The sequence below is a fragment of the Paraburkholderia dilworthii genome (assembly GCF_000472525.1).
Classification (GTDB): Bacteria; Pseudomonadota; Gammaproteobacteria; order Burkholderiales; family Burkholderiaceae; genus Paraburkholderia; species Paraburkholderia dilworthii.
Map to the genome: position 1 here is coordinate 1 of NZ_AWZT01000037.1, position 57671 is coordinate 57671.

A 57671-nucleotide genomic window follows, 5' to 3' on the forward strand; every position below is an offset into this window, starting at 1 on the left:
ACAGCACAGCACAGCACAGCACAGCACAGCACAGCACAGCACAGCACAGCACAGCACAGCACAGCACAGCACAGCACAGCACAGCACAGCACAGCCTTGCCCGGCACGTCCGCCCACAAGCCCCACCCGAGCAAGCCCGCGCAGCGCCGACCCAGTCCCCGCCGCCTAAGTCTGCCCCTGCGCCGCCATCCGTTTATTACCCCGCTGTTTCAGCACTTTCGCCTGCAAAACGATCACGAGCAGCAGAAACACACCGCGAATCACCGATTGCCAATACGCCGACAAGCTGATGAACCCGAGACCGTTCTCAAAGTTCAGCAGATTAAAAACGAGGCCGAGCAACAACACGCCCGCAATCGTCATCGCAATCGAGCCTTCGCCGCCCGTAAGCAGCGTGCCGCCGAGCACCACTGCCGAAATCGCGAACAACTCCCAGCCGACGCCTTCGTTCGGCTGCCCCGCGCCGAACTGCGCCGCGAGGATCACGCCCGCCATGCCGGCGAGCAGGCCGCTGACCGCATATGCCATCACGAGCGTGCGGTCCACGTTCAGGCCCATTAGTCGCGCGGCTTCCTCGCTTCCGCCGATGGCGAGCGAATGCCGCCCAAAGCGCGTGCTGCGCAGCGCAAGCCAGCCGGCCACGGCGACGACCGCAGCGACGATCCCCGGAATCGGCAAGCCGAACAGATCGCCCTGACCGAAGTTGGCGAAGTTCGAATCCGACGCGATCGACACCGCGTCGTTCTTGCCGAGTAGCAACGCGACGCCGTGCGCGCCGAGACTTGTCGCGAGCGTCACGATGAAGGGCAGGATTTTCAGCCGCGTGATGATGAGCCCGTTCAGCACGCCGGCAGCGAGCCCGGCCGCGCATCCCGCGACCACGGCGACCCAGCCGCCGTGCGCGCTCGCCAGCGCCGCCACGACGCTCGACATGGCCGCGACCGTGCCCACCGACAGGTCGATGCCGCCCGTGATGATCACGAACGCCATGCCGACCGAGATCAGCGCGAACATCGAGTTGTACCGCCAGAACGATGTGATGTTGTAGGCCGACGCAAAATGCTCGTAGCGCACGAGGCCGAGCACGACGAGCGCAACCAGCGCGAGCAGGATAGGCAGATTCTTTTTCATCGCGACAAGTCCTTTGGCGTTAGCGCGAGCGCCGCTGCACGTACACCGCCGCGACGATAATGCCGGCCTTCACCACCAGCGCCGCCGCGTCGGGAATGCCGTGCGCGAGCAACGTGTAGCGCAGCAACTGGATGATCAGCGCGCCGATCAGCGTGCCGCCGATAAACGCCTTGCCGCCGGTCAACGCCGTGCCGCCGACCGCGACGGCAGCAATCGCGTCGAGCTCGATGCCGAGCCCGACCACGTTCGCATCGGAAGATGAATTCACCGAGATCGAAATCAGCCCGGCCAGCCCCGCCAGCGCCGCACAGAGCGTGTAGGCGATCAGCTTGACGCTTGCCGTCGGCACACCTGATAGGAACGCCGCCTTCTCATTGCCGCCGGTGATCAGCAGATACTGGCCGAATAGCGTTTTACGCACGACCCACGCGAACACGGCGACCAGCGCGAGCATCAGCAGCACCTGAAACGGCACGCCCGCGACCTTGCCGAGCGCGATCCACTGGAAGGCCGGCGTATTGAACGCCTGCAGACTGCCGTCGGTGACGACTTGTGCAATGCCGCGTCCCGCAATGAAGAGAACGAGCGTCGCGACAATCGGCTGAACGGCGAGCCTTGTTACCAGCAGCCCATTGAAGACGCCGCACAGCGCGGCGGCGAGCACCGGCAACACGAACGCCAGCGCGATGCCGCCGGGTCCGGGTATGTTCAGGAACAGCATCGGCGCGAGCGCGCCTGAGATCGCCATCGACGCGCCGACCGACAGATCGATGCCCCCTGTTGCCACCACCAGCGTCATCCCGATGCCGACGATCACGATCGTCACCACCTGCGTGAGATTCACGTTGAACGTCTGTAGCGACCAGAAATGCGGCGTGAAAATCAGGTTGAACAGCACCATCGCAAGCAGAACGATCACTTCGCGTTGCATCGCGAGGCGCCGCCAGTTGCGCACGGCGGTGGGCTGTGAAGCGCGCGGCTCGCTTTGCAAAGACTCCGTGTCCAGCTTAAACACCATGACGGTCGCCCTCCAGCGCGTCTTCGATATGTGCGGCACTCGCCGTCTGCGCGGCCTCGGCCAGTTGCGAACGGCTGTCGCCGCCGTAGGCGATGGCGTCCATGATCGCGCTCTCGCTCATCTGCGCGCCGTTCAGTTCCGCGACGGTCCGGCCATCGCGGATCACGACCGCACGGTCGGCCACCGCCGTCAACTCTTCCAGTTCAGAAGCGGACATGAGCACGGCGAGCCCCGCGTCGCGCAATTCGCGCACGATCTTCGCGACGTCCGCTTTCGCGCCGACGTCGATGCCGCGCGTCGGTTCGTCGAGCAGCAGCAGCGACGGCTCGGCAGCGAGCCAGCGAGCGAGCAGCACCTTCTGCTGATTGCCGCCCGAAAGCTCGCGGATCGGCTGATCGGCGGAGCGCAGCTTGATGCCGAGCGACGCAATGAAGCGCTCGACAATCGCCTGCTGCTTTTTCACATCGACGATCCCGTTTCTGGTCAGCGTGCGCAAACAGACGAGCGTGAGGTTGTCGCGCACCGACAGTTCCGGAACGATGCCTTCGGCCTTGCGGTCCTCCGTGAGATACGCGAGTCCGCGCGCGATGGCGTCCTGCGGCGATTTCAGCGTCACCGTTGCACCGTCGATCAAGACCGACCCGCGTTCCAGCGGATCGGCGCCGAACATTAGCCGCATCGTTTCAGTACGGCCTGAACCGAGCAGGCCCGCGAGACCCACGGCTTCGCCCGCATGAACTTCGAGCGAGACGTCGCTCACTTTCGGATGCGCGCCGAGATCGCGCGCGGCGATGGCCTGCTTGCCGCGCCGTGCGAGATTCGCTTCGCGCGCAGCCGGATCGTCGTGCACGACGGCGGCGAGCGTGCGGCCGAGCATCGTGGTGACGAGTTGCAGCTTGTCCATCTCGGCCATCGGGCTTTGCGCGACTGTCTGGCCGTCGCGCATCACGGTGACGCGGTCGCACAGCGCATACAGTTCGTCCAGCCGATGCGACACGAAAATCACCGCGCGGCCGTCGTCGCGCAGCTTGCGCACCACGGTGAACAGCAGCTCCACCTCGCGTTCGTCGAGCGAGGAGGTGGACTCGTCCATGATGACCATTTTCGCGTCGGAGGAGACGGCGCGCGCGAGCGCGACCATTTGCTGGATCGCCGTCGAATAGCGGCCCACAGGCTTTTTCACATCGATATGCAAACCGAACGAGTCGAGCAGCGCGGCGGCGCGATGCTGCACCGTGCGCCAATCGATCAGACCGAAGCGGCGCGGCTCGCGGCCAAGAAAAATGTTCTCAGCTACCGAGCGGAACGGCACCAGGTTGATCTCCTGATAGATCGTGCTGATGCCAGCCTCGCGCGCCTGCTTCGGCGTGCGGAAATCAACTTCGCGGCCTTCGAAGCGCACACTGCCCCAGCCGCGCCGATAGGCGCCGGTCAGGATCTTGATCATGGTTGATTTGCCCGCGCCGTTCTGGCCGATCAGCGCGTGTACTTCGCCCGCCGCGACGCTCAGATTCGCGCCGCGCAACGCAGGCACCCCGCCGAAGCTGATGCCGATGTCCTGCATCTCGAGCAGGAGCGCACCGGAAGCCGGCGACTGCGAAGACTGTGGAAAGCGTGGCGTGTGCGTGCCGGATTGCGTCACAGGTGTCCTCCTGATGCGCGTGCAGCGATCGACCCGTTGCGGTTGACCATCTTACGCCGCATAAAAGCGAAGCGACGGTCCGTGGTTTAACGGGCGCGTCGCTTCGAACCCTTCCGTCATCCGCCTTCAGAGGAGACTGTTTTCAAGGCGGAGACTTCCTACTGCCGGGTTGGCGAGCTTTCCGCCGATGCCGTCAATAGCCGTATTGCATGCTCTGTTGCACGTTGCTCTTGTCGTAGAAACGGTCCGATACCTTGACCCACGTCGGGATCTTTTCACCTTTCGCGTAACGCTGCGCGACGTCGCAGGCGAGCGGCCCGAAGAACGGGCTCGACTGCACGCTCGCGCCGAGTTCGCCGGCGGCGATTGCGTCGAGTCCGCCCTTGGTGCCGTCGATGGTGACAATCTGGATATCTTTGCCCGGCTGCTTGCCCGCCGCCTTGATCGCGGCGATCGCGCCGAGCGCCATTTCGTCGTTGTGCGCGTAGACGGCGGTGACGTCCGGATGCGCTTGCAGCAAGGTTTCCATCACCTGGCGGCCCTTGTCGCGCGCGAAGTCGCCGCTTTGCGACGCGATGATCGTCATGCCCGGGTTCTTCGCGATGATTTCGTCGAAGCCCTTCTTGCGATCGTTCGCGGCGGACGCGCCCGTGGTGCCTTCGAGTTCGATGATCTTCGCCTTGCCGCCCGTTGCCTTGACGAGCCAGTCCGCTGCGCGATGCCCTTGATCGATAAAGTCCGAGCCGATAAACGTAATGTAGTCGCGGCCCGCCACCGCCACCGACTGATCGACATTACGGTCGACCAGAATCACCGGAATGCCGGCCTTTTTCGCCTGCAGCACGACGGGCGCAAGCGGCTTTTCCTCGCGCGGCGGGAACACCAGCAGATCGACGTGCTGCGCGATCATGCTTTGAATGTCGGACACCTGCTTGGAGTTGGAACCGTTGGCGTCGGTCATCACGAGTTGCCAGCCGCATTTCGCGGCCACTTCCTTGAAGCTGCGTGTTTCCGCAAGACGCCAGGGGTTGTTACTTTCGGTTTGCGCGAAGCCGACTTTGAGCGGGGTCTTGGTGGCCAGCTTCGGCAACGCGTCGTCCGCGTGCGCCCCCATCGCACCAAGGCCTGCGCCGAGACCGACTGCCAGAGCCAGCAGCGAACCCGCCAGCGGACGATTCTTCTGCGTGCGCGCGTGCCTGCGCGCCTCTTTGTTGAGCAACGCCATGTCTTCCTCCAGTACCTGGTGAGGTGTATTTTGCTTTTTGATTTCTGCTGCCGCCCAGCGACTTTGCCACCGCCGGACCTGCCGATTATTTCACCGCGAATTATTATCGGTCAATCACTAATAATATTAGTCATGGGATTTTTCGCCTCGGTAATTACCCGCACCGACGCACGTTCGACCAGCGGCCCGTCGAGCTTCACCATGCGATGCCGCACCGGCGCACCGGCCGCGCGGTTGTGTTCCTCCTGTAGCAGCGTCTCGACGGCCCAGCGTCCCAGTTCGTAGTTCGGCAGCACGACCGTGGACAGCGGCGGATGCGTGTGGCGCGCAATCTCCTGGTCGTCGTAGCCAAGCACCGAAACATCTTCCGGAACGCGAAGACCGAGCTGCTTCAGCGCTTCGATTGCGCCGATCGCAGTCAGGTCGTTCGCGCAGAAAATTGCAGTCGGCGGATTGGGTTCGCGCATCAGCGAAAGCGTCAGTTCGAAGCCGAGGCCCGAGCTCCAGTCGCCGTCGCGCACGAGTTCGGGCGCATACGGCAGATCAGCCGTTGCGAGTGCGGTGCGATAACCCTTGAGCCGGTCTTTGGACGCGTCTTGCCACGGCTCGCCGTTGATATAGCCGATGCGCCGATGCCCGGCTTGCAGCAGATAGTCGGTGGCCAGATGACCGCCCGCGACTTCGGCCGGCACGACCGACGAAAAGCCGCTGTCGCCCGTGTAGCAGTTCAGCAGCACGGTCGGCACACGCGCGAGCGCGGCGGGTGGCGTCACCTTGCGCGTATAGACGGTCGCGTAAATCACGCCGAACACATGCGGGTTCGACAACGTTGTGTCGAGTACCTGTTTTTCGATGTCGGCATTGCCGTGCGTCGAATAGACGGCCAGCATCTTGCCGCTCGCGTAGGCCGCGTCGCGCGCGCCGTCGACATTGACGACCGGATGCGGGCTCGTCGAAATTTCATCGGCGAGATAGACGATCAGATTGCGTTCGTCGCTCGATGCCGCGACCGGCGCGCGCGGCGCAAGGCGGTAGCCGAGGTCGTGGGCGGCCTTGAGAATCTTCTTGCGGGTATTCTCGGAAAACTTCGCGCCGCTCGCGTTGTTGAGCACCAGGGAGACAGTCGATTGCGACACGCCGGTGAACTTGGCGATGTCGGTCATGGTGGGACGGCGTTGAGTCGATTTTTTCATTGTGCGGGCCGCGCGGCAGCGGCGCTAAAGCGAAGACATGCGGTATTCCGTGCTGACGGTACCACTAATAATATGCGCGCGGCAACGCGCGCTAACCCGTCACGTGCGGCGCGAGCGGCAAGGTGTTCAGTCTCGATGGCGAACCGGATTATTACTAATAATATTGACCGCGGCGTCGCGCCGTGCGATTCTGCGACGCGCGGACCCCACGATCCGCAGGGACCGCGCACTCCGCGCGGTACATCGACGTCTACAACGTCCGCGTTGTCGCCGTCTTCGCGCGTTGCCACGTTTTTTCTCACCATGCCCGACGTTTCCGTCAATCCGAAGCCGCCCGCTGCAACCGAACTTGCCTGGCTCGACGATCCTTCCATCGCGCCGCAGCTTGTCTCGCTGACCGCCGGCCCCCTGCGGCTCGTGATCGCGCCCGCCATCGGCGGCGCGCTGGCTGCTTTCTACGAGAGCACGCCGAACGGTGCGATGCACTGGCTGCGGCCCGCTTCATACGCCGCATTCACTGAGCAGGACCCGTTGCGCATGGCGAGCTTTCCGCTCTTCCCCTATTGCAACCGGATTCGCGATGCGCGCTTCGCATTCGATGGCGCCACCGTCGATCTCAGCGGCAACGACCGTCGCTTCGCGCACGCGCTGCATGGCAATGCCTGGCGGCGTCCGTGGCAAGTAACGTCGCTCACGCAAAGCTCGGTGGACCTGCATTTCGAGCATGAACCGGATTCGGGCATCCCCGGCGATTGGCCGTTCCGCTATCGTGCGCGGCAGCGCATCGAGCTTGGCGATCAGGTATTGCGCATCACACTATCCGCGCAAAACCTGGCGGGGCGGGCGATGCCTTTCGGCATGGGACATCATCCGTACTATCCGCGTACGCGGCAAACGCGTATCTACGCCGAAGTGGAGGCGATGTGGCACGCCGACGCCCACGTGCTGCCGACGCATCTGGGCCCGCACCCGGCTGTCGATGCGTTACGCGACGACGGCTTGTCGCCGGATGCTTTCGATCTGGACAACAATTTTGCCAACTGGGCGCGCGAAGCGACGATTGCATGGCCAGACGAACGTCGTCAATTGACGATGACCGCCGAAGCCCCGTTCGACCACATGGTGATTTTCGCGCCCGCCAACGACGCGCAACTATGCGTGGAACCGGTGACGAACACGACGGATTGCTTCAACGCGTCAGGCTCGCGTGAGCATGTGGGCGGCTGCGTGTTGCAACCGGGCGAGGAGGTCGCGGCCACGGTGACGTGGACGCCGAAGCGGATCTAGCGGCTTTGGCGTCTGGTCATGCGAGAACCTTTCAGACGCGACTGCATTGAAAAAAGGTGGGGCGCGCCGCCGCTGCACGTCAAGCTGCGCGCGCCGTCATTCGACGCGCAACCGCGCCATATACGGCAGATGATCGGAAAGCCACGCGGTCTCCTGTGTCGGCTGAATCCATTCGACCGGCGTCATGCCGCGGATAAACATCTTGTCCAGCGCGAGGGCGGGCGAGAAGGCCGGGAAAGTGCGACCGGATTCGCCGAGCAGGGTTGCCACTTCGTGCAGGCCATGTTCGCCGAAAAGCGGCACGGAGTCGTTGCGCCAGTCGTTGAAATCGCCGGCCAGCACGAGCGGACCGTCCGGCGCTTCCTTCGCGATCCAGTGAGCGATCCAGTTCATCTGACGCAGGCGCGCCGAGCGCGTGAGCGCAAGATGCGCACACAACAAGGTGACCGAGTGGCCGCCGAACGTCGCGCGGGCGACCAGCAAGCCGCGTTTTTCGAAGCGATGCGCGGAGATGTCCCAGCGTCCGCCGAGATCGAGCGGATGCGGCGACAGAATCGCATTGCCGTGCCGCCAGGACGGCTTGAACACATTTGGCCCGAGCGCGATTTCCAGTTGCAGCGCCCGCGCGATTTCGGTGGCCTGGCAATGCCAGACATCGCTTAACGGGTCGCTAACCGGTGCGCCGAAACTGCTCGCCAGCACCGGCGACGGCATGCGTCGCGCCATTGCTTCCTGGAGAAAATAGGCGTCCGCCTGAGTCGACTGGACCCAGCGCTGCATGGCCTGCCAGGCCTGAAAGCCGAGCGGCGTGCGGCCTTTGTGAAGGTTCCAGCTCACCGCCACAAAATCCTTGGGTGCTGTGCTTTCGCGGATCAATTCTTCGGGGTTTCGCATGCCGCGTTATCCACGTGTTCTGTTTTCAGGGCTTTGATTATTCGTGCGTTGTTCGCGCGACGTTCAGGTTGGCTCTTCAACTTCGCTTTTCAACCCTTCGCTTGCCGCTCAGTTCGTGGCGTTGGTGCCACTCGGGCCATCCGCTCCACTTGCCGCGCTTGCCCCACTTGCCCCGTTAGTCAGGTTCGCTCTCACGCGATAGACCAGCGTCGGATCCTTGGCGACGATCGTCCAGCTTGCCCATTGACCGGCCGCCACTTTCAGGCCCGGATGGCTCGCGCTCACCTGGCGCGGCTGCGGCGGGAGCTTGCAGCCGGTGTCGGTTTGTCGCGCGGCGGCGTCCTCGAAAGTTTCCTGCGCCTCGATGGACAGCGTGACTTCGTTGCTGTCCGCCTGCAGCGGCGACACCGTGAGGGTGCGCGCAAGGTCGATGCTGCCCGCCGGCTGATCTTTGCAGCCGACGTTATGCTGCACCACCTTGTGATGGGTATCCGTACGCGCCTGGCCGACTGTGGTGGTGCCCTCGAACGCGTCGACCTGCTGGCCGTCGCGAACCACTTGCAGTTCCCACTGCACGACCGGCTGCGGCGGCCGTTGTTGTGCCTGTGCAAGCAACGAAGTGCCGAGCAGCACGGCCGCGATACTGGTTTTCCACATAGAGCAAATCTCCGGTGACTGCATCCGGCAGCGTAGTTAGATGGCCATCTTACGCCTGATGAGCGGAACGCTTTTCTGACACGTTAAACGGGGCCGGGTTCAGCGCCAATGCATTTCTAGTCGCACCGCTAATCCCGGTGGTGCGTCTCCGCGCGTCGTCAAAACGGCGAATTGTTAGCAGCAGAGCCGCAGGACTGCTGGCTTGCGTGCTGATCTGTCCTCGTTAAACTGGACCTGAAACGGCGTCTGTCGGGGCGCCGCCCAGCAAGGCCAGCCAGACGGGGTGAGCAATGACAACTGCAATGGTCAAACAGGAAATTGCCGTGGCATCTTTTAGTCAGGTGTACGACCTCGACCAGGTCGAGACCGCGCTGAACGATCTCGGCGAAGGCGCCAACGAGGCGTTGCGCACAACCTACGAAAAGATGCTGAAAACCGGAAATCTGCGCTTCTGTGTCAAGCCGAACCGGATGCCGTCGATTGACGATCTGATCGACGCATTGCCGAACTTCGCCGGCCCGCTCGACGATATCCGCAAACAGGTCGCGCTCTGTCTCGAGACGGAAGACCGGCTCGAACTGATGCCGATTCTGTTGCTCGGCGATCCGGGCATCGGCAAGACGCATTTTGCGAAGCAGTTAGCGCGCCTGCTCGGCACGGCTTACCAGTACGTCGCAATGAGTTCGTTGACGGCCGGGTGGATTCTTTCCGGCGCGTCGTCGCAATGGAAAAACGCGAAGCCGGGCAAGGTGTTCGACGCGCTCGTCAACGGCAGCTATGCCAACCCGGTGATTACGGTAGATGAAATCGACAAGGCCACCGGCGACTCGCAATACGACCCACTGGGCGCGTTGTATGCGCTGCTGGAGCACGATACGGCGCAGGCTTTCATCGACGAATTTGCCGAAATCCCGATCAACGCCGGGCACGTGATCTGGATCGCCACGGCCAATGACGAGCGCTCGATTCCCGAGCCGATCATGAACCGGATGAACGTGTATGAGATTCCGCCACCGGACCGCGACGGCGCGCGTCGGATCGCGCAGTCCATCTACGCGGAAATCCGCGGCGCGCACAACTGGGGTCTGCGCTTCCCGGAACTACTCGGCGATGACGCACTCGACGCGCTGAAAAATGCGTCGCCCCGCGAAATGCGCCGCGCGATCTTGAACGGCTTCGGCGCCGCGCGGATCGACGGGCGCGATGAGATCGGCGGCGGCGACATCCGGCTCGATTACGGCAATCGTCGTAGACCGATTGGCTTCTAAGCATCTGTCCATTCGTGCATCGCAAGCTGCCGATGCCCTCGGCTGGAAACCGCCGCGGACATCGGTGTCTGTTCGGCGTCGTACAATTCCACGCAGCGGGTTGCGAAACGGCAGTGCGTTCGGCAGCGAGCGGTGAACGGCGTTCGTTGGCTGCATGCTGTCGTCATCTATATTGGTGAACGAGGCGGCGCGTGGCGAAGTCGGCTGCGTCGAGGGACATGGACCAGATCGAATGTGTCGTGATCGGCGCGGGCGTGGTCGGGCTCGCGGTGGCGCGCGCGCTGGCGGCGCGCGGGCGGGAAGTGATCGTGCTTGAAGCGGCCGAGGCGATCGGCGTGGGCACGAGTTCGCGCAACAGCGAGGTAATTCATGCGGGCATCTACTATCCGCGCGGCTCGTTGAAGGCAACGCTGTGCGTGCGGGGTCGCGAGATGCTCTACGACTATTGCGTCGAGCGTAACGTGCCGCATTCGCGCTGCGGCAAGCTGCTCGTAGCGACGTCGAACAATCAGATTCCGCAACTCGAAAGCATCATGAACAAGGGCCGCGAAAACGGCGTGCTCGATCTGATGCGCATTACCGGCGGCGAGGCACAGGCGCTCGAGCCGGCGCTCGAATGTGTGGCGGCGGTGTTCTCGCCGCAAACGGGCATCGTCGACAGCCATCAGTTGATGCTCGCCTTGCAAGGCGACGCCGAACGCGACGGCGCGGTGTTTGCGTTTCATGCGCCCGTCGAGGCAATCGAAGCGAGCAACGGCCGTTTCATCATCAAAGTGGGCGGCGACGCGCCCGCCACCATCAGTTCGGCTTGCGTGATCAACAGCGCCGGACTGCACGCGAATGCGCTGGCGCGCAAGATTCGCGGACTCGACGCGCGCCACGTGCCGCCGCTCTATCTCGCGCGCGGCAACTATTTCAGCATCTCGGGGCGCGCGCCGTTCAGCCGCCTGATCTATCCGATGCCGAACGAAGCGGGGCTCGGCGTGCATCTGACCATCGACCTCGGCGGTCAGGCGCGTTTTGGTCCCGACGTCGAATGGGTCGATGCAATCAACTACGACGTCGATCCGCAGCGCGCCGAATCTTTTTACGCGGCGATCCGCGCCTACTGGCCCGCGCTTCCGGAGCATGCGTTGCAGCCCGCTTATGCAGGCATCCGTCCGAAGCTCTCGGGTCCGGGCGAGCCGGCCGCCGACTTCGTGATTCAGGGGCCGGCCGCGCATGGCGTGCGCGGACTCGTCAATCTGTTCGGCATCGAATCGCCGGGACTGACTGCTTCGCTCGCCATCGCGCAGCGCGTGTGCGAATTGAGCGGGCGCGCATGAGCACGGCCGGCTCGGTCTGGCGCCCGCCGCTTGCGCGAGTCGTAGCGATCCGGTTATCTCTATCATTTGAGCCGTCACGCGAAGCGGCTTCATTGTTATGCTTGGGGACCGCTGTCATAGAACGGCGATCAGTTCAATACAAACGGAGTGAGTCCCCATGAAAGCTTCCCGTCGTACGTTTTTGATCACTAGTATCGGCGTTGCCTCGTCGCTCGCGCTGTCGCGCCAGGCATTCGCCGACGCGCCAAAGGTCGCCGAAAGCGATCCGACCGCGCAAGCGCTCGGCTACAAGGAAGACGCCAGCAAGGTCGACAAGGCGAAGTTTGCGAAGTACGCGCCGGGCCAGGACTGCGGCAATTGCAGTTTCTATCAAGGCAAGGCAAGCGACCCTTACGCGCCGTGCCCGATGTTTGCGGGCAAGCAGGTCTCGGCCAAGGGTTGGTGCAGCGCATATAACAAGAAGGCTTGATCGCACCGCTGCGAGGTCGCACTCCGGTGCGGCATGAAATGCGCTGCGAGATTGCGGTGCCTAGCTGAAGAGCGATCCCCGGGCGTCTGCCGCCATGCGCGACAGACGCCCTTTTTGCGGCATGTGGGTGCGCTCTGTCCGGTTATCGCTTGGCTGCAACATCGAGGGAATGCTGTCCGGCAGCTTCGCCCCTTGGCCATAGCGCGGCTCGCCTGCCGCTTTCGCCAGCTTTCTACGTGATGGGCGGACGGGCTGCGTCGCTTGTCACGATTGCGTTATGCCGCGCATGGCCTGCATGCGCAACGCCGATCTGCCAATGCGCCGCAAGCCGGCTCATAACGAGCCATTCGCCAACGAGCGCCGCCTAGCTGCGAGCTTTGATCAGCGGGGGCCGCTTGTCGAACCACGGCCGCGCCGTTTCGAGTTGTGCGGCGAGGCGCAGCAGCGTCGCTTCGTCGCCGTCACGCGCTGCAAACTGAACGCCGACCGGAAGCCCGCGGGCATTCCAGTAAAGCGGTATCGACATGGCCGGCTGGCCGCTCAGATTGAATAGCTCCGTGCAGCCCGCCCACGCGAACGCCTTGTTCGACGCTTCGGCGAGCAGTTTCTTCAGCAGCGGTTCGAGCGGCATTGCGCTGACCGCGCGCATTTGCATGCGCTCGGTCGAAGTGGGCTGCATTTCGCCGATCTTGATGGGTGCCCCCGCGAGCGTCGCGCACAAAATTACGTCGTAGCGCTGCAGCAGACCGGTCAGACGTTCGGTGATGCGGCGCTGTTCTTCGAGCGCCGCGGGCAGCCCGCGCTCGCCGAGTTTGCGGCCGACGTGCGCCATCGCCCACGTCGAAATTTCGAACTCGTCGCGCAGGGGTTTGCGTCCGGTGATGCGCTCGGCGTTGAGCACCAGATCTTCCGCCGTGACGGACCAGAGCGTGAGAAACGCATGCCGGACCGCCGCGAAATCGATGCCAAGCGAAATCGGCTCGATGTTGTGTCCTAGCGAGCTTGCCAGTTGCGCCGCGTCATCGAGTGCGGCGCGTGCGTCGGCGGAGAGCGATGGCGCGAGCATCGGTTCGGTGACGTAGGCAATGTTCAACGGCTTGCAAGGCTCGCGGCTCGCGCCGAGAAATGTACCCGGCGCGCCAGGCGGACGGCCCGCGTTGCCTGCAAGGAGGTCGAGCAACAACGCGCTGTCGCGCACGCTGCGCGATACGGCGTGATCGATGCCGAGTTCGCCCGCCGTGACCGCGGCGGGCATGCGCGGCACGCGTCCGCGCGACGGTTTCAGGCCAAAGAGGCCGCAGCACGAAGCCGGAATGCGGATCGAGCCGCCGCCGTCCGACGCATGGGCAAGCGGCACGATGCCGGCCGCGACGGCCGCTGCCGCGCCGCCGCTGGAGCCGCCCGGCGTATGGTCCAGATTCCACGGATTGCGGCATGCACCGAACAGTTCGGGCTCCGTATAAGGCATCTGGCCAAGCTCGGAAGTGCTGGTCTTGCCGAAGATGTTCAGGCCCGCTGCTCTCGCAATCGCAACGACCGGGGCGTCGTCGCCCGGAATGAAGTGACGGTAGTGGCGGCTGCCCATCGTCATGCGCAGTCCTGCCACGGCAGCGCCGAGATCCTTGATTAGATAGGGCACGCCGGCGAGCGCGGCGCTGGCGGTCGGAGCAGCGTCGCCGTCCACGCGATTCGCGCCGTTCGACATACTCGCGTCGTAACGCGACGCGCGTTCGCGTGCGGCGTCGTAGTCCTTGAGCACGATCGCGTTGATCGCGGGATTGACCGCTTCGGTGCGCGAGATCGCTGTGTCCAGCAACTCGCGCGCGCTGGCTTCGCGAGTTCGCACCAGTTCGGCAAGGCCGATGGCGTCATGAGCAAGATAGTCTGAAAGCACGACGGAGGAGCCCTCGCTGCCTGATATTGAATGCCGGACGTTGAATGCCTGTTGTTCGTGCTCGCGATCAACGGCTCGGGCGAACAGGCTCGCCGCGATCGTCGAACCGTTTATGCGCGCACAAAAGAAGACGGCGCGCGGCGACGCGCCCTCTTTGACAGGGTAACTGACTTACGCGCTGGCGTGACGAGCCGCGCGCATCATCGCGAGTATCGACTCGGACTTACAGACGCTCGCCAAGGAACGTCAGCGTGCGGCCATGCGCGAGCGCCGAAGCGCGCTGGTTATACGACGCACGGTCCGAACAGTTGAAGCCGTGATCGGCGTTCGGATAGATATGGAACTCCGTATCGGCGCGGCCCGCAAAGCGCTCCTGAATCTGCCCGACGGCCGACAGCGGAATATGCGCGTCCAGTTCGCCGTAGTGAAACTGCATCGGCACCTTGATCTTCGCGGCTTCGTCGAGCTGGTTCTGGATGCCGCCGCCGTAATAGGCGACCGCGGCGTCGACGCTGCCGCGCGCCGCCGCCATATATGCAAGGCGTCCGCCGAAGCAGAAACCGATGGCGGCGATCTTGCCGGTCACTTCTGGCATCGCGCGCAGTGCCGCGGCTGTGGCGCCAATGTCGTCGGCGGCCTCGTTCGCGTCGAGCTTCTGCATCAGTTCGACGCCCTTCGCGCGGTCGGCGCCTTCATACGTCAACTCGACGCGCGGCTGCACGCGCCAGAACACGTCCGGTGCGAGCGCGACGTAGCCGTCCTGCGCGTATTGATCCGCGACCGAGCGGATATGGCTGTTCACGCCGAAGATTTCCTGGATGATGATGACGGCCGGGCCCTTGCCGCTCTTGGGCAACGCCAGGTAGCCGCCGAACGTGTCGTTGCCGGCGGGGATGTCGATCCATCGCGAAGTGGTGCTCATGGTGTTCTCCATAGCCGCGCGTTGCCGCGCGAGTTCAGTCTGCGAGTTGAGTCTGGATAAGTTGCAAGAGGCTGGAATGCCTGAAGCGGGCGGTCAGTTTGCCACCAAAAGGATGCTGTTGCAGGCAGGCGCCTCCGAAGCCTTGCGCGCAGCCTTCGCAAGCCCGCCCGGCGCGCGTCGTAAAGGCAATCTCGTAGGACGATTGAAACGTTCTCGATAATTCATTTTTCCGTTGCGCGCCACGCCGGTAGAGTCCACGGTAGCGGTTCGCCACTACGGCGAGCGGGTTGCGCGAAGGAGAATCGATCATGAGTGAAGGCAGTTTTGTGACGCCGTTTGCCGAACGCTTTGCATTGCGAGTGCCGGTCGTGCAGGCGCCGATGGCGGGCGCTACCACGCCCGAGCTGGTGGCCGCCGTGTCGAACAGCGGCGGGCTGGGCACGCTCGCGGGCGCGGCGCTGTCGCCAGAGAAAATCGCAATCGATGTCGCCGCGATTCGCGCGCTCACGGATCGTCCGTTTGGCGTGAATCTGTTCGTACTGGAGCCGGCCTCGCCGGACGACTCGACCGTGCGCCGTGCGCTCGAAGCGATCGACCCGTTGCGCGCGGACCTGGGCTTGCCGCCTGGCCGGCCGCTCGAACGCTATGCGCCTGATTTCCGCGCGCAACTGGAAGCGCTGATCGAGTCGCGCGTGCCGGTGGTGAGCTTCACATTCGGTTTGCTGACGCGCGAGGATGTCGCGCGGCTGCATGCCAACGGTCAGTATGTAATCGGCACCGCGACGCATGTCGCCGAAGGCATCGCGTGGCGCGATGCCGGCGCCGATGCGATTGCCGCACAAGGTTCGGAGGCGGGCGCGCATCGCGGCACGTTCATCGGTTCATTTGAAGAGGCGCTGGTCGGCACGATGGCGCTCGTGCCGCAACTCGTCGACGCAACCGGACTGCCGGTGCTCGCCGCGGGCGGCATCATGGATGGACGCGGGATCGTCGCCGCGCTTGCGCTCGGCGCCCAAGCCGCGGTCATGGGCACCGCGTTTTTGACGAGCCGCGAGAGCGCGATACCACAGGCATGGAAAGACCGGCTGCGCTCGATCTCCGACACGTCGACCTCGGTGACCCGTGCGATCACAGGCCGTCATGCCCGCGGCATACGCAATCCGCTGATGCAGCGTTTGAGCGAAGCGTCGCAGAAGATCGCGCCATATCCCGTGCAAAACGCGTTGACGCAGGAGTTGCGTCAGACCGCCGCCCGCGCGCAGAACAGCGACTATCTCTCGCTGTGGTCGGGGCAGGGCGCGCCCTTGGGCCGTGCGCGGCGCGAGGACTTCAGCGCGACGGAGTTGATGCAGCAACTCGAGCGGGAATGGCAAGCGGCAAGCGCGCGCATCGCGGCATTCAAACGCTGATCGAGCATGACTCAGGCGCGCATCGTCCTCCGCTTGCGGCGCGCGTCGATTTCACATTCAAAGGCCGCTCGAAGCCTATTCGAACCATTAACGGTTTAGCCCGCTAAAAGCTCTAGGGCTTGGTTCCGAAGTCACTCCTCATATAGCGGAAACCCGCATGGGCTGGCGCTCTGCGGGCCGCGACGCAAGCCAGAAGCGGTTCGTCCTGGATAAACGCTATTAGTGTTCATCCCACTTCCTCAAAAAAGTCCCACAAATTAATTTGATAGCCTACACTTGCGCGCAAGTACGGGTCGCCGCCTGCCACAAACAGTCCGGCGGACGTGCTGGCCAAGTGCATGAACGATGCAACCGGCGTGGTCGTCCACGGGACTGAGCGACACGTGTAGGGGAAGCGGGGGCACAGGGCGATTACGTTGTTTTTGGGACCGAAACTGGAGACTTACATGAACATCAAGATTCAAAAGCTGTTGCCGATCAGCGCTGCGGCGATGCTGTTCGCGACGTTGGCAACATCGGCTGCGGCTGACACGGTCGTCAAGATCGGTCACGTTGCACCGCTGACTGGCGGTATCGCTCACCTGGGGAAAGACAACGAAAACGGCGCGCGCCTCGCGGTTGAAGAAATCAACGCAAAGGGCCTGACGATCGGCGGCCAGAAAGTCACGCTGCAACTCGACGCGCAAGACGACGCAGCCGACCCGCGTACCGCTACGCAGGTCGCGCAGAAGCTGGTCGACGACAAGGTCGTCGCAGTGGTCGGCCACCTGAACTCGGGCACGTCGATTCCGGCTTCGAAGATCTATAGCGATGCGGGCATCGTGCAGATCTCGCCGTCGGCAACGAACCCGGCCTACACGCAGCAAGGTTTCAAGACGACGTATCGCGTCGTCGCGACCGATGCGCAACAAGGTCCGGCACTTGCCAACTACGCAGCAAAGGGCCTGAAAGTGAAGAGCGTCGCGATCGTCGACGACTCGACCGCTTATGGCCAGGGTCTCGCGAACGAGTTTGAAAAGACGGCGAAGTCGCTGGGTCTCAACGTGATGTCGCACGACGCGACGAACGACAAGGCTGTCGACTTCCGCGCAATTCTGACGAAGATCAAGGGCGAAAACCCGGACGCGATCATGTACGGCGGCATGGACGCCACCGGCGGCCCGTTCGCGAAGCAAGCCAAGCAGCTCGGCCTGCGTGCGAAGGTGCTGGCAGGCGACGGCGTGTGTACCGACAAGCTGTCCGATCTGGCCGGCGACGCAACCGACAACATCGTCTGCTCGGAAGCTGGCATGGCGCTCGAGAAGATGGAAGGCGGCCCGGCGTTCCAGGCGAAGTATCTGAAGCGCTTCGGCCAGCCGATCCAGATCTACGCTCCGTTCACGTATGACGCGGTGTACATCATCGTTGACGCGATGAAGCGTGCGAACTCGACCGATCCGGCGAAGATCCTGGCTGCAATGCCGAACACCGACTACAAGGGTGTGATCGGTGAAACCACGTTCGATTCGAAGGGCGACCTCAAGCACGGCGTGATCTCGCTGTACAACTACAAGTCGGGCAAGAAGTCGCTGCTCGACGTGGTGAAGATGTAATACCGCCTGTGTGCGGGCAGCGTTGCGCTGTCCGCGATCGCATGGTTAAAAAGGCACGCGTACCTTGGGTCGCGTGCCTTTTCTTTTGGGTGGCGCAAAGCGGTGGGTTTTGCTGCGCGCGTTCGTATCTGCGCAATCGTTTGCGAGTGTATGAGTCCACGCGGATCGTGGGCGGCGAGTGGAGGCGCGATGCGTCGGGCAGATGTTGTTAAGCGATGCTCACGGCGCGTTGCGCCGCAAACCACGGCGGGCGGGATACGCTTGCGCTTGGCGAATTGCTAAGCATGACGAATCGCAACGCGCGCATGAGGGTCGCCTTGTTAGGTGCCTTCATTTCCGTCATCCGTTGAGACAACGCGGTGAAAAAATGGCGAGTCAGGTAACCGGCTCGCTTTTCCACCTGCGACGCTTTTAATCCGCGTCGTTATCTGTTGTTGTTATTCCTATTCTTCACTTCTTCGCAGTGATGCCGGCGAGGCCACCGAGCAGGCCATCCGCGAGAGGTTCAAGCGGCGGAAGTTAAACGCCAGGCCGCGCAAGGGTTTGCGCGCCGCGTCAGGCGAATCTCGAACGAGTTGGCTAAAGAAATGTGCGCTGGAACACATCCGCGTGGGCGCGGCACGTAACGTAACGCCGCACACGTGAATCGGCGAAACCGGTGACGGCGAAATCTCGTGCAGCGTCGCGCGAATTCCTCAGATTTTCAGGCGCCGCAGCACTTTCGGGCCTGCGACAGCAATCAGCGCACAGCACACGGCGACCACCGAGAGCCCGATCGACAGATTGGTCACCTGCGCGACCGCGCCGATCACGACCGGCCCGAACAGCAATCCGAAGTACGCGAGTCCCGCGACGTGGGCAAGACCCTCGGCCGCGTGGATGCCTTTCACGCTTGCCGCCGCCGCGAACAGCACCGGCATCATGTTGGCGAGGCCAAGACCCATCAACGTGAAACCGACGAGCGCCGCGACCGGAGTCGGCAGTAAAAGCGCGCCGATCATTCCGGCGAGCGCAAGCGTCGCGCTGCCCATTACCAGTTGCGGAGCGCCGAAGCGCGCACGCACAGCATCGCCGGCAAAGCGGGCGGCCGCCATGCCGCCGGAAAACGCCGCATAGGCGGCGCTCGCCAAGGCCGGCGTAGCGAGGACGACGTCGCGCATATAGACAGTCGCCCAGTCGTACATCGCGCCTTCCGCGATCAGCGCGACGAGCGCCATCGTGCCGAGCGCCCACAGCGCCGGCGAGCGCCAGCGATTGGCGCGCGGCGTCGCGGAGTCGGGGTGGTCCTCTTGCGGCACATGCGGCAACACCGACGGGCAGGCCGCGATCAGAACCAGCGCGCTGACGGCGGCGGCCAACGCGAGATGCACGGCCGGCGCCATGCCGTGCGCGAGCAGCGCGCCGCCGGCCGCCGCGCCGGACATCCCGCCGACGCTGAACATGCCGTGCAACGACGACATGATCGGCTTGCCGAGCGCCTTTTCGACGGCGCTGGCCTCAGCGTTCATGGCGACGTCGAGCGTAGCCATGCCCGCGCCGAAGATGGCCAGCACGACCAACAGGAGCCAGTAAAACGGCACCACGAGAATTAGTGCGGCGCACAGCGCCATCACGAGGCCGCCGGTAAGGCAGGCGCGGCGTGTGCCGACTCGCGCGATCCACGAAGCATTGGCCGCCATCGCGCCGATCGAGCCGCCAGCGACGGCGAGGAGTGCGAGCGACAGCAAGGCGGGACTCAACTGGAAACGGTCGCGCACCGTCGGCACGTGCACGCCCCACGACCCATACACCATCCCGGCGATGAAAAACACGGCCATCGTCGCAATGCGCGCTCGCTGCCGAACGGTGTAGGACAGGTCCCGGTGAGCGGATGGGATGGCGGCGAATTCGGAGGAACGATCGGACACAGAAGTCTCGTGAATTGGAGATATGCAGAAGAAAGCGCACTGAAAGCGAATTTCCGATTCTAACGAAGCGGGCTATCTTATGCTTGACGCGGTGAAACCGCGCGTTGGAGACGGCTGGCACAGGCCGCAAGTGTTGGCGACTAACACGTGCGACAGTTCCGGCGGCCCGGCCGGGCAACTCGTGCTCGCGATCTGCGGCAATCCGCGCTCACTCATCAAGGAGGGCAATTGAACATTCCCGCACAAGCTCCATTGCACCTGCTGCACACCGCGGCCGTCGGCACGCTGGCCACGCACGCGCGTCAGCCGGAAGGCTTCCCTTATCCGTCCGTGCTGCCATTCGCGCCAGACGAGCGGCACCGGCCTACCATTCTGGTGAGCCGGCTCGCAGAGCATACGCATAACCTGCATGCAGACCCGCGCGCCGGCTTTCTGGTGGTTGACGCGCCCGACGGCGATGTGCTCAATGGTCAGCGTGTCACGTTGCTGGGCACCTTCGAACCGGTCGATCCCACGCCCGAACTCGTCGCGCGCTATCTGCGCTACCACCCCCATGCCGAGCGCTATCTCGTGCTCGGCGACTTCACGTTCTGGACGATGACGCTCGGCCGCCTGCGCTACATCGGCGGGTTTGGCGCGATGGGATGGCTCGGCGGCGACGAACTGGACCCGATGCCTGCGCTCGATGCCGGTCAGGAGGAAGCGCTCATCGCAGAATTTGCCGACGAGCTGTCCGACTGCTGCGGGTACCAGCTTATTGGCGTGGATCGGTATGGCGCGGATTTGAGACAAAACAGCCTGCGCAAACGTTTCGCATTCGAAAGTGCGAAGCCGGACAGGGAAACCTTGTACGCGGCACTGGAAGATTGCCTTCGGCGGCGAGCCAATTAGGCGTTTATTGCGATTCGGGAAAACCTTATCGCGGAAAAACATGGACAAGGCGACGCCGCAATATGTTACGACGTTTCATGTGGAAGCTTTCATGAAATGAAATGTTTTTGTTCCGCGGCGTATCTTAATTTTCATCTGCTGATAATTAATCCCATATTTACCGGTCGGCATAGTCTTTCCATCCAAAATTACGGAGCCAGCAAAATGAAAGGCGGCGTGCGACAGTGGACCGCGCCGAAAGTTTTTGAAACGGAGAAGTATTAGTTTTACTCAGACGCATTTGTAGTCTTTCTATTTTGTGTTAATCTCGCGTTCAAATTCCGAGGCATGAACACTTTCAAAGGGCAAGCCGGCTCGAGACCGACAGTCGTTAATCCAAACCACAAGGGAACCTATGTCTTCCTACAAGGAACTACTCGCGCAGCGAGAGAAGCTGGAAAAGCAGATCGAAGAGGCGAAGTCGCGGGAATACGCGGAAGTGCTGAACGAAATCAAACAGAAAATGGCCGACTACGGCATTTCTCTGAGCGAACTGGGTGGCGGCCGCGCAGTCAAAGGCGGCAAAGCCGCTCGTCCGCGCGCAGGCGTTGCACCTAAATACCGCGATCCGGAAAGCGGCAGCACATGGTCGGGCCGCGGCAAACCGCCGCGCTGGATTGCGGGTTTGGATCGCGAGAAGTTTCTGATTGAGAAGTAATCCCTGCAGGCGATTACCTGGACGTAAATACCCGTCGCATTAAAAGTAATACGAATACGAGCCTGTCGCGCACGCGGTGGCCTCGTCAAGAAAGGCCGCGTACTGTTCGGAACGCGGCCTTTTCATTGATGCATGAAAACTCGCGATAGTTCTCGCGCGTCGCCTCGGTGCGGGCAGAATGCGAATGCTTTTCGTTTTCATAAGCGGCTGATTTTAAAAGGTCTTTTTCTAGAGCCTGCGCTCCTTTGGAAGACGCGGCGGGTAGAATGGAGGCATTGAACTCCTGCTTCTTCGAGATGCCTTCCGTCGCCATTGAGTCCGCCGAAAAACACCGCGTCGCGCGCAAAAGTACGTTCGTGAGTATTGCGCTGAATACGGTATTGATGGCGCTGCAAATCGCCATCGGTGTGTTTGCGCACTCGCAGGCACTCGTGGCCGACGGTATCCATTCTCTCGCCGATCTGATTTCCGATTTCGTCGTCCTGTTTGCCAATCGGCACAGCGGCGCGAAGCCCGACGCCGACCACAATTACGGCCACAGCCGTTATGAAACTGTGGCTTCTTTATTCCTGGGCGCACTGCTGATTGCAGTCGGCGTCGGCATGTTGTGGCGCGCCGGCACGCGCCTCGCTGACCTAGACAGCATCCCAGCCGTTCATTTGAGCGCGCTGATCGTGGCCGTGCTCGTGCTGTTTTCCAAAGAAGGACTGTTCCGCTACATGCTGCGCGAAGCCCAACGCGTGCGCTCGGCCATGTTGATTGCGAACGCATGGCATGCGCGTTCGGACGCGGCATCGTCGCTGGTGGTGGCGCTCGGTATTCTCGGCAGCCTGGCAGGTGTGCGACTGCTGGATCCGATCGCCGCCGCGATCGTCGGGTTCATGGTGGCGCGCATGGGCTGGATGTTCGGCTGGGACGCGCTGCAGGACCTATCCGACCGCGCGCTGGATGAAGCTGCGACTGCCGACATGCGCACGCTGCTGCTGTCCACGCCCGGTGTGCGCGACGTCCACGAATTGCGCACGCGGAAAATGGGCGATTTCGCGTTAGTCGACGCGCATATCCTAGTCGATCCGCTGATCTCTGTGTCCGAGGGGCACTACATCGCCGAGAGCGCGCGGCTGCGCGTGCTGAGCGACAACCGTGTGCTCGACGCGCTGATCCACGTCGATCCGGAGAACGATGCAGTCGCGCATCCTCCGGTGGGTTTGCCTTCTCGCGAGCGGATCGTTGCCGATGTCAACGCTGCGTTGGCGGCGGGTGGCGTGAAGGCTGCGGCGGTGAACATTCACTATCTGAGCACGGGGCTCGACGTCGAAGTAGTGCTCCCCGTGCGGCCTTCTCATCACACTGACAAAGAGGATAGACAAGCGCTAGAGCGTGTCGATCTCGCCGCGCTGAAGCGCCGCCTCGGCGCGCGCAAGCTTGATGTGCTGCGGGAGGTGAGCACGCCGGCGACGCAAAGCGGTTCGTCGACGCAAGCCGGCGTCAGCGACCATCGCCGCAAGAGCACGGTCCCGCATGGCGCGAGCTGAGCCGCGCAATCGACACGACGAGCAGCGGTAGCGCGCGCAATTGCGAGCCGCGCTCAATGCATCGCCGCTCGCGAACCAGGCGGCACCGGCTCGGGCTTAAGCTTCATGCCCGGGTGTTATCAGGCAGCACGGATCACAGCGGCAATTGCGTATCGAATTTGATTTCGCGAAGCACGACGCTCGTGCGCACCTGAGCAACCGCGGGAATCTTGAAGATGCGTTCGTGCAGAAACGTGTCGTACGCCTTGATGTCGGGCGCGACGATCTTGAGGATGTAATCGGACTCGCCGGTCGTGCTGTAGCACTCGGTGACTTCCGGACACGTGGCAATTTCCCGCTCGAACTGTTCGACGCCTCCCTCGGTGTGGCGCGTGAGGTGGATGTGCGCGAGCGCGCACACGTGCAGCCCCAGTTTTTCTCGATCCAGTAGCGCTGTGTAGCGCTGGATCACGCCCGATTGCTCCATGTCCTTGATGCGCCGCCAGCAGGGCGTGCTCGACAGGCCGACCTGGTCGGATATTTCTTGCACCGAACGGCGTGCATCTAGCTGCAAAAGGCGCAGGATTTTTTGAGAGAACGTATCGAGTGTCAACTGCGCCTCCGTTTGCGTCGCCGTATCACCGCATGGTAGAGGGCGCGAAAACGAAACGCAATGCAAAACGGCCCCGACGAGGGAGATTACCTAATTTGCCGGTTCCTCAGCGGGATTTTGTCCTGAGTCGTCCCCTTCTTCGCCGGCCGCCAGAGCCGCAGCCTGCATCGCGCGCAGATCCTTCAGCATGTTGCAGAAAAGCGCGCCCTGTTCAATGGCGTCGTCGAGCGCGACGTGCGTATGCGGATGTTCGTCGAACCAGCGTTTCGGAAAGCGCGGCTTAATGTTCTTGCGATACGGCAAGCCGGTCATTGCAAACGCAAGTGTCTTGATGTCGAGCGCCGACCATGAAAATGGGCAGCGGCCGACAAAGCGCATCATGTACCAGAACATATAGGTGAAGTCGAAGCCGGCCGGCATGGCGACAAACACCGGCTTGCCGGGCAGCGCCTCGACCCAATCGACGTAAGCCGCGAGCGCTGCTTCCGGGCGTTGCAAATCTATACGGCAGGCCGCCCACGCCTCAGGCTGCGTCTTCCACCACGCTTCTTGCACGGGGTGTGGCGCGGCGCCTCCAAGCAATTCGAGATTCGCGGAGAAGGTGGCGATGAGTTGCTTGTCTTCGGTATAGGCGGCCGATGCGAAACTCAGCATCGAATGCGGACCGGGAATAGGGCCGTCTGCCTCGACGTCGGTGCTGACGTAGATTTCACTGCTCATGCGACGACTCCGTCGGCAACGTAGGGATTGCTGCGCCGCTCAGCGCCGAATGTCGACGTGGGGCCGTGGCCCGGCACGAAGGTGACGTCGTCGCCCAGCGGCCAAAGTTTTTCGCGAATCGAGCGCACCAGATCCGCATGGTTGCCGCGCGGAAAATCCGTGCGTCCGATCGAGCCGGCGAACAGCACGTCGCCGACTAGCGCGAGCCGGTGTGCGCGGCTAAAGAACACCACGTGCCCGGGCGTGTGCCCCGGGCAGTGATACACCTCGAGCGCCTCCTCGCCGAACTGCACTGTGTCGCCATTGTCGAGCCACCGGTCCGGTTCGAACGCCTCGGCGGTGGGAAAGCCGAACCGCGTGCTTTGATCCGGCAGCTTGTCGAGCCAGAAGCGTTCATCGGGATGCGGGCCTTCGATCGGCACGCCGTAGTGCGCGGCGAGCGTCTTCGCGCCGGCGCAGTGGTCGATGTGACCGTGCGTCAGGAAGACTTTCTCCACGTTCACGTTCTGGCGTGCGATCTCGCCTTGAATCACGTCGAGGTCACCGCCTGGATCGACAACGGCCGCGCGTCCGGTCGCCTGGCAAACGAGCAGCGAGCTGTTTTGCTGGAACGGCGTAACGGGGATCAAGGTGACTTTCATGGATGACGGCGCCGCGGGAAAAACGTTGATTGTACCGGCGTCTCAACGCGGCGCGCCGAGGTTTGCCGCGACTCGGGAGTGCTTCCGTCGAGAGGTTTTGTCTGCTGATTTTTGCAGCAATGGTGAAGATTCATCAAGGTTTTCAGTCGCTTAGCAACACAGCATTCTGTTTTAGGTATAATGGACCCCATGCACGAGGAATCGTGCTGCCACAAGGCGATGCGTCCCCATCACAAATGGGAGCGCGGATCGCCACTCAAGTATGGGCTGTCGCGGTTATGGACGGCCGTCAGGTATCGAGCATTCGATGCACACGTCTTGCCCAGCCAGGCGCCACGCGCCTGCTACGACTCTTACGGTCGTGACGCTGGGTGGGGCCTACGCCGCCGTTCCTGCGCGCTGAGTTTCGCGCGCAAGAACGTGTTTGCCACGTTCGATGGCGGCATGTGGGGTCTGGTCAGGCTGCCGGGGACAGGTTGCGCCAGACGTGAAAATTAACCGTGCGGTAGCGGCTGAATGAGCCGCATCCGGGCTTTGACGTTCTGCGCTCGTCTGCGCGGCGCGTTGTCGTCCCTTGCCGCCGGAGTCGCAGGCAACACGCTCAACTACGCGTGATGCGGCTCGACAATTTGATTGCACGTCTTATGAAAACTCGGTTATCCCGCAGTCTGGGGACTCTTTTCGCCTTTTTTGTGCTGGCCGGTTGCGCCACGCCGCCGGGCGTCGACAACAGCATCGCAAACGCTGTGCCGCTCCGCACGAAGAATGCGCAAGCAGCGTCCTTCGGACCGCAAGCCTATGGCAGCGCGCCGGCCTCGGAAGTTGCCGCTCAAGGGCCGTCGCTGGCCGATGCGAAGCCGCTTTCCGATGACGGCGCCGACGTGTCGGACTTTCATCAGACCGGCCGCGCCTCGTGGTACGGCCGGGGCTTTCATGGCCGCCGCACCGCCAATGGCGAGCGTTACGACATGCACGCGCTGACCGCGGCGCATCGAACGCTGCCGCTCGGCTCGTATGTCCGAGTGACGAACCCCGCCACTTCGCGCTCCGTCGTCGTTCGAATCAACGACCGCGGCCCGTATGCGCGCGGCCGTGTGATCGATTTGTCGATGGCTGCTGCGAATGTGCTCGATATGCGCCACGCGGGCACCGCGCGCGTGAAGATCGAAGGTTTGACGCAGGAAGAAGCGCGCGAGGCACGTAACGAAATGCTGGCGTCCAACTCGGGCTCCACCGCGCAGAAGTAATACACGGACGGCGCGCGCTGCGCCGTTCGGCATGGCGAATCGACACGCCTGTCTACAGAAAACAGAAGGGCCGCTCATGCATGGGCGGCCCTTTTCGTTTTACGCGGCTGCGCGTATGGCGTTGCCGCTTCTTTCAGTCGTCTTCTTTCTTGAGCGCCAGCGCGCGCGTGTACAGCGCGTTGCGCGACGCGCCGGTGATCGTCGCCGCCACCTTGGCTGCGCTGCTCACGGTCAATTCTTCCAGCAGAATTTCCAGTAACGCATCGTGATCGTGTTCGCCGGTCGTTTCCTGCTGCGCGCCTTCCACCACGAGTACAAATTCACCGCGTTGCCGGTTCGGATCGGCGGCGAGCCACGCTGGCCCTTCGGCCAGGGTGCCGCAATGCAAGGCTTCGTGTAACTTCGTGAGTTCTCGCGCGATCAACAATTTGCGCTCGCCGCCCCACGCATCGGCTAACGCCTGCACTGTTTCCACAATGCGGTGCGGCGCTTCGTAGAAGACCATCGCGTGCGGATGCTTTGCTAGCGTTTGCAGCGTGGCGGCGCGGGCTTTGGGTTTCGGCGGAAGGAAGCCGAGGAACGAGAATGTCGCGACCCAATCGCCCGCCGCGCTCAGCGCGGTTGCAAGCGCACTCGGGCCGGGCAGCGGAATCACGGCAAGGCCCGCTTCGCGAGCGGCATCGACGAGCTTGGCGCCCGGATCGGAGATGCCGGGCGTACCTGCGTCGGACACATAGGCCACGCGCTCGCCCGCTTGCAGATGCTCGACGATGCGTTGCGCGGCAACTCGCTCGTTGTGCTGATGAACGGCGATAAGCGGCTTCGAGATGCCATAGCGTGCGAGCAACTGACCGGTGTTGCGCGTGTCTTCGGCGGCGATGCGATCGACGAGTCCTAGCACATGGAGCGCACGCACCGTGATGTCGGCGACGTTGCCGATCGGCGTGGCCACCACATATAGCGCGGCGGCGGGGTACTGCTGTCCTTGCGCGAGTTCGGAGAGAGGAGTCATGAGACAGAAAACGCAAACGGACGGAATGAGGCCGTCATTGTGCCACGCAGTGCCGCGCGTTCCGGCCGGCGCGCGGAAAGCGAGCGCAGTTCGCACCGCGTCGAACTCGAGCGCCGCCATACCGGACAACTTTTCCGGGCGGGCGGGGTCCAAACTCGTCGGCGCGGCTTTCGAGGCGCGTGCACAGGAGTTTTTGCAACGTCAGCGCCTGCGGTTCGTCGCGCGTAATGTGTCGTGCCGCGGCGGTGAGATCGACCTCGTGATGAAGGAGCGCGATGGCGTGCTCGTATTCGTCGAAGTGCGTGCGCGCGCGCAACGCAAATATGGCGGCGCGGCGGCGAGCATCGGGTGGCAGAAGCGGCAACGAATCGTGCGCGCCGCGCAGCACTATCTCGCGACTCAGCGTTCGCATTCGCGCGAGCAGCCCGCTTGCCGCTTCGACGTGATCGCGTTCGAAGCCGGGCGGCTCGTCTGGTTACGCGATGCTTTCCGCGCCGACGAAGTATGACGCGACGCGCGGAGAACGCGTGTTAGTGCGATAAACTTGCGCTCGCGTGCGAGCTACGGGGCGAACGGGTGATACTACAGCGCGCCGCACAGCGCGTTTTGCGAGGTGTTGAAGCGCACGCGCCTCGTAGCGCTGAAACTTCAGTGCAGCGGCATGGCTCGCAGCACGACTTCGCTAATACGACTTCACAACACGGCCGCACGTTGCGGCCCATTCGCGGTAGAAGATAGAGACTCGATGTCAGTCGAACGCATTCAACAACACTTCCGCGATAGCGCGGCAGTCAAACTCGAAGCTTTGGAAACCTTGTCGATGCCGATTGCCGCAGCAATCGACACGATGTTTGCCGCGCTTGCCAACGGCAACCGGATTCTTGCTTGCGGTAACGGCGGCTCGGCTGCGGATGCGCAGCATTTCGCTGCCGAACTGATCGGCCGCTTCGAACGCGAGCGGCCTGGCTTGCCGGCCGTAGCGCTGAGTACCGACACGTCGGTGCTTACCGCCCTCGCCAACGACTATTCGTTCGAGCAGATCTATTCCAAACAGGTGTGGGCATTGGGTCAGCCAGGCGACGTGCTGCTCGCGATCAGTACGTCGGGTAATTCCGCGAATGTGGTTGTTGCGATCGAGGCTGCGCATGAGCGCGAAATGATCGTCGTCGCGCTGAGCGGAAAGGGCGGCGGACGCATGCAGGAAGTGTTGAGCGATACCGACATCCACGTGTGCGTGCCGTCGGATCGCACCGCGCGTATTCAGGAAGTGCATTTGCTGACCATCCATTGTCTATGCGACGGCATCGATGCCATGTTGCTGGGCGAAGACTGAGACCGATTCGAAGGAGAGCTAGTTGATGAGCGTATTCCGCGTCAAGAAGACACTGGTGAGAACCGTGCTGGTGGTTGGGTTTGCGGCGGGGTTATCCGCGACGTTGCAGGGTTGCTTTCTCGCCGTTGCGGGCGCGGCGGGCGGCGGCGCGTTGATGGCGACCGACCGGCGTACGCTCGGCGCGCAGACGGAAGACCGCGAGATTCAGGTGAAGGCGCTCGCGCAGATCAGCCAGAATCTGCCGGACTCGGCGCACGTCAACGTGACGGTGTTCAACCGCCGTGTACTGCTGACGGGCGAAGTGGCCGGGGACGCGTCGAAGCAGCGCGCGGAGACGATCGTGCGCGGCCTGAACAACGTGAATACGATCGTGAACGAACTGGCGATCATGCCGGCGAGCTCGTTTTCGTCGCGCACGAATGACACGTATCTCGAGACACGCGTGAAGACTGCGCTGATCGCCGAGAAGGATATTTCGGCGAACGATTTCAAGGTCGTCGCCGAGCGCGGTTCTGTGTATCTGATGGGCCTCGTCACGATGGACGAAGGCAATCGCGGCGCGGACGTTGCGAGTCGGGTGCCCGGTGTGACCCAGGTTGTGAAGGTGTTTCAGTACATTCAGCCGCAGGAAGCCGCGGCAGCGGCCGCTGCTGCGGCTACTGCACCGGCTGCAGCGTCGCAGCCCGATGCGGGCGCGGCGACGGTGGGCGCGATTCCGGATTCGTCGGTGAGCGCGCGGCCGCTTGAACAGCAGTCGCCGGCGCCTGTGACGAATTCGAACGCGGTGCATCCTGGCAATCCGAAGGCGCCGCAATGAAAGATGCGGTTGCCGGTGGTGTTATCGCTTTGATACTTGCTGCGTCGACGGGGTTGGTTGGATCGGCGGCACATGCAGCCGATGCGCCACGCGGTCAGAGAATTGCCAGCGCGAACGCTTGCATGGGATGTCATGCGGTGGATCGCAAGCTGGTCGGTCCGTCGTTCCAGCAGATCGCCGCCAGATATAAGGGCGACGTACAAGCGCCCGCGAAGTTGGTGCGCAAGGTGAAGGACGGCGGCTCTGGCGTGTGGGGCATGATTCCGATGCCCGCCCATCAATCGATGAGCGATGCCGATATTCATGCGGTGGTCGATTGGGTGCTTGCTGGGGCGCCGCCGAAGTGATGTTTTGCCGCGCTTTGCGGCGTGGCAAAACGGAAAATGCTTGTGCTAGAATTGTCCGCACGTTGGGGGGGTAGCTCAGCTGGGAGAGCGTCGCGTTCGCAATGCGAAGGTCGGGAGTTCGATCCTCCTCCTCTCCACCAAATTCAAGTCTGAATAAGTATAGTGTAGGCCGGAAACCCCTTATCCCATAAGGCTTCCGGCCTTTTTTACGTCCAACGTCGTCCAGCGACATCCAGTGGCATTCTGGCGAAAGCCGGGGCAGCATATGGGGCATAGGCCTCTGCCCCCGGCCAAGGATGCCCCCAAATGGCCCTTACCGACGTCGCCATCCGGAACGCCAGACCCACTGGCAAAACCCAGCGCATGTGGGATGGCGGCGGCCTGTATCTCGAGCTTACTCCGAGCGGGTCGAAGCTCTGGCGGCTGAAGTACCGCTTCGACGGCAAGGAGAAGCGGCTGTCGTTCGGGCGGTACCCGGACGTCAGCCTGAAGGATGCGCGGTCCAGGCGCGACGAGGCGCGCAAACTCCTGGCCGACGACACCGACCCGAGCGAACACCGGAAGGCAGCCAGGGCGGCCAGGCTGGCGAATGCCGCCAACAACTTCGAAGCGGTCGCGCGCGAGTGGTTTGGGCGCATGATGGCCGACAAGGCCAGGTCTCACAAGGACAAGGTCATTGCGCGACTCGAGAACGACCTCTTTCCCTGGCTCGGCAGGCGGCCCGTGGCTGACATCACGGCCCCCGAGATACTTGCATGCCTGCGACGAATTGAGCAGCGCGGTGCCCGTGACACGGCGCATCGCGCGCTGCAGAACTGCTCCGCAGTTTTCCGGTACGCGGTGATTACCGGCAAGGCCCACAGTAATCCCGCTGACCATCTCAGAGGCGCCCTGCCGCCGGCGAGGCCCGGCCACTTTGCGGCCGTCACCGAACCCGAGAAAATCGGCTCGCTGTTACGCAGGATGGATGCAGTGAATGCGACCTTTCCCGTCCAGTGTGCACTCAGGCTGGCGCCCTATCTGTTTTGTCGGCCAATCGAGTTACGGACGATGCGCTGGGACGAAGTCCATCTCGACGAAGCAGAATGGCGCTACATCGTCGGCAAGACCCAGACGCCCCATCTTGTCCCGCTCGCGACGCAGGCCGTCGCCATCCTGCGTGAACTGCAACCCATGACAGGCCGATGGGACTATGTCTTTCCGGGCAGGCACGACAAGAAGCAGCCCATGTCGAGCAACACGGTGAATGTGGCGTTGAAGCGCGCCGGCATCAGCACGCGTGACGAGCAGACGGGGCACGGGTTCAGGGCGACCGCACGGACCATCCTGCACGAGCGGCTCGGCATCCGGCCAGAAATCATCGAACACCAGCTCGCGCACAGTGTCCCGGACCCGCTGGGCACGGCATACAACCGGACCAAGTTTTTGGATGCGCGGAGAAAAATGATGCAGGAATGGGCGGACTATTTGGACAAACTGCGCGAAAACTAGAACGCGCACGCAATTAATGCTCAAAAAAGCGCTTGACGACGGGATTAAGTGCGCGCGATACTTCGTCCGTCGTCGATGCACGACAGCTGCTGGCAAGCCCTGCTCCAGCAGCTCTGAGGAAACTATTGAGGCAGTATTTCCACGCTCAATGTGTGGATTGAGGACATATCTCCAGGTAGGGGCGTTTTGGAGATGGTCACATGCAAAATCTGCATGACATTGTTATTAGCCAGCCCGATGTGGCGGCGCTTATTCCTATTCAGCACCAGGTTGCGATTGAGCGTCGGGCTCACAGTCCGCTCACGGACGTCGCAATCAAAAACGCGAAGCCGCGTGACAGGAGCTATCGCCTGCATGATACCGGCGGCCTGTATCTCGAAGTGTTTCCGAATGGCTCGAAGCTCTGGCGCTGGAAGTATCGCTTCCTGGGAAGGGAGAAACGGCTGGCTCTGGGGGCGTATGGAGCGTCGGAGTCGAGCGTCGGACTGAGGGCCGCACGAGATGCACGAGATGGGGCCCGCCTGATGCTGAAGCGGGGCGATGACCCCAGCGCCAACAGAAAGCGGCTCAAGGTCGAGGAGCAAATCGAGACCGCCAGCACGTTCGAAGCGGTTGCGAACGACTGGTTGGAGCGGATGATGTCCGACAGGGCCGAGTCCCACCGCGTAAAAGTCAAGGCGCGACTGGAAAACGACCTCCTTCCATGGCTGGGCAAGAAGGCGGTAACGGACATCACGGCGCCGGACATCCTGGAATGCCTGCGGCGAATTGAAGCCCGAGGTGCGCGTGATACGGCCCATCGGGCGCTGCAGAATTGCTCCGCTGTTTTCAGCTATGCGGTGGCGTCAGGCAAGGCGAAGGAGAATCCCGCTGTCCACCTGAAAGGAGCGTTGTCGCCCGCAAAACCGGGCCACTTCGCCGCCATCACGGACCCAGAAGGCGTGGGTCCACTGCTGCGCAGGATGGATGCGGTCAGCGCCACCTTCCCGGTTAAATGCGCGCTGAAGCTTGCTCCCTATCTGTTCTGCCGGCCGGGGGAGCTGCGGACGATGCGGTGGGACGAGGTACATCTGGACGCAGCCGAGTGGCGTTATGTGGCGAGCAAAAACGGTCCGCTTCATATTGTCCCGCTTCCGGCGCAGGCAGTCGCCATCCTTCGCGAGTTGCAACCTTTGACTGGGCGAAGGGAGTTCGTTTTTCCTGGGCGAGACGGCAGGACGCAGTCGATGTCGAACGGAACCGTGAACAATGCATTGCGGCGTGCCGGAATCAGTACCCGGGAGGAGCATACCGGACATGGATTTCGCGCCATGGCCCGCACCATCCTGCATGAAGGGCTGCGTTTCGCACCCGAGGTGATTGAGCACCAGCTGGCTCACCGTGTTCCCGATGTACTGGGGGGCGCCTATAACCGGACAAGGTTTCTGGACGACCGGAAAAAGATGATGCAGCAATGGGCTGACTATCTGGACCGCCTGCGCGACGGTGTCGAGCCGGACGTGGCCGCTGAACCCCGGCGGCTTATCGGACCACGCGAGGGCAGGTAGTACGTCGCCCGTTCGCCTTGAATGACAGCTGCCGGCAAGCCCGTCCGGCAGCTTAGATAAAAAATTGAACCAGTAACGCCACGACCGATTCGTCGATTAAAGGACATATCTCAAGGGCGTTTTTTGGAGATTGATACATGCAAACTCAGCATGACTTACTATTGCGCTTGCCTGAAGTGCTGGCGCGCATTCCGGTTTCCCGTGCAACCTGGTACGCAGGGGTGAAGAGCGGCCGCTTTCCGCAGCCGGTGTCACTAGGCCCCCGGTGCGTTGCCTGGAAGGCCAGCGATATTCAGCGAATCGTCATTGAAGGCGCGCAGGGCGCTTACTCAGCGGAATAGTCAATTTTCGTAGCGTCGAATCAAAATCGGTTCGGCTGCCAGGCGCTGATTCCGTTGTCGAACATCGCGCCTGCGCGAGAAAAAGCACGCGAGCTGTTAATTATCACGAATGGCGTATTGATGATAAGCAGGCGACGGACCATCTGAGGTTTACTTGAACCGACTATGGAGAAGCAAGCGGGTGACGTTTCTGAGTGGACGGTTCGACACCACCGTTGAGCGCATGCGACGTCGGAAGCGGAGGGCGCGGCGCGAGACCTCAAGCGCCAGACCGCCCTCCCTGGCTGCCCATCGCCTCACGAGAGGGGTGCGTCAGTTCCGTCGAGCTCTATATACCGTTGTGAGTGCGCAAGCCTTCAATGACGGTGGCGCGCCGAGCTCATCTGTAAAGTATTATGGCAACCAGGGCCGGCGGTTGCCGGCTCCTCTCCATCAGCACGTCGTTGAAACAACGGCTCGCCGGTTTCGTTCGCGACCAACGTCCGGGACGCCTCACGCAAGTGACGCCCAGAAATCATTCATCGTCGCACGTCGCGTGAGGCAATCCGGGCCCGGTGGGTTGTTCACCGGCCCCCGGGCATGCGGGCGCGGCTATCCATGCTACAGAGTCTATACATACTAAGCGCGCCGACCGAGAACCAATAAATCACTGGCGCTCGGTCTCTTTTTGAGAGACGGTGACCTTCGCGCGATGTGGGGTACAAGTAGGCGCGATGTCGGGTACATGCGTGCGCGATGCAGGGTACAAGTCAATGCGATGTGGAGTACAAGTCGACCCACGCGCGATAACAAAAAATTTATCGTCCTTCCTTTAGCCGGTGTTTTCGCGCAATCGCGCACGAAAGGCCGCTTTCTGCGAATTCATGTTGTTCATCTGGACGTATACAGACTGTCTCAATCAGTTTGTACACACCATGGCAAGACGACAATCATCACGTCGCGACCCCACCAGAATTCCCCGCGCCGCGCCGTTCTCCCGTCACCCTCACCAGAATCTGTTCGCTGGCAGCGCCAACCCGGTCCTTTCGAGCTCCCATGATGCCGTGTGCTGTAACGGGCTGTTTTCTTTGACCAGGCGGCAGCACTATGGCTGAGCGGATAGCACCGAACATAAGTCGGAACAGGGCCGCCGAGCTGCGTGCGCTGGCCGCGCGTGCAACCGAGGCAGCCATTGACGCCGCGCCTGACCACCAATCGGCTGTACGGGATGCTGCAGAATGCATCAACCGGATTGCTGGCGGCTTGGAGCGCAAGGCCGAGGAAGCGTCAGCCGAGCCGGCCATTGCTGTCTTGCCCCCGAACGCAACCGTCGAGGAGGTTCGACGGGCGCGCTGTAGGCAGGCCGCACGTCGAGGCGCAGATGTGTATCTGCCCAACTGGTCGGACATGGCACAGGCGCTTCCGGATGCATTCCTGCGGACTGCGTTGTTTGGCTCAGGCCGAAATATTCAGTCCGAAAACGACAAGGTGCTTTCGGGCGACCAAACTCTCCTGGTTGCTGGAAAAGAGGTTGCCTCGTTCCAGAACCTGACCTTGACCTTTAGCGGCTACGAGCTTTGCCAGTTTGACAGGCAGGTCTACGCCACCTGCCTGGACTACTACCGGGAGAGGCCGCTTTGCCCAGACGAGTGTCCTCGGCATGTCCGCACCTCGTTCTATGAGTTCGCGTGTCGTATGGGCAACGCATACAGTGTGAAGGCGCACAAGGCTATCCGGGCGAGCCTGCTGCGACTGAGTTTTGCCCAGATGCGTCTTCGGTGTCAGCGTATGAATATCGAGATACCGAAGTTGTTGTCAGTGACATTCGAAGACGGTGAGGCCGGTGGGGACTTTAAAGGCAGTGATATGCTCCTGCTCAGGGTGACCGTTTCAGTGGCAGAGTTATTCGGGCCCGGTGCGTGGACGGCCGTCGCCAGGGAGGTCGTACGCTACGACGGGTTGACAGGCTGGTTGGCAAGCTTCTACGCAAGTCACTCCGCTGCAAAATGGGTGTGGGTTAATCAGCTTTACGCACTCTCCGGCTACGAGTCACACACGCGCAACTTCAAGGCTAGCCTGATTCGTGCATTGGAAAAACTGAAAGATGGGGAAACACCCCTGTGTAGCAGAGTGTCCGCGTACCATTTCAGCAAGGACGGTACAAGGATTTACGTTATTCGTAGCGAATGGCGGGCGGACGTCCCGAAGTGAATAATTGTGAAGTCCTGCGGAGAGCTTCATCAGGGAGCCGTAAATTCGGGCGTGCCTGTTTTTTTTTAAGAGCCGGCCTTGCGAAGTTAGTTCGCTTAATCTGGAGAAGTCGGCGACGGCGGACTGAGTGAAGTGGTTAATCTGCTGCGTACGAGGCCGTAGTAGAGCACAATCCACCAAGTTTGCTGTCGGCGGATGTCCTTCTACGGCATCGAGACCGAGCCCAGGAGCGGTCGGTTCGAGCAACCCGCCTCATCGAGGGAGATTTTGAGGCCAGGTCCGAGAAGAACGATGGTATGTTCGTCGACTAATGCCCTGAAAAAGTCGCCAGGCGGATTCAGGGTCTGCATGTTCCGGCCTTTCGGTGAGTTTGCCGATTTTCGAACACCCTACCTAAATACTTCCGATTCTGGCGAATACGTGGCCCTTGTGTGAGCATTCAAAGAACATAAGCGAATTCGTTGACGTAAATGGTCAGCAATCGCCCGAGCGGCTGCCACTTTCACCAAGAACACCCGTGGGCTATCAACGCCCTGTGCTCGAATTTACTTGTGCTCCGATGTTCGATATAGTCTGCACCCTGTAAAGACATCGTACCGAAGAGGCGCCACATGAGCGAGCGCAAGACTACGGCAATCAACTTGCGCATGTCGCATGACGTCAAGGAGCTCCTTCGGCTGGCCGCGGCGCAGCAGCACCGCACCCTGTCGAACATGCTTGAGTTTCTTATTCTGCAGCACTGTGAACAACAAGGGCTGCGCTTGACCGCATCTGAGTCAAACCCGGCCGCAGTCGCGAACGGAAAGCAGGGGGCACAGTGAAGAAGGAAGAACTCAAGGCCGGCGTCGTGGTGTCAGGACCGCTCTTTCCCGAGCCAATCCAGGTCGTGCTGGTCCAGGGGATTGGTTCGTCAGTCAGGATGTTTGGCAAGGGGCTGCGCACCGAAAGAATGTACGACCCCATCCTGACCGAAGAGCAGATGGAGTCGCTCCAGGCCAGTCCCGAGAAGGAGCCGTACGACGGTGACCCCCTGCGGTTTCGCCTCGGTGTCGAGGCGATGCGCTTGGGCCTGGCCTACGAGTACGACCCCTACTTCTCACTGTCCATTGCTAGGGTGGACCCACTGCCGCATCAGCTGGAAGCCGTCTACGACTACTTCTTGAAGCTTCCGCGCATCCGCTTCCTGCTGGCAGACGACCCCGGCGCAGGCAAGACCATCATGGCAGGGCTCCTCATCAAGGAGCTGAAGATTCGCGGCCTGGTCAAGCGCACGCTCATCGTGACGCCAGCAAACCTGTCCTTCCAGTGGCAGCGGGAACTCAAGGACAAGTTCCGCGAGCAGTTTGAGGTAGTTCGCAGTGACGTGCTGCGAGCCAATTACGGCAGCAACCCTTGGCAAGACAAGAACCAAGTCATCACTTCGGTTTCTTGGGTCTCCCGCATCGAAGATGCCCGCGAATCCCTGCTGCGCAGCCATTGGGACCTCATCATCGTTGACGAGGCCCACAAGATGTCGGCCTACAGCTCCGACAAGAAGACGCTTGCCTACCAGCTGGGTGAGCACCTGTCGCAAATGACCGACCACTTTCTCCTGATGACGGCAACGCCGCATAAGGGGGACGCCGAGAACTTCTGTCGGTTCCTGTCGCTGCTCGACAAGGACGTCTACGGAGACGTTCGTAGTCTTAACGAGGCTATGGCGCAGCAAGAGGCGCCGTTCTACCTGCGACGGGTCAAGGAAGCGTTGGTGACTTTCCCTGACCCGGAAACAGGGCAGGTGAAAGCACTCTTCACTCGTCGTATCGTAAAGACAAGCGAATTTGCAATAGGTTTGGAAGAGTATGAGCTGTACGACCAGCTGACCCGCTACGTTGAGAACCAATCCATCCGCGCTGCGCGAGATGACAGTGCTCGTGGTCGTGCGGTCAGCTTCACGATGGCGATGCTTCAGAGACGCTTTGCCTCCAGCACTTACGCCGTCAGGCGCAGCCTGGAGCGCATGAAGGAGAAGCGCGAGAGAATTCTTGAGAACCCTGAAAAGTATCGGCAGGAGCAGATTGCGCGCCGCCTTCCAGACGACTTCGACGAACTGCCTGACGATGAGCAGCAGGACATGCTCTCGGACCTAGAGGCGACGGTAACCTCGTTCAATCCGGAGCACCTCCGCGAGGAAATCGCAGGCCTGTCCGCTCTGATTGGCCAAGCCAAAAGGCTGGAGTCGACGGAGCAGGAGGTCAAGGTTCGCAGCCTGAAGACGCTGCTGACCGAGAAGGGGGTGTTTGACGACCCCACGATGAAGCTGCTCATCTTTACTGAGCACAAGGACACCCTAGACTTCTTGGTTGGCGATGGCCGCGATGGTCGTCCGCTCGGTAAGCTGCGCGAGTGGGGGTTGACCGTCACTCAGATTCATGGGGGCATGAAGATTGGGGACAGAGACACCCCGGGCACGCGCATCTACGCTGAGCGCGAGTTTCGCGAGTCCTGTCAGGTGCTGGTTGCAACTGAAGCCGCCGGCGAAGGCATCAACTTGCAGTTCTGCTGGCTGATGATTAACTACGACGTACCGTGGTCGCCGGTCCGGTGCGAACAACGGATGGGGCGCATTCATCGTTACGGACAGGAGAAGGACTGCCTGATTTTCAACTTCGTCACGACGAACACCCGTGAGGGCCGCGTGATGCAGAAGCTGTTCGAACGTTTGAAGCAGATTGAACTCGACATCGACCCCGGTCAGACGGGGAAAGTGTTCAACGTCTTGGGCGACGTATTCCCTGCCAACCAGCTCGAGCGGATGCTGCGCGACATGTACGCGCACAACAACATGACCGAAGACCTCATCAAGCAGCGAATCGTTGAAGAGGTCGACACCGACCGGTTCAAGGGCATCACGGCCTCTACCCTAGAAGGCCTAGCCAAGCGGGAACTCAACCTTTCCGCCATCTTGGGCAAGTCTGCGGAGGCCCGTGAGCGCCGCTTGGTGCCAGAGGTCATCCAAGACTTCTTCCTGCAGGCCGCGCCAGTCACTGGTATGACGGTCAGCGAACCAAGCCGCGACCGCAGCACTTTCCGTATTGGCCGGGTCCCCCGCCACCTCTGGCCCATTGGCGAACGCCTTGAGCCTCGCTTTGGGCGACTTGGGCACGAGTACAAGCAGGTCGTTTTCGACAAGGAAAAGCTCAAGAAGGACCCGACGGCAGACTGGGTAACGCCTGGGCATCCGCTCTTCGAGGTGGTTCGCAATGACTTGCAGGAGCACGTCCGGGACGACCTTGCGCGCGGAGCCATCTTCCTGGATATGAATCGGGCCGTGCCGGCGAGGTTCAGTGTGTTCTCCTCCGCGATTCGGGACGGGCGTGGCAACGAGCTTCACAGACGTCTCTTCATCGTCCTGCAGAACCTTGATGGGACGATGCAACTCAAGCAGCCGACGTTCCTGCTAGATGTGGTGGCTGCGCCGAAGGGCACTCTCGCGCCAGACCTTTCCGTTGTGGACGAACAGGCGGCAGAAGCCTACTTGGTCGTCGAAGCGCTTCAGCCGTTCCTTGAGGAAATCAAGGGGCAGCGCATCAAGGAAATTGAGACCATTTCCAAGCACATGGAAATCAGCCTAAACGAGCTGATTCACCGACAGAACCTCCGGATGGCGGAGCTACATGGCCAACAGTCTGCCGGTGACACTGACTCCCCTGTCGCAGCCAACATCAAGCTGACGGAAGACAAGCTCGAAGAGCTCAATGGCCGGCTTGAGCGCCGACGTGTTGAACTGGCCCAGGAGCGACACTGTACCATCAGCGACATCCGGCGCCTCGGTGTGGGCTGGCTGCTGCCTCACCCGGACAGAACTACACCAGGCATGGCACCCTTTGTGCGCGACGACGAGATTGAGCGCATCGCTGTCGTGGCGGTCATCGCGATGGAGCGCGCGCGTGGTTGGGAGGTGGTCAGCGTCGAGAGCGAGAATCGCGGCTTCGACCTCATCTCTCGCCGCCCGCATCCCGAGGACCCAGCGAGTGCTCTCGAGGTCCGCTTCATAGAGGTGAAGGGCCGCGCCGGTGTTGGCGAGGTTGCGCTCTCCTCGAACGAGTACAGAACGGCCCAGCGGCTCCGCCATGACTACTGGCTCTACGTCGTTTTCAACTGTGCGACGACTCCTGACATTAAGGTCGTCCGTGACCCTGCCGTACAGATGGACTGGGAACCGGTGGTGCGTATCGAGCAGTACCATGTCAAGCCCAATTCCGTCATTCAAGCAGCGAACTAAAATTAGAGCCAGCATGCAAGCATTTCCAAAGCGACTCATCGAGGTTGACCTCCCAATCCGTCGAATTTCTGCCCATGCACGTCGCGAGAAGTCGATTCGACACGGCCACATTTCAACCTTGCATGTGTGGTTCGCACGTAGGCCTCTCGCATCCTGCCGGGCGGTCATCTGTGCATCGTTGTGGCCAGACCCAGTGGACCCCCTGTGCCCTGCGGCATTCAGGGAGCTGGTGACGACTGAACTTGCAGCTTGGGCACAAGACAACCTTGGAAAGGCATCTCAAGACAGCTATAAGTCGCTGCTCGACATTCGGCAAAACCCGGAGCGAGCATCAGCACCGGAAGTCCAGCGGCAGGTGTTGCTTGACTTCTTGGCTGACTTCGCGAATTGGGACAATGCGAATGACCCAGCCTTTGTCGGTATGTCCACACGTCTGACTCAGGGCGCTCACGTAGCCCTAGGTGGTGCTCTGGGTAGCAGCCCTTTGGTCATTGACCCGTTCGCGGGCGGAGGGGCAATTCCTCTCGAAGCGTTGCGTGTCGGAGCTGACGCTTTTGCCGGGGATTTAAATCCAATTGCAGTGCTGCTAAACAAAGCGGCTCAGGAGTATGTTCCCCGATTCGGACAGTCGCTGGCAGCCGAAATCCTGCGCCTGGGCGCAGAGGTCAAGAGCCGTGCCGCACAGGCCTTGATTTCTCTCTATCCCACGACTGCGGACGGGGAGGTGACAGTCGCCTATCTGTGGGCAAGAACAGTCCACTGCGAAGGGCCAAATTGTGGAGCAGAAGTGCCGTTGCTTCGCTCCGTACAATTGTCGAAGCGCAAGGGCTCCTCGGTCGGAATGGAGGTCGTTCCTGACAAGGCAAGCCGGACTGTTGGCTTCCGACTTCCTAAGACAGGCGAGACCATCACTGCGGCAGCCGGCACAGTAAAGGGCGGGGCCGCAACTTGCCCTGTTTGCGGCTTCACCACCTCAGCAAAATCTGTCCGGGCGCAACTGACCTCCGCACATGGCGGAGCAAAGACCGCTCGCATGTATGCCGTCTACTGTGAGGGTGTGCGTGGACGATTCTTTCGACTTGCTGACCAGTCGGACTTCGCTGCGTATGAAGCAGCGACAAAGGTGAAGGAGAAGCTCGAGACTGAGCAACCAGGCGCATTTCCCTCGGAACCCATCAATCCGATTCGCCCATACAAGAACACCCGGGGCCTCAGCGCCGTGACCCGCGTTGGCTGTGCCACTTTCGGCGACCTCTACAACGACCGGCAGGCTGTGTCTATCCTGACGCTGTTCCGCCTTGTCACCGAAGTGGTCGAGCAGGACAAGAGCGTTCCAGAGGAAATGAAGGCTGCGGTCGCCACACTACTGGCTTTCGCCGTTAGCCGCAGCGTCTCCCAAAACACAACGATGTCTCGATGGGACGCTTCCCGCTTGACTATTAAGGGAGCCTTCTCCAAACAGGCCCTCGCAGTTGTTTGGGATTTTGCTGAGGCTAATCCATTCTCGGGCGGCACGTCCGACTGGGATGGTGCGCTCGGGTGGGTCGTCAAGTTTATTCAGGCCTGTTCAAGCATTGACCACGGCGGGCATGCGATGCGCGTCTCGGCCACGTCTCAGGCACTCCCAGACGACTCTGCTGCCGCACTTGTGTGCGACCCTCCCTACTTCGCAGCCATCCCGTACGCGGACCTTTCTGACTTCTTCTTTGTGTGGCTGAAGCGAGCGCTTAAGGGCATTCATCCCGAGCTGTTCGTGCCGGAGCTCACTGAGAAGACGGAGGAACTTATCGTCACCAATGCGCAAAAGACGGCCGAGGGCGGTGCAAAGGATGACTCGTTCTTCCGCAAAGGCATGACCAAGGCACTGGAAGTCGCACGTCGCGAGGTAATGCCATCCGGTATTGGCGTTGTTGTCTATGCTGAGAGCACCACGGCGGGCTGGGAGGCAGTCCTGGGCGCCATCATTGAGGCTGGCTGGGTGGTAACCGCCTCTTGGCCCATCGAGACCGAGATGGAAAACCGAACGCGAGCGCAGAACACGGCCTCTCTGCAGTCTTCGGTGCATATCGTCTGCAGGCCGCGTGAGGCCCTGGACGGGAGCCTTGTCGAGCAGTCCATTGGCGATTGGCGTGATGTACAGGTAGAGCTACCCGCTCGAATTCACGAATGGATGCCGCGACTCGCTCAGGAAGGTATCGTGGGCGCAGACGCAATCTTTGCCTGCCTTGGGCCGGCGCTGGAAGTGTTCTCGCGATTCCATCGGGTCGAGAAGGCCAACGGCGACGTAGTAGAGCTGCGCGAGTACCTAGAGGCAGTCTGGGCTGCCGTTTCCAAGGAAGCGTTGAGCATGATTTTCTCCGGAGCCGATTCCGGCCGTTTTGAGGAGGACGCGCGTCTTACTGCGATGTGGCTCTGGACGATGTCCACATCCGGCGATGACGATGGCGCTGAGGCCGATGTGGATGAAGATGCGGAGGACGACGAAGGCACCCCGACCGCGAAGGCCTCGCCCAAGGGCTTTGTGCTTGACTTCGACGCAGCCCGTAAGATTGCTCAAGGTCTAGGAATCAATCTGACAGACATCAATTCAGTGGTCGAAACACATGGGGACAGCGCTCGATTGCTGCCAGTTTCGGAACGCGCAGCCTACTTGTTCGGCAAAAGTGACGCGCTCGTCCCAGGTAAGCGGCCGAAGTCGACTGAGCAGCTGAGCCTTTTTTCCATCCTTGGTGTAGACGAGTCTGACGACGCAGCCGTCGAAGGCCTCGGCATTCAACCAGGCAAGTCTGTACTGGACCGAGTCCATCAAGCTCTGCTGCTGTTTTCCACGGGGCGAAGTGAGGCGCTTAAGCGTTTCTTGGTTGGAGAAGGTGTTGGGCGTGACCAGGGATTTTGGAGCTTGGCGCAAGCCCTCTCCGCGCTCTATCCATCCAATGTCGATGAAAAACGATGGGTCGACGGCCTGTTGGCTCGAAAGAAGGGCCTTGGCTTCTGATGTCTTGACACCACTGCATCGGCGCTAAGGACGATGACCACCGTGGCGCGCGATGCCACGTAGGGAGCAGCGGCGACCTCGACGAGGGGGTGACGCCTGCAGAACCTAAAAGCACTGAAAAGAATCGAGGAAAGCGAGATGGCAATTAAGCCTTGGTATAAGGTGGTGACTCCTAGGGAGGACCTGAGGGAAGACCGCCCCCTGGACGCATCGGAGTTTGCCGTGCACCTGGACCAGGTGCGCGACAGGCGTGCACCGGAGGTCTATCAGAACCCTGCCCGATTCTTCGAACGGACATTCCTTACCAAGGGCTTAACCGGGCTGGCTTCCGAAGTCTTAAGGCGGCTCTCGGGCATCAAGACGGAGACATCAGCCGTCTTCAATATGACCACGCAGTTCGGTGGTGGTAAGACGCACTCTCTACTTCTGCTCTATCACCTAGCCATCAGCGGAGCTGCGGCAAATGAGTGGCAGGGGGTTCGCCGGCTTACAGAGGCCGCAGGCATCAAGTCCGTCCCGAAGGCCCGTGTTGCGGTTTTTGTCGGCACCGAGTTTGACCCCCTCAGTGGTCGCGGCGGCGACGATGGCACGCCCTTGCGAAAGACCCCGTGGGGCGAGCTGGCTTATCAACTCGGCGGAGCTGAGGCGTTGGCTGTCTTGAAGGAACACGAAGACCAAGGTATCGCCCCTGGCGGTGATGTCATCCGACGTTTCCTTCCAAAGGGCGAGCCTGTTCTCATCGTGATGGACGAGCTGATGAATTTCGTCAGCCGTTGCCGCAAGAGCGGGCTTGCAGCACAGCTGTACAACTTTCTGCACAACCTGTCCGAAGAGATGCGCGGCCGCGACGACGCGGTCCTTGCAGTCTCCATTCCAGCCTCTGAGTTGGAAATGACGGCTGAGGATTTCTCCGACTATGACCGCCTCAAAAAGCTCCTAGACCGGGTTGGCAAGGCAGTCATGATGTCTGCTGACTCGGAGACCTCCGAAATTATTCGCAGGCGTCTGTTCGAGTGGGACGAAGCTCAACTTAGTCCTGACGGACGGGTGCTCCTCAACCGCGATGCACACGCTACCTGCAACGAGTTCGGCGACTGGGTGCGCGACCACAAGCACCAGGTGCCGGATTGGTTCCCTTCCGATGCGTCGAGGGAGGCGTTCGCTGCGACCTACCCGTTCCACCCGACTGTCCTCTCGGTGTTCGAGCGCAAGTGGCAGGCACTGCCGCGCTTCCAGCAGACGCGGGGCGTTCTCCGGCTCTTGGCGCTTTGGGTCGCCAAGGCCTACCAAGCTGGCTTCAAAGGGGCACACCGAGACGCACTGATTGGGTTGGGCACAGCCCCCCTCGACGATTCACAATTCCGGGCTGCCCTCTTCGAGCAGCTTGGTGAGCATCGCCTGGAGGCTGCGGTCGGCACTGATATTGTTGGCAAGAAGGACAGTCACGCGCTTCGTTTGGATAATGAAGCTTCGGACGAGTTCAAGAAATGGCGCATCCATCGCAAGGCTGCAACGGCTATCTTCTTCGAGTCCAACGGAGGCATGTCAAGGTCTGATGCGTCTGTGCCAGAGGTCCGGCTAGACGTTGCGGAGCCCGACATGGACATCGGGAACATTGAAACGGCACTCGAATCCTTGGCCGACTCCTGCTATTACCTAACCGTTGACCGAAACCGCTACCACTTCAGCTTCAAGGAGAACCTGAACAAGCGATACGCTGACCGCAGGGCAAACATCAAAGCTGACGACATTGCTGAGCGTGTGCGCACTGAGGTTCAGCGGGTCTTCGGCGGACAGGCCCCTGTAGAGCGCGTCTTCTTTCCGGAACGGAGCAACCAAGTTTCTGACCGACCGGTCCTCACATTGGTCGTTGTGAACCCCGAGAGGACGCTGGACGATGAGAAGGCGACTCGCAGTTTTGTTGAAAGCCTGATTCGCGACGTCGGAAACACCGGACGGACGTTCAAAAGTGCGCTTATCTTCGTCGCTGCCCAGTCGGGGACGCAGCTCAACGATGATGCCAAACGCCTGCTGGCTTGGGAGGAAATCAACGAAGAGCTCCCCACTATCAACATCGACGAAACACAGCGAAGCCAGCTCGGAGAGAATATACGTAAGGCGCAGCGTGACCTGCGCGAGTCGGTTTGGCGGGCCTACAAGAACATGCTGCTCCTTGGCAAGGACAACGGTCTCAAGCTGCTCGACATGGGCTTGGTCCATAGCAGCGCAGCGGAAACCCTGGTGCAGTTCCTGCTGAATCACCTCAAGCAAGCTGATGAGATTCAGTCGGGTATCAGCCCCAACTTCTTGGTCCGCAACTGGTCTCCCGCCTTCAAGGAGTGGAGCACCCGCGCCATTCGAGATGCGTTCTACGCATCCCCGGTGTTCCCTCGGCTACTGAATCCGGATGCGCTCAAGGAGACCATAGTTCGAGGCGTACAAGGCGGCGTAATTGCCTATGTCGGCAAAGGGGCGAACGACAAGTATCAGCCGTTCCACTTTGAGCGGTCCGTATCGGTCGAGGACATTGAAGTCTCGGACGAAACATTCTTGGTCACTCAAGAGACAGCTCGTGCCTACCGTGACGCCCTTGAAATGTCCGTCACGGACCCCACGCCGCCAGTGGTGTCGCCGGTGCAGCCCTCTGCCGGACAGGAGGAGGACGAGGACACGGTACCACCTTCGCAGCAACCCGAGTCGCCGGTCGCACCTGAGCCGCAGGTAATTGATGGGTTCAGCTGGACGGGAGACGTCCCAGCGCAGAAGTGGATGAACTTCTACACGAAGGTGCTGGCCAAGTACGTCACCAGTGGCGGGTTATCACTACGCCTGGATGTGAAGGTCGCACCCGCATCTGGAGTGACACCGCAGCAGCTTGAAGAAGTAAAGGCTGCGCTCCGCGAGTTGGGGCTGAGCGACAAGCTTGACTGAGTCTTCGAGAATTCATTCGTGACACCCGCTCAGTCTGGCCAGAAAGCCAAGGAATGTAAGTTGTCGTTGGCTTTCTGATGCTAGTCGGTCAGCCTGTAAGCTCTCGCTAGTAACCTGCACGAAATGGGCGTGGTGCAGATTACCCGCCGTCTTTGCCTTTAGATGAGCGTCGAGAAAGAGGTCACAACATTCGTGACCTAATCAAAAGATGCACTCGAGCGCCTTCATGGCACGTCGGCGACGCCACAGCTGTTCACATACGCGCAAATGCGGAGTCGAGCAACGTGTGTACGAAGTTACCGCCATCGGAGGGGCGCAAATGAGCATAGTGGGCCTTCACCGTGTCGACCTCATCGTGGAGAACGGCAGCAGCTGCATCCCAAGCCCCAGGAGCTTTCTTCAGCGTGGCAGTGCCAATGATGTATCGAAAGCTGTGTGTTCCGATACCTGGACAGTCCCACAAGTAGCGACGAGTCAGGTAGAAGACTCGTCGATTCAGGGATTGCCATGCGCCTACATTTCCCTGAGGTTTTTCATCTGACGACGACAAGAAGACGTAATCCACCTTGTCGGCATCCGGCAACATTGAGCGATAGACATTCAGATAACGCTCAATGTCTCCCCAAACCACGTGGTTGACGGGCATGTCGTAGTCTCGGCTCTTTGCGGCGCCCTTGGCATTCTTGAATGCACGTTTTTCGATTCGGATGAACCAGCTCCCATCTGGGCGACGATAGAGGTTGCCTGTATTGTCAGCGCGATACGTGAGCAACTTCATGTTTTTGGCACGCAATGGATTCGATGCCATCAGTTTGATGAGGAGCAGGTCTCGCGCCCAAATGGCCTCACGCGCACCCCCAATGGTTGGTCGGGAACTCTTCATCCGGGAAATCATGTCCGCGACAGCCTCAAGTGGGTCATCAAGCTCCAGCACTTTCTTGATGGGGGCCATCGGCTCCCTCGAATGCTCGACACCAGCCACCAAGAGATTTTTTTTCGTCTCAGCGGCCCAAGTGTAGGCTTCATGGCAAGCGTCCTTCCAAGCTTGCGGCCGGTGACCTTCCGGCAGCCCCTCCCGGAGTTCGGGCATCTGGGTGAGATAGCCGTGCTGGGGGTGGTTGAGCGACGCAATTAAGCTTGCAAAGTCGAGCACGCCACCATGCACTTTGTCGTCAGCGCGCTCAATCAGCCAATTCATGTAGCGATGAACCATCCGCTTGCTCGAGAACCACGCGAGCGTCTGCACCTCGTCATTGTTGAGCCCTGCTCCGCCTAGCTCACGTGTGCGGTTGAGCCACCCCAGGAAAGACGTTACATGTACCCAGACTATCCTTGCCGTGGGAACGTGTTTGCCCTTCGTGAAGCAGTACCAGTTGCGGGCGGTTTCCCCCTCCGTGACTAGGTCCGTCGTGACCCAAACTCCGCGCGAATATCGTCGAAGCTCTGGCAGCTTCTCCGTTTTGTGGACAACAAAGTCCAACCATTCCCGTGCCAAGGAATCGGAGACTTGCTTCAGGCGGTACGTGTCCTTCGAAGCCCTAGCCAATCTTTCCCGATATGGGATTACCATGGCCGGCGCGGCCTCGACCGGTCTGAAATTCTGGCGCTCATATGCCAAGTTCAGGAGTGTATTCGACTCCAAGGCGAAGAATCGCTCAAGCCGTTTCAACGAAGGAACCGCGCGGGGATTCGGCAATGCCCCTTTAAGCCAGCCTCCAAGGGTAGCTTTGGAAATACCTGCCGCTCGCGCCAAGCCCGCCACGGTCGTTTTGCTTCGCGCGAGCAGCTCGTTAAGCGCGGACTGAAACGGGGACATGCGGTTCGATGCGGCTGCCTCGATGCGGTCGAGATGCGTTACGAGTGAGCACCACTTGCCCATCAAGCTTTTGCGGTTTGCTATATAACTTTTGTCGCGACCCTCGGCTTGCAATTTCTCCACGTGGAGGCGCAGGTTTCGGTAGTACGAGCGGCGCAGCAACGAACCAACAGTGCTTTCTTCTGAAACGCCGAAGTTTACGAGGAAGGCGCGAAGGGCGGATTTCAAGTTGGGCAGCGCTGAAGCTGGGGTTTCCCCATTCGCCACACTCTGTTGCATCTTTTCCGAGAGGTCTCGGAAGGTTAAAGTTGAAACTGCAGACATACGACTCTTTCGTTTGTCTGCCCGAACTGTCCGGATTGGTCGCCTCTGCGAGCTATTAAGAGTGACCGGTATGAGCAAATTATCCATCGTCGTAAGTCCCTGACGAAAAAGGACAATGCCGAGATTCTATGAGGCGCCTGCTTTGCAAGAGATATGTTCTATTGCTCATTATTTTGTCCTCTTCATACCGTAAAGTCGGAGTCGGGCATTGTTGACTCGCAAACGGTATAGCTCGAAAACTGGGCATATAGCTATCGTTGACGCTACTGTGGGTCAGTGCGCCAAAGCAGCCGTACACGGGAGCAACGCCTTGAGGGGAGGCGGTTGGAAATCGTCTTTGACCAGCGCCCGGAGCGCCGCAGCCGCGGTACGCTTGGATTACCGTTCGCAATTGCGCTTGCATGTTAGGATTTTCGCGGGATTAGCCTTGGTACGAAAAACCACCACGCGAGCTGAGCAGACGACGACTGGACAGGGATGGCTGCGCGCGGGATTGGGGCGCGTGGGGCATCCGTCGGTTACCTTAAGAGGTGCCGATAAGACCAGTGACAAGAAGCGCGGAGAAGCGAGCTGAAATCAGGCGTTTTACCCAATACGCATCGACCAAATCAGGCAATACACTTTGCGGGCAATGGCGAGCCCTCGCGAATTGCGCCATTGCATTTGACGGCGCGACTCGAAGGATTCGCGCCGGCACTTGGATAAACTGCAATGCGCCACGCACTCGCGGCACGGTGGTCAAGAGCCACCGGAGGTCATCATGCACGACCTACCTTACTTATAAAACCAGAAACGCGATGCCTGCGATTATGGTTGGTATTAGCGCGGCGCCGAGCAGTTTCGTCGGACTCACCGCGCCTCCTGAAAACCGGTTCCCAAGTATCGCGAGGCCGGCCGGATTCGGAGCATTTGCAATCACCGTCAACCCTCCGCCCGTCACCGCTCCTGCCACGAGCAGGTACTTCGCGCTGTCTGATAAGCCGGGTATGAACGACCCGAGATACGTGATGGCAGCGTTGTCCATGACCGCCGTCAGACCTGTTGCGCCGAAATACAGTGTCATCGCATCCATGGAACGCACAATCGGCTGAAGCCACCATTGCTGTAGTCCGCCGAGCACAACCAGGCCACCAAGGAAGAACGCGACCAGGAGGCTCTCGCGCAGCATGAGAGGCGACTGGTGGCGTTCGTAAGCGTGCGTGTAGCCCAGGAAAAAGAGGAACGCTCCGATGAACACGACAGCGTGATGCGAATTGATGATGACCAGCGCGAGAAATGCGAGATGAACTAGCGTGACGCCAATCGGAACATGTTGGGACGATGGGGTTGTACCGCTCTCGCTCCCTCGCGTCGTCGGCAAGCTTCTAGCAATCAGGGCGACGAAACCCGTGGCATTGAAAACAACCGCAAGCGCTGCTTTCCATCCGAAGGTCGCTGCCATAAATCCGGTGCTCCAGCCCCAGGCACTCGCGACCATCAACACCGGCGGTGCTGCGTACGCCGTCATCACCCCACCGATGGACACATTCACGAAGAGCAGCGCCAGGCCGAAATACTTCACCCGCTCCGAACTTCGCGCGGAGAACAGCGTGTCGCGCAGCAATAGTGCGGCGAGTGTCATTGCCGCAGGTTCTGTGATGACGGAGCCCAGAAGGGGAACGGCGGACAGGGAGAACCAGATTACAGCAACCTCGGTGCGAACAGGCAGAAACCGCGCGAGCCGCATCACAATGGTCGTTACCAGTTCGAGAATGGGTCGACTCGCGGCGACCACCATAATGACAAAGACGAACAGCGCCTCCGTGAACTCACGATGCTCCAGGTACTCGATGGTCGCGTGTGACCCGACGAGCGCCCACATCACAAGACACAGAATCAGCGCCCAGAATCCGAAGACGACCTCCACCTCCGCGAGAAAGTGGAAGACGCCGGCATGCCGGGGGAAGCGGTGCGACAGCTTCTCAATGCGTGCTACGGCGAACGTATGAATGAGCGCAAGGGCAAAGATAACGGCGGCAGAAATTTCAACAGAATGGGGCATTGAACAGGGTGGTGGAGACGCTTTCGTGTTGACAACTCCGTCATAATATTACAAATACCATACGCACCAATTGTATCGGCGACGACGACGTTGCATTCGCGGCACTTGCGCCGGTTAAGATGACACGCTGGAAGAAGGTCAACTGACTGATGCTGCAATCGCCCTGACAATCCGACATTACCATGCGCTACGCCACCTATTCCCGGCGCGCTCGGGCGTTGTTCATTGATTCGCTTTGGTGGACCGTCATCGTGCTTTTCGTGCCTCTCGGACCTTCGACTCAAGACCTGCTGCTGGCGCCTGACGCCTTTGCTTCGACTGTTGTGTTTTGGCTGCTGGTTGGCCAGTGCGTCCCGATTCTCGTGACTGGCATTCTTTGGGCCGTATGGGGCACATCTCCCGGTAAGCGCGCCTTGCGATTGCAAATCGTGGATGCAGATACCGGGCAGCCAATGACGGTCAGGCAAGCTTTCTTGCGCACAGCGGGCTACATGCTCACCTTCGCTACATGTGGAGCGGGATTTCTATGGGTTTCGTTCAATCCGCGTAGACAAGCGCTGCATGACCGGATGGCAAATACTGTTGTCATCGCTGGTTTGGCACTTGTTCAAATTCCGTAGAGATTTCCTGCATCACCTCCTCGCCGCGACTCCACGTGAATTATTTTGCAGCCAAATCTGCCTGGCTCGCGGCTAGTTTTTCCGAGCGCGTCCTTCCGATGCGAAATCATCACCCCGGTTGCGCGGTATACATAGTGCTGCCCGTTCCGCGGTGCAGCCGCGCGACTGGTCGGACATCAACGGCAGCGGTCGCGGGACAACCGGTACTGTGCGATAGTCTTGAGACACCGGACAGGGTGGCGAAGTTAGCGCCCTGAGGCGAACGGCTGACGGGCGACGCTGGCTCCGAGGGGCATCTCACGATGCTTTGGAACGTGTCTGAAGGCCTCGCTCAGGATAAGGCGAGGCTCAACTTCACCAAGGGGCATTCAGAAACAAACAAGAGATGTACGCTAGAGCGAATGCTCAAACGTTGGAACGTGAAACAAAAGGCTACGAGTTGAAGCGCTTCCGCCGCGACTCAGAGGCTCGTTGACGGGCGCAGCGCTGCGCGCTGCTCAACCCAGCCATCGATGTCAGAAATCGTGAGCCTGAAGTCGCGCAGCACGAAGAGAACCGTTTGAAGTGCATCGCGGTAGAAGAGCCGTTGCAACCCTAAATTCGCGAAATGCCGACGCGGTTATCTCTACATTCAGGAGGCGCACCGCGAGCATTTGCAGCCAATCGCCACGCAACTCGGCAATGAGTGTTCTGAAGAGCGTGCACGGTTGCAGACCGAACCAGCTCTCTTCTGCTAACGCTATCCCTTTCGAGTCCACACGCCGGTTAATCTGGCCTACTACTGCTGTGGCCTCCAGCTGTGCGATGTGGCGATGCGCTGCGCCATTGCAAGGGTCGGCCGTTACGCTCATGCAGACCACCGAGGCGCTTAGGGTCAACTCTGCGGACGAAGCCGACGCTGGCGCGCCGTGTGGGGGCCTCGCAGTGTTCGAGTCTGACTCGCCCCTGTGCTGCTCGCGCACCGAGTGCTCACGAATCCAGCGCTCAGCCTCTCTTAAGGCCTCGTTCAGAATATGAAGCCCCGCCAGTTCTCGGAGCGTAAGTTCGCTTAGTTCGCGAACGCTTGAGTTCGTCTGTGGCATCTCGTCCAATCTCCATAAATCTATCAACCTGCATGGATGATTGCGGGCCAGCGGGACATTTCCTGTCCCAGCAGCCAACGACTATCCGTTGGGATGAATCGACGAAGCTGAAGGTACAACTTCTTTGAACGGGTATTCATCATCGGGACACATTTTGTCCCGAGGGAGTTCCACTATCGGCCTACCAGTTTGAGCCACATATCTCTGATGTGACTTGCCTGTGCTGGTTATCTGGTACGGCTTAAAGTTTTTTGCGCCTTGTGCCGTTAGCCGATAGGGTCCCTTTGCGTCGCAAACGGTGCGCAGAGTGGGCGAAGCAGTCGCAGTACGTGCCCAACGCGATATATCGGCTCGGGGCGCCGCCGCGTTGGGGAAGACAAGATTAGCAACGGAGAGATACATGCTGAACAGAGAGGCTGCATCAAATGCCCGTAATCAACTCGAAGCGGCGGCCAACGAATATGACAAGCGCCAGAACGAAGTCCAGATGCTGGCCACGGGGCTGTACAACCTGCGTCGCGAGAGCAGTCAGCTGCTGATTGGGGATGTCGAGGCGTACGTCAACGGTCTTGCTTCGACGCCCAAAGAATTCAGTCGCGCTTTTACTGAATACAAGGTCCAGTACCACACGTTTGAAGGCGTCGTTGCTGAGGTCGACCGTCAATTGCATGACATCAACGTGACGGGCGGTGCCGCCGCGGGTGTGGGCGCGGCAGCCGGTGCGACGACTGCCCTGCTGGCTCCGACGGCTGCCATGGCGGTTGCCACGACATTCGGCACAGCGTCGACGGGTACCGCCATTGCATCCCTTTCGGGCGCAGCCGCGACGAACGCGGCGCTGGCCTGGCTTGGCGGCGGGGCGCTGGCTGCCGGCGGTGGCGGCATGTCCGCTGGCGGCGCTCTGCTTGCGCTAGCAGGCCCGGTCGGCTGGACACTTGCGGGCGCGGCCGTTGTCGGGGGCGGACTCTTTGTATGGCGCTCGAATGGAAAGGTCGCTGAGGAAGCTCACGCCAAGCGAGTGCCTATCGAGAAAGGTATTGCGTCGCTCAAGATGGCCGCCTCCGAAATCGAAATCCTCAAGCATCTGACGCTCACGCACACCATAGGCATGAAATCGCTTCTTGGCAAGCTCACGCGGACCGCTCCCACGGATTACGGTCAGTTTTCCGCGGAAGACAAAGACACGTTGGGTTCGCTCATCAACCATGTGCGCTCGCTGTCGGCGCTGTTGAATAAGACCATCATGTCGAAAGCTTCCTGAGGCCTGATATGACTATCGACTCCGGGGTATCAAGAGCTGCTGCGTTTCACGGCGGCCCGGCGGTAGAGACCACGTCCTCGCTTGGCGACCAGGCGGCGGGTATTGTGGTCGACGCAGTGAACAACGCGCGTATGGCCGCTGAGGCTGTTCTGCAGTCTGCGCAGGACAAGGCGTTCGAAAACGCTATGGATGCAATGGCGGGGCTGCGCGAGTTCATCGGTGACCCTGGCAAGATTTTGGGCCGAATGGACACCAAACACGGTGAGGTAGCCGAGCATGTCGAGGTTGCCGTGCGTCGCGCTCGCGACCTGCTCGCTCAAGTTATGCCCGGCGCGACGTTCGAGGGGGTTGGGCGCACAGCGCCAATGGATTACCGCATCGAGGGAATCGACGTCCAGTCGAAGTTCATCAACGGCGCCAATAATGGCCTCAAGCATGTGCTTGAGCACATGGATACGTATAAGGACTTCGGGAAGGACGGCTTTTATCATATCCCCAAGGACCAGCACGCCCAGATTCTCGAAGTTCTAAAGGGGAATCCGGGCGAACTTAGCGAAAAGACTGTACGCGCAATTCACGAAAAGGTCGGCCAAATCGAGCTTGCGACTGGCAAGCCGTTCATTGAAGTCGTGCAACCTTCCGTTTCGACTTACGGCGAAGTGCAACTCGGCAAGGTGGGTGAAACAGTCGACCACCACGAGCAGGACCTCAAGCAGCAGAATGAAGCGCTCAAGGACCAGATTGCTCTAGAGCACGAACCATCGCTGGCCGAAGGGTTGAAGGCGGCCGGCGGCGCAGCCGCAGTCGGTGCCGCGCTGGGCCTGACAATGAACGTGTGGAGGAAGTATCGCGATGGGAAAAATGTCTTCGCGGGTGACTTTACTCTGGAGGACTGGAGTGAAGTCGGTCTTTCCACTGTTAAGGGTGCCGCCGGTGGCGCCATTTCGGGTGGTGCCATTTACGCGCTGACCAACTGCGCAGAGATGGCTGCTCCGTTCGCTGCTGCATTCGTGAGTGCCGCCAAAGGTATGGCATCACTCGTCGCTGACTACCATGCCGGCAAACTGTCGCTGGATGCGCTTATCGACAATGGAATGTTCGTGTGTAGCGATGCGGCCATTGTGGGCCTTTGTACCGCCGCCGGTCAGACGCTTATCCCCGTGCCCGTCCTTGGCGCGGTTCTAGGTTCCATCGCTGGTAAGTTTTTGTCGTCGTTCATCGGCAAGAAGGCTCGGGAGATAACAGACCGACTAGCGGAACGGATGAGCCGCATCGTCGCGGGTCTCGATGCTGAAGTGCGCAAAGTCCTCGACTTTCTGGAGAGCGAATTCGACCGCCTGGGCGAACTCACAACGATGGCGTTCGACCTGTCGGCCAATATGCGCCTGCTCGATGCGAGTCTCGCGCTGGCGCGTGCGCATGGGGTGCATGAAGCGCTTCTAATCAAGAACGAATCAGACCTCGACGCTTTCATGAGGGGCGCCTGAGACCGACAAAGCATGATTGGACTATCGGACTTAACGGAGATTTTCTGATGACGATTTTCTGGACTGCACTCACGGCAGCGCTTTACGGTTGCCTCGAGGTTCTGGGCACCTTGCTCGGTACCGCACTCGCTGCAGCGTTTGTCTGTTTTCTCGTTGCAGCATTGGTCGCTGCCGTTGTTGAAATATTCAGGCAGCAAACGGCGACCGCTTGAACAACGCGCTGCCTTTAACGGTGGCCGCACGGGGCGGCCCACAATTCACGGCGCACACGCTGCGCCTCAAGATATAGGGATTGAAATTGAATACGGCATTTCTCAAAGATTCAGGGGACCTCGCAGCACTGTTGCAGGTGGCGGACGTTGACGACCTCGATGCGCTGGTCGACTACATCACCGACAACGGCAGCGGGCGCGTGGCCCTTGCCAAGGATGTGCGCGAGCGCTTTGTCGCCTGCAAGAATGCGCGCAACTATCGAGCGGCTGACCGCGGTGCGATTGCCAGTGAAATACTGCTTTTTGGTGGCAACTCGGTTGCCAACCTGTTCCGGGGCGGCAAGGGCGTGTCCTACAACGAACTTGCAGGCGACGTCGGTGTACACCTGAAGGTGACTTTCGCCAAGGGCGCCGACGCGCGAACGATTGAAGAAGCCATCGTCGCAAAGCTGTACAGCGATGCGGTCGCAAAAATGTCGTCCGACGAACTGCGAGAGTTCATGGCGACCATGGGCGCGTTCAGAGCAGCGACCGGGATGACTGCCGGAATGAGTGTTTACGCAATGTCAATGGTCGTCGCGAGCGCCATGGCCTCTACAGTAATTGGCCGCGGGTTACCGCTTGCCATGAGCGTCATCGCTTCGCGCGGCGCTGGCGTTCTTCTTGGCCCGTTCGGCGTAGCCCTCTCCGGCATATGGACGGTTGCCGAGCTCGCCAGTGCCGCCTATCGTGTCACTGTTCCCTGCGTCGTTCAAATTGCGCACATTCGGCAGAAGGCCCTGCAAAAGGCTCTTGAATGCCGCTGCAGCAAGTGTACGAAAATCAACGCACCGGAGGCAAAATTCTGCTCTGAGTGCGGCAATCCCATGCCTCAGAAGACCGTCCCGTCGACAGCACTAGCAACGTCGAGTTTTTAAGGTATTAAGACGCGCTCGCGTGTAATGTGAAAGGCACACCCCGATACCGTCGTGGGTGTGCCTTTTTTATTAGAGCAGTCGCTCACGAGCACTATTTGCGTGGTCCAATGCCTTGCGATACGATGCCGCACGCACCGGGATTCAGCCTTTGCAGGACGCGTTCTGCGCCTGTGCCAGCAGCTTGGGCAAACGTGCCATACGCGCTCGCTGCCCCGGAGTCAGCCCAGAGGTCGCGTCAATCTGGGCCACTCTTGCTCGCCAATACTGCATTCCAAGTACCGCGGTCACCTCGCTGACTGACAGCACGAATTCGAGATGTGCTAGAGCCTGGTCGATGTTCTTCGCAGTGTATGGACTGACCGCAGTCTCAGCTTTCACTACATCCGGATTGCTCGAAATTTTTTAGCTCCTGTTGAGTTGCAACAGGAGCATTCTTCCTGCCCAGTGGGACAAAACCTGTCCGCCGAAAAGACGCTAGCGCGCAACAGTAGGTGCGATTACGTGTCCGTAGCGCGTGGCGAGTCTGTGATATTCGGCAGCAAATTCTTCGCGCAGGGCCGCCGGAGCGAGGATTTCCACGCTCGCACCGAAAGAGCGTAGCCACCAGCGCAACTTCAGACTCGGGATGACCGTGCCAGTCACCATCATCCGCCCGTCAGCAAGCGTCTCGATTTGCTGGTCCTTCGACATGGGCGTTTCGCGGAGATGATTTCCAGCGTGGCCGTCAAAGGCAATACTCAGCTGGACCGCCGGCTGGGTCAGAAAGTTAAACGCCTGCTCGCTCCCAATATAGTCGCGCAGACTGAAATCTTCGGGGTAAGCGAACGATTTATCCGATTCGGTTGCCGACACAATCCGGTCGAGACGGAAAAGGCTGCGCAGCCACCTAATTTTCGGCTTGTCCCTGCGTGGCTCGAACGAAGGGTCTTGCGCGACCATGTACATCACGCCCGCGGACTCAACCAGCGCGAGCGGCCATAGTGTCTTCGGTTTCAGGTCCTCGGTCTCAGGCTTACCCGCTGGCCGGTACTTCACCGAAACTTCTCTTTCGAAGAAAGTTGCTGTCGCGACAATGTGGAAAATACCCTCATGCAGATTTGGGCGGCAAAGAGCAAAGGTGCCGTCGACTGAGTCGACCTTGTCGGGCCAAGCCCGATAAATCCGACTATCTTCTTTCTCCTGCGAAAGGCGGATTTCGGCGGCTGCGAAAAGCGGCTCGATGTCCTTGGTAACGGCGGCAGGCAGCTTGTTGCGCGCGAAGCGCTGCAAAATGTGAAACGCGACAGCTTCGGAAGCACCCATTAGACTCGCGCTATCGCGCGCACCTTGCAACCACGGTTTTCGCTGCCAGAGTAGTTCCCGACCGTTCGACGTTGATAGAACGAGTTTTTTCTTCTCCAGCTTCACCAGTTCGCGCAAAACCTTCTTCGGGTATTTCGTGCGATGCCCGCGTTCCTCAAGTAGTTGGCGGACTTCGGGTGTGGCCATCCAGGACGTCCCATCGCGTTCTGTCGGCAGTATCCGGAGTATTGCTTCGTCAAGCGTTGTAGTCATTGGTCCTCGCGTACATTCTTCTTGCTTTCCGCTCTTGTCGTTCGCGACTGTCGAGACGATAGCCGAGTGGGCATCATATACGCTTCCGGGCCACTTTTCGGGCCATTCGGCCCTATAATCCATTTCGCGAATTGCCTTTCAAAGGCCGCCTACTTCACCGGTTTGAATACCGTTCGCTGATGCAAGAATATGAAAACCCGCCGGTGACGAGTGGGAAAACGAGAGACCAGACACTGGACGCCCGTGCATAAAGCGTGAGCAAACGCTCTGCACCCGCCGATGCCGCCGCGAGGCGTCCAGGCCAAACTTACGGGTATCAAATGACCGACCGGCTTGTAAATTTCCTGGCCGCCTTCAATCCGGCCTTGCGTGAGCTGTCCGGCTTTCCTTTGGCCGTTTTCTGTCTCGTCCTGCTGCTTACCGTTTTATTCGTTGCGGGGTACGCGTGGAAAGGCTCGCAGGTATGGTGGCAACTCCGTGCGGTAATACGCGGCGTCAGGCAGGCCGGCGTGCGCCCGGACCCGGACGAAGTTGGCAAACACTTCAATCGCGCGCCGCTGAAACACCTTTGGTTGGAATATCGGGATACCCTTCATCCGCTGCGTCGCACCGCCAACGGAACTCCAGAGACCCGGGCGACGCTTCCCGCAGAGACCTATTTCACTCGAGACGTGCTGGTTGATGCGCGACTGTTTGACGATTTCGCGAGGCACCTTCCCGGCATCCTGACAGGTCTCGGCATCATCGGAACATTCGCGGGTCTCCTGCAGGGCTTAAGTGGGTTTGACCCGTCCAACCCGACAAAAGCGGTCTCCGGTCTCACGCCGCTTCTCGCCGGGGTTTCCCACGCATTCATTGCCTCCGCAGTTGCGATTTGCTGCGCGATGGGCGTCACCTTTCTAAGTCGCCTGACGCTCGCTTACCTGTATGGTC

The 57671-nt window shown here is 60.6% G+C and carries 47 protein-coding genes, 1 tRNA gene and 1 pseudogene (1 of these 49 running past the window's edge); 30 read left to right on the forward strand and 19 right to left on the reverse strand.

Translation table 11 applies throughout. The annotated features are described in order from the left end of the window. Positions 1-165: 165 nt before the first annotated feature. From F759_RS0125690 to F759_RS0125710, 5 genes are all read right to left on the reverse strand, one after another. Entirely contained in the window at positions 166-1131 is a 966-nt protein-coding gene (locus tag F759_RS0125690) for an ABC transporter permease (protein ID WP_027802387.1), read from the reverse strand. A gap of 19 nt (positions 1132-1150) precedes the next feature. Then, a complete protein-coding gene (locus F759_RS0125695) occupies positions 1151-2149 on the reverse strand; it encodes an ABC transporter permease (RefSeq protein WP_027802388.1) in 999 nt (332 codons plus the stop codon). Continuing rightward, a complete protein-coding gene (locus tag F759_RS0125700) occupies positions 2139-3791 on the reverse strand; it encodes a sugar ABC transporter ATP-binding protein (RefSeq protein ID WP_027802389.1) in 1653 nt (550 codons plus the stop codon). The genes F759_RS0125695 and F759_RS0125700 overlap by 11 nt, the downstream gene beginning before the upstream one ends. Before the next feature lie 193 nt (positions 3792-3984). Then, positions 3985-5016, reverse strand: coding sequence for an ABC transporter substrate-binding protein (locus F759_RS0125705; RefSeq protein ID WP_027802390.1), 1032 nt, complete (start codon positions 5014-5016; stop codon positions 3985-3987). 110 nt (positions 5017-5126) lie between these two features. After that, on the reverse strand, positions 5127-6179 hold the full coding sequence (locus F759_RS0125710) for a LacI family DNA-binding transcriptional regulator (RefSeq protein ID WP_027802391.1): 1053 nt from the start codon (positions 6177-6179) through the stop codon (positions 5127-5129). 333 nt (positions 6180-6512) lie between these two features. Between F759_RS0125710 and F759_RS0125715 the strand changes: the two genes are divergently transcribed. Further along, entirely contained in the window at positions 6513-7496 is a 984-nt protein-coding gene (locus F759_RS0125715; protein ID WP_084534352.1) for an aldose 1-epimerase, read from the forward strand. Between the two features lie 96 nt (positions 7497-7592). Here the strand turns inward: F759_RS0125715 and F759_RS0125720 are convergent, their stop codons facing one another. Beyond that, positions 7593-8390 (reverse strand): endonuclease/exonuclease/phosphatase family protein, encoded by a 798-nt coding sequence (locus F759_RS0125720; protein ID WP_027802393.1) that lies wholly within the window; start codon positions 8388-8390, stop codon positions 7593-7595. A gap of 108 nt (positions 8391-8498) precedes the next feature. Then, positions 8499-9047, reverse strand: a complete 549-nt coding sequence (locus F759_RS0125725; RefSeq protein ID WP_027802394.1) for a hypothetical protein — start codon at positions 9045-9047, stop codon at positions 8499-8501. A 290-nt stretch (positions 9048-9337) separates the two neighbouring features. Here F759_RS0125725 and F759_RS0125730 point away from each other — a divergent pair, with 290 nt between their 5' ends. The 3 genes from F759_RS0125730 to F759_RS0125740 all read left to right on the forward strand — a co-directional run bounded on the left by F759_RS0125730 (position 9338) and on the right by F759_RS0125740 (position 12109). Continuing rightward, entirely contained in the window at positions 9338-10315 is a 978-nt protein-coding gene (locus tag F759_RS0125730) for an AAA family ATPase (protein ID WP_027802395.1), read from the forward strand. A gap of 218 nt (positions 10316-10533) precedes the next feature. Further along, on the forward strand, positions 10534-11640 hold the full coding sequence (locus tag F759_RS0125735; RefSeq protein ID WP_027802396.1) for an NAD(P)/FAD-dependent oxidoreductase: 1107 nt from the start codon (positions 10534-10536) through the stop codon (positions 11638-11640). Between the two features lie 157 nt (positions 11641-11797). Continuing rightward, a complete protein-coding gene (locus tag F759_RS0125740) occupies positions 11798-12109 on the forward strand; it encodes a high-potential iron-sulfur protein (protein WP_027802397.1) in 312 nt (103 codons plus the stop codon). Positions 12110-12473: 364 nt separating this feature from the next. On the opposite strand, the gene F759_RS0125750 is transcribed toward F759_RS0125740, so the two are convergent. The 3 genes from F759_RS0125750 to F759_RS0125760 form a co-directional block, all read right to left on the reverse strand. After that, positions 12474-14003, reverse strand: a complete 1530-nt coding sequence (locus F759_RS0125750) for an amidase (RefSeq protein WP_027802398.1) — start codon at positions 14001-14003, stop codon at positions 12474-12476. 223 nt (positions 14004-14226) lie between these two features. Then, positions 14227-14925 (reverse strand): dienelactone hydrolase family protein, encoded by a 699-nt coding sequence (locus F759_RS0125755; protein ID WP_027802399.1) that lies wholly within the window; start codon positions 14923-14925, stop codon positions 14227-14229. Positions 14926-14959: 34 nt separating this feature from the next. Continuing rightward, a complete protein-coding gene (locus F759_RS0125760) occupies positions 14960-15235 on the reverse strand; it encodes a hypothetical protein (RefSeq protein ID WP_027802400.1) in 276 nt (91 codons plus the stop codon). Here F759_RS0125760 and F759_RS0125765 point away from each other — a divergent pair. Next, positions 15234-16334: an NAD(P)H-dependent flavin oxidoreductase gene (locus F759_RS0125765; protein ID WP_027802401.1), complete on the forward strand. Its 1101-nt coding sequence runs from the start codon at positions 15234-15236 to the stop codon at positions 16332-16334. The genes F759_RS0125760 and F759_RS0125765 overlap by 2 nt on opposite strands. A 446-nt stretch (positions 16335-16780) precedes the next feature. Continuing rightward, positions 16781-17926: a branched-chain amino acid ABC transporter substrate-binding protein gene (locus tag F759_RS0125775; RefSeq protein WP_027802402.1), complete on the forward strand. Its 1146-nt coding sequence runs from the start codon at positions 16781-16783 to the stop codon at positions 17924-17926. A 695-nt stretch (positions 17927-18621) separates the two neighbouring features. On the opposite strand, the gene F759_RS0125785 is transcribed toward F759_RS0125775, so the two are convergent. Further along, the gene (locus tag F759_RS0125785; RefSeq protein WP_027802403.1) at positions 18622-19833 is read right to left on the reverse strand and encodes an MFS transporter; all 1212 of its coding nucleotides are present in this window, start codon (positions 19831-19833) and stop codon (positions 18622-18624) included. A 228-nt stretch (positions 19834-20061) separates the two neighbouring features. Between F759_RS0125785 and F759_RS0125795 the strand changes: the two genes are divergently transcribed. Both F759_RS0125795 and F759_RS0125800 read left to right on the forward strand, forming a co-directional pair. Beyond that, positions 20062-20724 carry a HugZ family pyridoxamine 5'-phosphate oxidase gene (locus F759_RS0125795; protein ID WP_027802404.1) on the forward strand — a complete coding sequence of 221 codons (663 nt, stop codon included), beginning with the start codon at positions 20062-20064 and terminating at the stop codon, positions 20722-20724. A gap of 394 nt (positions 20725-21118) precedes the next feature. After that, on the forward strand, positions 21119-21421 hold the full coding sequence (locus F759_RS0125800) for an H-NS histone family protein (protein ID WP_027802405.1): 303 nt from the start codon (positions 21119-21121) through the stop codon (positions 21419-21421). Positions 21422-21506: 85 nt separating this feature from the next. On the opposite strand, the gene F759_RS0125805 is transcribed toward F759_RS0125800, so the two are convergent. Next, positions 21507-21734 carry a hypothetical protein gene (locus tag F759_RS0125805; RefSeq protein ID WP_027802406.1) on the reverse strand — a complete coding sequence of 76 codons (228 nt, stop codon included), beginning with the start codon at positions 21732-21734 and terminating at the stop codon, positions 21507-21509. Between F759_RS0125805 and F759_RS0125810 the strand changes: the two genes are divergently transcribed. Beyond that, positions 21718-22956, forward strand: a complete 1239-nt coding sequence (locus F759_RS0125810; RefSeq protein WP_027802407.1) for a cation diffusion facilitator family transporter — start codon at positions 21718-21720, stop codon at positions 22954-22956. The genes F759_RS0125805 and F759_RS0125810 overlap by 17 nt on opposite strands. Positions 22957-23089: 133 nt before the next feature. Here F759_RS0125810 and F759_RS0125815 read toward each other — a convergent pair whose 3' ends face one another. The 3 genes from F759_RS0125815 to F759_RS0125825 form a co-directional block, all read right to left on the reverse strand. After that, positions 23090-23548 carry an Lrp/AsnC family transcriptional regulator gene (locus F759_RS0125815; protein ID WP_006050474.1) on the reverse strand — a complete coding sequence of 153 codons (459 nt, stop codon included), beginning with the start codon at positions 23546-23548 and terminating at the stop codon, positions 23090-23092. Between the two features lie 90 nt (positions 23549-23638). Beyond that, positions 23639-24268: a 3'-5' exonuclease family protein gene (locus F759_RS0125820; RefSeq protein ID WP_027802408.1), complete on the reverse strand. Its 630-nt coding sequence runs from the start codon at positions 24266-24268 to the stop codon at positions 23639-23641. Then, on the reverse strand, positions 24265-24909 hold the full coding sequence (locus F759_RS0125825; RefSeq protein WP_027802409.1) for an MBL fold metallo-hydrolase: 645 nt from the start codon (positions 24907-24909) through the stop codon (positions 24265-24267). Before F759_RS0125825 ends, F759_RS0125820 begins: the two co-directional genes overlap by 4 nt. 644 nt (positions 24910-25553) lie before the next feature. Between F759_RS0125825 and F759_RS0125830 the strand changes: the two genes are divergently transcribed. Then, positions 25554-26156, forward strand: coding sequence for a septal ring lytic transglycosylase RlpA family protein (locus F759_RS0125830; protein WP_407668553.1), 603 nt, complete (start codon positions 25554-25556; stop codon positions 26154-26156). A 133-nt stretch (positions 26157-26289) separates the two neighbouring features. On the opposite strand, the gene rsmI is transcribed toward F759_RS0125830, so the two are convergent. Then, entirely contained in the window at positions 26290-27168 is an 879-nt protein-coding gene (gene rsmI / locus F759_RS0125835; RefSeq protein ID WP_027802411.1) for a 16S rRNA (cytidine(1402)-2'-O)-methyltransferase, read from the reverse strand. 37 nt (positions 27169-27205) lie between these two features. Here rsmI and F759_RS0125840 point away from each other — a divergent pair, with 37 nt between their 5' ends. The 14 genes and pseudogenes from F759_RS0125840 (at position 27206) to F759_RS0125900 (ending at position 45424) form a co-directional block, all read left to right on the forward strand. Beyond that, positions 27206-27676, forward strand: a complete 471-nt coding sequence (locus F759_RS0125840; protein ID WP_407668554.1) for a YraN family protein — start codon at positions 27206-27208, stop codon at positions 27674-27676. Between the two features lie 237 nt (positions 27677-27913). After that, positions 27914-28501 carry a phosphoheptose isomerase gene (locus F759_RS0125845; protein ID WP_027802413.1) on the forward strand — a complete coding sequence of 196 codons (588 nt, stop codon included), beginning with the start codon at positions 27914-27916 and terminating at the stop codon, positions 28499-28501. 25 nt (positions 28502-28526) lie between these two features. Then, a complete protein-coding gene (locus F759_RS0125850; protein ID WP_027802414.1) occupies positions 28527-29318 on the forward strand; it encodes a BON domain-containing protein in 792 nt (263 codons plus the stop codon). After that, positions 29315-29665: a c-type cytochrome gene (locus F759_RS0125855; protein ID WP_027802415.1), complete on the forward strand. Its 351-nt coding sequence runs from the start codon at positions 29315-29317 to the stop codon at positions 29663-29665. Before F759_RS0125850 ends, F759_RS0125855 begins: the two co-directional genes overlap by 4 nt. 64 nt (positions 29666-29729) lie before the next feature. Then, a tRNA-Ala gene (locus F759_RS0125860) sits at positions 29730-29805 on the forward strand. Between the two features lie 166 nt (positions 29806-29971). Next, a complete protein-coding gene (locus tag F759_RS0125865; protein ID WP_027802416.1) occupies positions 29972-31156 on the forward strand; it encodes a tyrosine-type recombinase/integrase in 1185 nt (394 codons plus the stop codon). A gap of 200 nt (positions 31157-31356) precedes the next feature. Next, complete coding sequence (locus tag F759_RS38575) at positions 31357-32703, forward strand: tyrosine-type recombinase/integrase (protein WP_084534349.1); 1347 nt, start codon at positions 31357-31359, stop codon at positions 32701-32703. 137 nt (positions 32704-32840) lie between these two features. After that, on the forward strand, positions 32841-33044 hold the full coding sequence (locus tag F759_RS41295; RefSeq protein WP_027802417.1) for a helix-turn-helix transcriptional regulator: 204 nt from the start codon (positions 32841-32843) through the stop codon (positions 33042-33044). Between the two features lie 1086 nt (positions 33045-34130). Continuing rightward, positions 34131-35234, forward strand: a complete 1104-nt coding sequence (locus F759_RS0125880; RefSeq protein ID WP_084534350.1) for a hypothetical protein — start codon at positions 34131-34133, stop codon at positions 35232-35234. Positions 35235-35845: 611 nt separating this feature from the next. Beyond that, complete coding sequence (locus tag F759_RS0125885) at positions 35846-36055, forward strand: ribbon-helix-helix domain-containing protein (RefSeq protein ID WP_027802419.1); 210 nt, start codon at positions 35846-35848, stop codon at positions 36053-36055. Continuing rightward, positions 36052-39498: a protein NO VEIN domain-containing protein gene (locus F759_RS0125890; RefSeq protein ID WP_027802420.1), complete on the forward strand. Its 3447-nt coding sequence runs from the start codon at positions 36052-36054 to the stop codon at positions 39496-39498. The genes F759_RS0125885 and F759_RS0125890 overlap by 4 nt, the downstream gene beginning before the upstream one ends. A 13-nt stretch (positions 39499-39511) precedes the next feature. Then, positions 39512-39685, forward strand: a pseudogene (locus F759_RS45215) (DUF1156 domain-containing protein); the annotation flags it as partial. A gap of 42 nt (positions 39686-39727) precedes the next feature. After that, positions 39728-42493 carry a DUF1156 domain-containing protein gene (locus F759_RS0125895; protein ID WP_244438913.1) on the forward strand — a complete coding sequence of 922 codons (2766 nt, stop codon included), beginning with the start codon at positions 39728-39730 and terminating at the stop codon, positions 42491-42493. Positions 42494-42631: 138 nt separating this feature from the next. After that, positions 42632-45424, forward strand: a complete 2793-nt coding sequence (locus F759_RS0125900) for an ATP-binding protein (protein WP_027802422.1) — start codon at positions 42632-42634, stop codon at positions 45422-45424. A 253-nt stretch (positions 45425-45677) separates the two neighbouring features. Here F759_RS0125900 and F759_RS41300 read toward each other — a convergent pair whose 3' ends face one another. Both F759_RS41300 and F759_RS0125910 read right to left on the reverse strand, forming a co-directional pair. Continuing rightward, complete coding sequence (locus F759_RS41300) at positions 45678-47564, reverse strand: hypothetical protein (RefSeq protein ID WP_051377457.1); 1887 nt, start codon at positions 47562-47564, stop codon at positions 45678-45680. A gap of 778 nt (positions 47565-48342) precedes the next feature. After that, on the reverse strand, positions 48343-49605 hold the full coding sequence (locus tag F759_RS0125910) for a putative Na+/H+ antiporter (protein WP_027802424.1): 1263 nt from the start codon (positions 49603-49605) through the stop codon (positions 48343-48345). A gap of 182 nt (positions 49606-49787) precedes the next feature. Here F759_RS0125910 and F759_RS0125915 point away from each other — a divergent pair, with 182 nt between their 5' ends. From F759_RS0125915 to F759_RS38585, 5 genes are all read left to right on the forward strand, one after another. Continuing rightward, positions 49788-50225 (forward strand): RDD family protein, encoded by a 438-nt coding sequence (locus F759_RS0125915; RefSeq protein WP_027802425.1) that lies wholly within the window; start codon positions 49788-49790, stop codon positions 50223-50225. 1482 nt (positions 50226-51707) lie between these two features. Continuing rightward, entirely contained in the window at positions 51708-52568 is an 861-nt protein-coding gene (locus F759_RS0125925; RefSeq protein WP_027802427.1) for a hypothetical protein, read from the forward strand. Positions 52569-52576: 8 nt separating this feature from the next. Next, positions 52577-54055, forward strand: a complete 1479-nt coding sequence (locus F759_RS38580) for a hypothetical protein (protein WP_051377458.1) — start codon at positions 52577-52579, stop codon at positions 54053-54055. Positions 54056-54102: 47 nt separating this feature from the next. Further along, the gene (locus tag F759_RS42900) at positions 54103-54267 is read left to right on the forward strand and encodes a hypothetical protein (protein WP_154670919.1); all 165 of its coding nucleotides are present in this window, start codon (positions 54103-54105) and stop codon (positions 54265-54267) included. Positions 54268-54347: 80 nt separating this feature from the next. Continuing rightward, entirely contained in the window at positions 54348-55184 is an 837-nt protein-coding gene (locus tag F759_RS38585; protein ID WP_051377459.1) for a ubiquinol-cytochrome C chaperone family protein, read from the forward strand. Between the two features lie 474 nt (positions 55185-55658). On the opposite strand, the gene F759_RS0125950 is transcribed toward F759_RS38585, so the two are convergent. After that, entirely contained in the window at positions 55659-56672 is a 1014-nt protein-coding gene (locus F759_RS0125950) for a helix-turn-helix transcriptional regulator (RefSeq protein ID WP_322787113.1), read from the reverse strand. A gap of 386 nt (positions 56673-57058) precedes the next feature. Here F759_RS0125950 and zorA point away from each other — a divergent pair, with 386 nt between their 5' ends. Continuing rightward, positions 57059-57671, forward strand: the 5' end (the start) of a protein-coding gene (gene zorA / locus F759_RS0125955) for an anti-phage ZorAB system protein ZorA (protein ID WP_051377460.1). Its footprint extends 1619 nt past the window's final position; the window shows 613 of its 2232 coding nt (coding positions 1-613); its start codon is at positions 57059-57061; its stop codon lies beyond the right edge, outside the window.

Excerpts from the sequence above, each read along its gene's own strand:
- F759_RS42900 (WP_154670919.1), top strand. The coding sequence starts at position 54,103 with ATGACGATTTTCTGGACTGCACTCACGGCAGCGCTTTACGGTTGCCTC.
- F759_RS0125760 (WP_027802400.1), bottom strand. The coding sequence starts at position 15,235 with ATGATCGATTCTCCTTCGCGCAACCCGCTCGCCGTAGTGGCGAACCGC.
- F759_RS0125910 (WP_027802424.1), bottom strand. The coding sequence starts at position 49,605 with ATGCCCCATTCTGTTGAAATTTCTGCCGCCGTTATCTTTGCCCTTGCG.
- F759_RS0125755 (WP_027802399.1), bottom strand. The coding sequence starts at position 14,925 with ATGAGCACCACTTCGCGATGGATCGACATCCCCGCCGGCAACGACACG.
- F759_RS0125845 (WP_027802413.1), top strand. The coding sequence starts at position 27,914 with ATGTCAGTCGAACGCATTCAACAACACTTCCGCGATAGCGCGGCAGTC.
- F759_RS0125825 (WP_027802409.1), bottom strand. The coding sequence starts at position 24,909 with ATGAAAGTCACCTTGATCCCCGTTACGCCGTTCCAGCAAAACAGCTCG.
- F759_RS0125765 (WP_027802401.1), top strand. The coding sequence starts at position 15,234 with ATGAGTGAAGGCAGTTTTGTGACGCCGTTTGCCGAACGCTTTGCATTG.
- F759_RS0125900 (WP_027802422.1), top strand. The coding sequence starts at position 42,632 with ATGGCAATTAAGCCTTGGTATAAGGTGGTGACTCCTAGGGAGGACCTG.
- rsmI (WP_027802411.1), bottom strand. The coding sequence starts at position 27,168 with ATGACTCCTCTCTCCGAACTCGCGCAAGGACAGCAGTACCCCGCCGCC.
- F759_RS0125950 (WP_322787113.1), bottom strand. The coding sequence starts at position 56,672 with ATGGCCACACCCGAAGTCCGCCAACTACTTGAGGAACGCGGGCATCGC.
- F759_RS0125720 (WP_027802393.1), bottom strand. The coding sequence starts at position 8,390 with ATGCGAAACCCCGAAGAATTGATCCGCGAAAGCACAGCACCCAAGGAT.
- F759_RS0125690 (WP_027802387.1), bottom strand. The coding sequence starts at position 1,131 with ATGAAAAAGAATCTGCCTATCCTGCTCGCGCTGGTTGCGCTCGTCGTG.
- F759_RS0125925 (WP_027802427.1), top strand. The coding sequence starts at position 51,708 with ATGCTGAACAGAGAGGCTGCATCAAATGCCCGTAATCAACTCGAAGCG.
- F759_RS0125740 (WP_027802397.1), top strand. The coding sequence starts at position 11,798 with ATGAAAGCTTCCCGTCGTACGTTTTTGATCACTAGTATCGGCGTTGCC.
- F759_RS0125735 (WP_027802396.1), top strand. The coding sequence starts at position 10,534 with ATGGACCAGATCGAATGTGTCGTGATCGGCGCGGGCGTGGTCGGGCTC.
- F759_RS38575 (WP_084534349.1), top strand. The coding sequence starts at position 31,357 with ATGCAAAATCTGCATGACATTGTTATTAGCCAGCCCGATGTGGCGGCG.
- F759_RS0125710 (WP_027802391.1), bottom strand. The coding sequence starts at position 6,179 with ATGACCGACATCGCCAAGTTCACCGGCGTGTCGCAATCGACTGTCTCC.
- F759_RS38580 (WP_051377458.1), top strand. The coding sequence starts at position 52,577 with ATGACTATCGACTCCGGGGTATCAAGAGCTGCTGCGTTTCACGGCGGC.
- F759_RS0125715 (WP_084534352.1), top strand. The coding sequence starts at position 6,513 with ATGCCCGACGTTTCCGTCAATCCGAAGCCGCCCGCTGCAACCGAACTT.
- F759_RS0125855 (WP_027802415.1), top strand. The coding sequence starts at position 29,315 with ATGAAAGATGCGGTTGCCGGTGGTGTTATCGCTTTGATACTTGCTGCG.
- F759_RS0125775 (WP_027802402.1), top strand. The coding sequence starts at position 16,781 with ATGAACATCAAGATTCAAAAGCTGTTGCCGATCAGCGCTGCGGCGATG.
- F759_RS0125800 (WP_027802405.1), top strand. The coding sequence starts at position 21,119 with ATGTCTTCCTACAAGGAACTACTCGCGCAGCGAGAGAAGCTGGAAAAG.
- F759_RS0125810 (WP_027802407.1), top strand. The coding sequence starts at position 21,718 with ATGCCTTCCGTCGCCATTGAGTCCGCCGAAAAACACCGCGTCGCGCGC.
- F759_RS0125830 (WP_407668553.1), top strand. The coding sequence starts at position 25,554 with ATGAAAACTCGGTTATCCCGCAGTCTGGGGACTCTTTTCGCCTTTTTT.
- F759_RS0125885 (WP_027802419.1), top strand. The coding sequence starts at position 35,846 with ATGAGCGAGCGCAAGACTACGGCAATCAACTTGCGCATGTCGCATGAC.
- F759_RS41300 (WP_051377457.1), bottom strand. The coding sequence starts at position 47,564 with ATGTCTGCAGTTTCAACTTTAACCTTCCGAGACCTCTCGGAAAAGATG.
- F759_RS0125865 (WP_027802416.1), top strand. The coding sequence starts at position 29,972 with ATGGCCCTTACCGACGTCGCCATCCGGAACGCCAGACCCACTGGCAAA.
- F759_RS41295 (WP_027802417.1), top strand. The coding sequence starts at position 32,841 with ATGCAAACTCAGCATGACTTACTATTGCGCTTGCCTGAAGTGCTGGCG.
- F759_RS0125725 (WP_027802394.1), bottom strand. The coding sequence starts at position 9,047 with ATGTGGAAAACCAGTATCGCGGCCGTGCTGCTCGGCACTTCGTTGCTT.
- F759_RS0125915 (WP_027802425.1), top strand. The coding sequence starts at position 49,788 with ATGCGCTACGCCACCTATTCCCGGCGCGCTCGGGCGTTGTTCATTGAT.
- F759_RS0125705 (WP_027802390.1), bottom strand. The coding sequence starts at position 5,016 with ATGGCGTTGCTCAACAAAGAGGCGCGCAGGCACGCGCGCACGCAGAAG.
- F759_RS0125695 (WP_027802388.1), bottom strand. The coding sequence starts at position 2,149 with ATGGTGTTTAAGCTGGACACGGAGTCTTTGCAAAGCGAGCCGCGCGCT.
- F759_RS0125880 (WP_084534350.1), top strand. The coding sequence starts at position 34,131 with ATGGCTGAGCGGATAGCACCGAACATAAGTCGGAACAGGGCCGCCGAG.
- F759_RS0125820 (WP_027802408.1), bottom strand. The coding sequence starts at position 24,268 with ATGAGCAGTGAAATCTACGTCAGCACCGACGTCGAGGCAGACGGCCCT.
- F759_RS0125730 (WP_027802395.1), top strand. The coding sequence starts at position 9,338 with ATGACAACTGCAATGGTCAAACAGGAAATTGCCGTGGCATCTTTTAGT.
- F759_RS0125850 (WP_027802414.1), top strand. The coding sequence starts at position 28,527 with ATGAGCGTATTCCGCGTCAAGAAGACACTGGTGAGAACCGTGCTGGTG.
- F759_RS0125805 (WP_027802406.1), bottom strand. The coding sequence starts at position 21,734 with ATGGCGACGGAAGGCATCTCGAAGAAGCAGGAGTTCAATGCCTCCATT.